The organism is Pseudomonas sp. 22526, assembly GCF_052044735.1.
GTDB lineage: Bacteria > Pseudomonadota > Gammaproteobacteria > Pseudomonadales > Pseudomonadaceae > Aquipseudomonas > Aquipseudomonas piscium.
In genome coordinates this window covers 105,409-163,079 of the sequence record NZ_JBQENK010000013.1, presented here as the reverse complement: position 1 = coordinate 163,079, position 57,671 = coordinate 105,409, and the positions used below count along the sequence as shown (strand labels likewise).

Annotated in this window: 42 protein-coding genes, 2 pseudogenes and 2 riboswitches (1 of these 46 running past the window's edge); of the genes and pseudogenes, 21 read left to right on the top strand and 23 right to left on the bottom strand. The window is 64.3% G+C overall.

Going from position 1 to position 57,671, the window contains the following annotated elements:
• Positions 1 to 113, top strand: the end of a protein-coding gene (locus ACTJKT_RS20450; protein WP_440788344.1) for a peptidylprolyl isomerase. Its footprint begins 163 nt before the window's first position; 113 of the gene's 276 nt are visible here — the last part of the coding sequence; the start codon falls outside the window, past its left edge; it ends in the stop codon at positions 111 to 113.
• A gap of 145 nt (positions 114 to 258) precedes the next feature.
• On the opposite strand, the gene ACTJKT_RS20445 is transcribed toward ACTJKT_RS20450, so the two are convergent.
• From ACTJKT_RS20445 to ACTJKT_RS20430, 4 genes are all read right to left on the bottom strand, one after another.
• Entirely contained in the window at positions 259 to 1,176 is a 918-nt protein-coding gene (locus tag ACTJKT_RS20445) for a sugar kinase (protein WP_440788343.1), read from the bottom strand.
• Positions 1,177 to 1,309: 133 nt separating this feature from the next.
• A complete protein-coding gene (locus ACTJKT_RS20440) occupies positions 1,310 to 2,527 on the bottom strand; it encodes an amino acid deaminase (protein ID WP_440788342.1) in 1,218 nt (405 codons plus the stop codon).
• A gap of 37 nt (positions 2,528 to 2,564) precedes the next feature.
• Positions 2,565 to 3,329 carry an IclR family transcriptional regulator gene (locus tag ACTJKT_RS20435; protein ID WP_440788341.1) on the bottom strand — a complete coding sequence of 255 codons (765 nt, stop codon included), beginning with the start codon at positions 3,327 to 3,329 and terminating at the stop codon, positions 2,565 to 2,567.
• Positions 3,330 to 3,543: 214 nt separating this feature from the next.
• Entirely contained in the window at positions 3,544 to 3,933 is a 390-nt protein-coding gene (locus ACTJKT_RS20430) for a RidA family protein (protein WP_009044426.1), read from the bottom strand.
• Between the two features lie 415 nt (positions 3,934 to 4,348).
• On the opposite strand from ACTJKT_RS20430, the gene ACTJKT_RS20425 reads away from it, so the two are divergent.
• Positions 4,349 to 4,621 carry a hypothetical protein gene (locus ACTJKT_RS20425; protein WP_440788340.1) on the top strand — a complete coding sequence of 91 codons (273 nt, stop codon included), beginning with the start codon at positions 4,349 to 4,351 and terminating at the stop codon, positions 4,619 to 4,621.
• A gap of 416 nt (positions 4,622 to 5,037) precedes the next feature.
• Positions 5,038 to 5,226, top strand: a pseudogene (locus ACTJKT_RS20420) (IS4 family transposase); the annotation flags it as partial.
• On the opposite strand, the pseudogene ACTJKT_RS20415 reads toward ACTJKT_RS20420, so the two are convergent.
• Positions 5,223 to 5,324 (bottom strand): annotated as a pseudogene (locus ACTJKT_RS20415) (ATP-binding protein); the annotation flags it as partial. The pseudogenes ACTJKT_RS20420 and ACTJKT_RS20415 overlap by 4 nt on opposite strands.
• A gap of 90 nt (positions 5,325 to 5,414) precedes the next feature.
• Between ACTJKT_RS20415 and ACTJKT_RS20410 the strand changes: the two are divergent.
• From ACTJKT_RS20410 to ACTJKT_RS20400, 3 genes are all read left to right on the top strand, one after another.
• Complete coding sequence (locus ACTJKT_RS20410) at positions 5,415 to 6,206, top strand: class I SAM-dependent methyltransferase (protein WP_210687966.1); 792 nt, start codon at positions 5,415 to 5,417, stop codon at positions 6,204 to 6,206.
• A gap of 502 nt (positions 6,207 to 6,708) precedes the next feature.
• A complete protein-coding gene (locus tag ACTJKT_RS20405; protein ID WP_009049637.1) occupies positions 6,709 to 7,191 on the top strand; it encodes an acyl-CoA thioesterase in 483 nt (160 codons plus the stop codon).
• Between the two features lie 57 nt (positions 7,192 to 7,248).
• A complete protein-coding gene (locus ACTJKT_RS20400; protein ID WP_440788339.1) occupies positions 7,249 to 8,898 on the top strand; it encodes an FMN-binding glutamate synthase family protein in 1,650 nt (549 codons plus the stop codon).
• A 78-nt stretch (positions 8,899 to 8,976) separates the two neighbouring features.
• Here ACTJKT_RS20400 and ACTJKT_RS20395 read toward each other — a convergent pair whose 3' ends face one another.
• The 4 genes from ACTJKT_RS20395 to ACTJKT_RS20380 form a co-directional block, all read right to left on the bottom strand.
• Positions 8,977 to 9,288, bottom strand: a complete 312-nt coding sequence (locus ACTJKT_RS20395; protein ID WP_440788338.1) for a hypothetical protein — start codon at positions 9,286 to 9,288, stop codon at positions 8,977 to 8,979.
• A gap of 20 nt (positions 9,289 to 9,308) precedes the next feature.
• The gene (locus tag ACTJKT_RS20390; RefSeq protein ID WP_081360541.1) at positions 9,309 to 9,590 is read right to left on the bottom strand and encodes a type II toxin-antitoxin system RelE family toxin; all 282 of its coding nucleotides are present in this window, start codon (positions 9,588 to 9,590) and stop codon (positions 9,309 to 9,311) included.
• Positions 9,580 to 9,828 carry a type II toxin-antitoxin system Phd/YefM family antitoxin gene (locus ACTJKT_RS20385; RefSeq protein ID WP_440788337.1) on the bottom strand — a complete coding sequence of 83 codons (249 nt, stop codon included), beginning with the start codon at positions 9,826 to 9,828 and terminating at the stop codon, positions 9,580 to 9,582. The genes ACTJKT_RS20390 and ACTJKT_RS20385 overlap by 11 nt, the downstream gene beginning before the upstream one ends.
• A 96-nt stretch (positions 9,829 to 9,924) precedes the next feature.
• On the bottom strand, positions 9,925 to 10,713 hold the full coding sequence (locus ACTJKT_RS20380) for an AraC family transcriptional regulator (RefSeq protein ID WP_440788336.1): 789 nt from the start codon (positions 10,711 to 10,713) through the stop codon (positions 9,925 to 9,927).
• An 84-nt stretch (positions 10,714 to 10,797) separates the two neighbouring features.
• Between ACTJKT_RS20380 and ACTJKT_RS20375 the strand changes: the two genes are divergently transcribed.
• Positions 10,798 to 11,796: a bile acid:sodium symporter family protein gene (locus ACTJKT_RS20375; RefSeq protein WP_440788335.1), complete on the top strand. Its 999-nt coding sequence runs from the start codon at positions 10,798 to 10,800 to the stop codon at positions 11,794 to 11,796.
• Between the two features lie 135 nt (positions 11,797 to 11,931).
• Here the strand turns inward: ACTJKT_RS20375 and ACTJKT_RS20370 are convergent, their stop codons facing one another.
• Positions 11,932 to 12,720, bottom strand: coding sequence for a hypothetical protein (locus tag ACTJKT_RS20370; protein WP_440788334.1), 789 nt, complete (start codon positions 12,718 to 12,720; stop codon positions 11,932 to 11,934).
• A gap of 281 nt (positions 12,721 to 13,001) precedes the next feature.
• On the opposite strand from ACTJKT_RS20370, the gene ACTJKT_RS20365 reads away from it, so the two are divergent.
• From ACTJKT_RS20365 to ACTJKT_RS20340, 6 genes are all read left to right on the top strand, one after another.
• A complete protein-coding gene (locus tag ACTJKT_RS20365) occupies positions 13,002 to 13,205 on the top strand; it encodes a hypothetical protein (RefSeq protein WP_440788333.1) in 204 nt (67 codons plus the stop codon).
• Positions 13,202 to 14,947 carry a hypothetical protein gene (locus ACTJKT_RS20360; protein WP_440788332.1) on the top strand — a complete coding sequence of 582 codons (1,746 nt, stop codon included), beginning with the start codon at positions 13,202 to 13,204 and terminating at the stop codon, positions 14,945 to 14,947. The genes ACTJKT_RS20365 and ACTJKT_RS20360 overlap by 4 nt, the downstream gene beginning before the upstream one ends.
• 70 nt (positions 14,948 to 15,017) lie before the next feature.
• A complete protein-coding gene (locus ACTJKT_RS20355) occupies positions 15,018 to 15,479 on the top strand; it encodes a YccF domain-containing protein (RefSeq protein ID WP_009044436.1) in 462 nt (153 codons plus the stop codon).
• Between the two features lie 310 nt (positions 15,480 to 15,789).
• A complete protein-coding gene (locus ACTJKT_RS20350) occupies positions 15,790 to 16,866 on the top strand; it encodes a GGDEF domain-containing protein (RefSeq protein ID WP_440788331.1) in 1,077 nt (358 codons plus the stop codon).
• A 79-nt stretch (positions 16,867 to 16,945) separates the two neighbouring features.
• The gene (locus tag ACTJKT_RS20345; RefSeq protein WP_440788330.1) at positions 16,946 to 17,920 is read left to right on the top strand and encodes a response regulator; all 975 of its coding nucleotides are present in this window, start codon (positions 16,946 to 16,948) and stop codon (positions 17,918 to 17,920) included.
• Positions 17,921 to 17,940: 20 nt separating this feature from the next.
• Complete coding sequence (locus ACTJKT_RS20340; RefSeq protein WP_169914230.1) at positions 17,941 to 18,858, top strand: LysR family transcriptional regulator; 918 nt, start codon at positions 17,941 to 17,943, stop codon at positions 18,856 to 18,858.
• Here ACTJKT_RS20340 and ACTJKT_RS20335 read toward each other — a convergent pair.
• The 8 genes from ACTJKT_RS20335 to ACTJKT_RS20300 form a co-directional block, all read right to left on the bottom strand.
• Positions 18,855 to 22,472, bottom strand: a complete 3,618-nt coding sequence (locus ACTJKT_RS20335; RefSeq protein ID WP_440788329.1) for a PAS domain-containing protein — start codon at positions 22,470 to 22,472, stop codon at positions 18,855 to 18,857. The genes ACTJKT_RS20340 and ACTJKT_RS20335 overlap by 4 nt on opposite strands.
• A gap of 64 nt (positions 22,473 to 22,536) precedes the next feature.
• Positions 22,537 to 23,994, bottom strand: coding sequence for a TolC family outer membrane protein (locus ACTJKT_RS20330; protein WP_440788328.1), 1,458 nt, complete (start codon positions 23,992 to 23,994; stop codon positions 22,537 to 22,539).
• Between the two features lie 81 nt (positions 23,995 to 24,075).
• Complete coding sequence (locus ACTJKT_RS20325) at positions 24,076 to 33,063, bottom strand: TcdA/TcdB pore-forming domain-containing protein (RefSeq protein ID WP_440788327.1); 8,988 nt, start codon at positions 33,061 to 33,063, stop codon at positions 24,076 to 24,078.
• A gap of 140 nt (positions 33,064 to 33,203) precedes the next feature.
• A complete protein-coding gene (locus ACTJKT_RS20320; RefSeq protein ID WP_440788326.1) occupies positions 33,204 to 35,345 on the bottom strand; it encodes a type I secretion system permease/ATPase in 2,142 nt (713 codons plus the stop codon).
• Positions 35,346 to 35,347: 2 nt separating this feature from the next.
• A complete protein-coding gene (locus tag ACTJKT_RS20315) occupies positions 35,348 to 36,733 on the bottom strand; it encodes an HlyD family type I secretion periplasmic adaptor subunit (RefSeq protein WP_440788325.1) in 1,386 nt (461 codons plus the stop codon).
• Positions 36,730 to 38,841 carry a type I secretion system permease/ATPase gene (locus ACTJKT_RS20310; RefSeq protein ID WP_440788324.1) on the bottom strand — a complete coding sequence of 704 codons (2,112 nt, stop codon included), beginning with the start codon at positions 38,839 to 38,841 and terminating at the stop codon, positions 36,730 to 36,732. Before ACTJKT_RS20310 ends, ACTJKT_RS20315 begins: the two co-directional genes overlap by 4 nt.
• Before the next feature lie 406 nt (positions 38,842 to 39,247).
• A complete protein-coding gene (locus ACTJKT_RS20305; RefSeq protein ID WP_440788323.1) occupies positions 39,248 to 40,810 on the bottom strand; it encodes a TerC family protein in 1,563 nt (520 codons plus the stop codon).
• Positions 40,811 to 41,298: 488 nt separating this feature from the next.
• Positions 41,299 to 42,180 (bottom strand): LysR family transcriptional regulator, encoded by an 882-nt coding sequence (locus ACTJKT_RS20300; RefSeq protein ID WP_440788322.1) that lies wholly within the window; start codon positions 42,178 to 42,180, stop codon positions 41,299 to 41,301.
• 103 nt (positions 42,181 to 42,283) lie between these two features.
• Here ACTJKT_RS20300 and ACTJKT_RS20295 point away from each other — a divergent pair, with 103 nt between their 5' ends.
• The 3 genes from ACTJKT_RS20295 (at position 42,284) to ACTJKT_RS20285 (ending at position 46,269) form a co-directional block, all read left to right on the top strand.
• A complete protein-coding gene (locus ACTJKT_RS20295; RefSeq protein WP_440788321.1) occupies positions 42,284 to 42,781 on the top strand; it encodes a GlcG/HbpS family heme-binding protein in 498 nt (165 codons plus the stop codon).
• Complete coding sequence (locus ACTJKT_RS20290; RefSeq protein ID WP_440788320.1) at positions 42,778 to 44,316, top strand: MFS transporter; 1,539 nt, start codon at positions 42,778 to 42,780, stop codon at positions 44,314 to 44,316. Before ACTJKT_RS20295 ends, ACTJKT_RS20290 begins: the two co-directional genes overlap by 4 nt.
• Positions 44,317 to 44,907: 591 nt before the next feature.
• A complete protein-coding gene (locus ACTJKT_RS20285; protein WP_440788372.1) occupies positions 44,908 to 46,269 on the top strand; it encodes a Wzz/FepE/Etk N-terminal domain-containing protein in 1,362 nt (453 codons plus the stop codon).
• 87 nt (positions 46,270 to 46,356) lie between these two features.
• Here ACTJKT_RS20285 and ACTJKT_RS20280 read toward each other — a convergent pair whose 3' ends face one another.
• Positions 46,357 to 46,770 carry a MerR family transcriptional regulator gene (locus ACTJKT_RS20280; protein WP_440788319.1) on the bottom strand — a complete coding sequence of 138 codons (414 nt, stop codon included), beginning with the start codon at positions 46,768 to 46,770 and terminating at the stop codon, positions 46,357 to 46,359.
• 78 nt (positions 46,771 to 46,848) lie between these two features.
• On the opposite strand from ACTJKT_RS20280, the gene ACTJKT_RS20275 reads away from it, so the two are divergent.
• Entirely contained in the window at positions 46,849 to 48,072 is a 1,224-nt protein-coding gene (locus tag ACTJKT_RS20275; RefSeq protein WP_440788318.1) for an NADH:flavin oxidoreductase/NADH oxidase family protein, read from the top strand.
• A gap of 99 nt (positions 48,073 to 48,171) precedes the next feature.
• On the opposite strand, the gene ACTJKT_RS20270 is transcribed toward ACTJKT_RS20275, so the two are convergent.
• From ACTJKT_RS20270 to cobW, 4 genes are all read right to left on the bottom strand, one after another.
• Positions 48,172 to 48,783, bottom strand: coding sequence for a vWA domain-containing protein (locus ACTJKT_RS20270; RefSeq protein WP_440788317.1), 612 nt, complete (start codon positions 48,781 to 48,783; stop codon positions 48,172 to 48,174).
• Positions 48,784 to 48,836: 53 nt separating this feature from the next.
• Positions 48,837 to 49,844, bottom strand: a complete 1,008-nt coding sequence (locus ACTJKT_RS20265) for an ATP-binding protein (RefSeq protein WP_440788316.1) — start codon at positions 49,842 to 49,844, stop codon at positions 48,837 to 48,839.
• Positions 49,845 to 49,950: 106 nt separating this feature from the next.
• Positions 49,951 to 53,724 carry a cobaltochelatase subunit CobN gene (gene cobN / locus ACTJKT_RS20260; RefSeq protein ID WP_440788315.1) on the bottom strand — a complete coding sequence of 1,258 codons (3,774 nt, stop codon included), beginning with the start codon at positions 53,722 to 53,724 and terminating at the stop codon, positions 49,951 to 49,953.
• Positions 53,725 to 53,727: 3 nt separating this feature from the next.
• Positions 53,728 to 54,795 carry a cobalamin biosynthesis protein CobW gene (gene cobW / locus ACTJKT_RS20255; protein ID WP_440788314.1) on the bottom strand — a complete coding sequence of 356 codons (1,068 nt, stop codon included), beginning with the start codon at positions 54,793 to 54,795 and terminating at the stop codon, positions 53,728 to 53,730.
• 96 nt (positions 54,796 to 54,891) lie between these two features.
• Positions 54,892 to 55,090: riboswitch (cobalamin riboswitch) on the bottom strand.
• 105 nt (positions 55,091 to 55,195) lie between these two features.
• Positions 55,196 to 55,417, top strand: a riboswitch (cobalamin riboswitch).
• Between the two features lie 98 nt (positions 55,418 to 55,515).
• Between cobW and ACTJKT_RS20250 the strand changes: the two genes are divergently transcribed.
• From ACTJKT_RS20250 to cobM, 4 genes are all read left to right on the top strand, one after another.
• Complete coding sequence (locus ACTJKT_RS20250; protein WP_440788313.1) at positions 55,516 to 55,704, top strand: CbtB domain-containing protein; 189 nt, start codon at positions 55,516 to 55,518, stop codon at positions 55,702 to 55,704.
• Between the two features lie 11 nt (positions 55,705 to 55,715).
• A complete protein-coding gene (locus tag ACTJKT_RS20245) occupies positions 55,716 to 56,423 on the top strand; it encodes a CbtA family protein (RefSeq protein ID WP_440788312.1) in 708 nt (235 codons plus the stop codon).
• Positions 56,420 to 56,833, top strand: a complete 414-nt coding sequence (locus ACTJKT_RS20240; protein WP_440788311.1) for a cobalamin biosynthesis protein — start codon at positions 56,420 to 56,422, stop codon at positions 56,831 to 56,833. The genes ACTJKT_RS20245 and ACTJKT_RS20240 overlap by 4 nt, the downstream gene beginning before the upstream one ends.
• An 81-nt stretch (positions 56,834 to 56,914) precedes the next feature.
• On the top strand, positions 56,915 to 57,661 hold the full coding sequence (gene cobM / locus ACTJKT_RS20235) for a precorrin-4 C(11)-methyltransferase (RefSeq protein ID WP_440788310.1): 747 nt from the start codon (positions 56,915 to 56,917) through the stop codon (positions 57,659 to 57,661).
• Positions 57,662 to 57,671 lie beyond the last annotated feature (10 nt).

Below are 57,671 nucleotides of genomic sequence, written 5' to 3'. Positions count from 1 at the left end.
AGATGGTCGGGGCCATCGACCAGGTGATCTTCAAGAAGCCCCTGCGCACCGTGCACGGGCCGATCAAGAGCAAGTTCGGTTATCACCTGGTGCAGGTGTTTTACCGCGATTGACCGCGTCGCCTGACAACGCATCGCGGGCAAGCCTCGCTCCTACAGAAGCGACCTGTACTTCTGTAGGAGCGAGGCTTGCCCGCGAAAAATCCCAAAACCTCTACGCGATGACTGATCTGCGCTTTACCGGCGTCACCGCTCAACCTCATGCACGCGGGATCAACGCCCCCGGCACCTGAATCACCCGGCTCGCCAAGCGATGCCCAGCCTCCGCCGCCTGCTCCGGGCTACCGCCCCGCAAGCGACACGCCAGATACGCCGCACTGAACGAATCCCCCGCCGCCGTGGTATCCACCACCCTTTCCACCCGCTGTGCCGGTACCTCGAACGACTCGCCGCCACAACGGATCAGGCACGCTTCGGCGCCACGCTTGAGCACCACCTCCGGCGTATCCGGGTAAGCCGTAAACACCGCCGCACTGTCGCCATACCCGAACAACGCCTGCTCGTCATCCACCGTCAGCAACGCCAGATCGACATAGGCCAGCACCTGGAGATAAGCCGCCCGCGCCTGCTCTACTGAAGCCCAGAGCCGTGGCCGGTAGTTGTTGTCGAAGACAACCCACGCCCCACGCTGGCGCGCCTCGATCAAGGTATCGATCAGCTTCTTGCGCCCCTGCTCGCCCAGCACCGCCAGGGTGATGCCGCTGAAATACAGCACATCGTAGGCCGGCAGCGCCGCCAGGATCGGCTCGGCCGCGGGGGTGGTGAAACAGTCGCGCACCGCCGCTTCGTTGCGCCAGTAAAGAAAGCGCCGCTCGCCCTTGGCGTCGGTCTGGATGCAATACAACCCGGGCAAACGCCCCGGCAGGCGCTGGACCATGCCCAGGCCGATGCCTTCTTCGGCCCAGCTCTGGCACATCGCATCGCTGAAACTGTCGTCACCGAGTGCGGTGACATAGTCGACCTGAGCGCCCTCGCCCAATTCACGGACCAGGTACACCGCAGTATTCAGGGTGTCGCCGCCAAAGCTCTGTTGCAGGCTGCCGTCGGCGCGGTGTTGCAGTTCGATCATGCATTCGCCGATCAGGGCGATGCGTTTCCCAGCATTGGAAGTGTTCATGGAGGTGTCTCTGACAGTTTTTTGTTGTTGGAAAGGACGTCATCGCGGGCAAGCCTCGCTCCTACAGAAAACAGGTTCGNTGTAGGAGCGAGGCTTGCCCGCGATCACCTGCGCAGCAGGTGCCAGCCCCACCTCAGAAACAGGTCTCCATGCTCTCCACCACATCCAGCCGCTCATCCACCAACAACCCGGTACGCCACTTATCAAAGGTCAAACAGGGGTGCGAAGTACCGAAAGAAATAATGTCCCCCACCCGCAACTCAACCCCCGGAGCCACCGTCATGAACGCATGCTGGTCCATCACCGCCGTGACCTTACAGGCGCTGACATCATCGCCCTTGGCCGGCAGCACGCCCGGCTTGTAGCGCAACAACGGCACCGGCAAACCGGCGTCATAAGCCACATCGCGTTTGCCCAGGGCGATCACCGCAAACCCCGGCTCCGGCAGGGACTGCACATGGGCCCAGACCTCCAGCGCCGGGCGCAGACCTTCGTGCAGGTCGCTGCGACGGTCGAGCACGCAGCACTGCGCCTCTTTGTAGATGCCATGGTCGTGGGCCACATAGCTGCCGGGACGCAGCACACTGAGGAAACGCCCCTGGGCGTTCTGCGCCTCGAAGGACTCGGCGATCAGGTCATACCAGGCCGAACCCGAAGCGGTGATGATCGGCTGGTCGATGGCGAACAACCCGTCGTCCTGCAACTGCACCGCCAGGCGCACCAGGGACGCGGCAAACTCACGGATGCCAGTCACGGCGTGATCGCCATGGATCACCCCTTCGTAGCCCTCAATGCCGCACAAAGCCAAGGCCGGTTGCGCCTTGATCGCCTTCGCCAGTTCCAGCACTTCCTGCTCGCTGCGGCAGCCACAACGGCCGCCGACCACGCCGTATTCGATCATCACGTTCAGGCGCACCCCGCGCGCGGCGAAGAACTGCCCGAGGTCGGCGACGTTGTCCGGGTGATCGACCATGCAATAGAAGTCGAAACCCGGGTCGGCCAGCAGCTCGGCGATCAGCCCCATGTTCGGCGTACCCACCAGCTGGTTGGCCATCAACACCCGGCGCACGCCGTGGGCGTAGGCCGCGCGGGTCTGCACCGCGGTGGCCAGGGTGATGCCCCAGGCGCCCGCCTCCAACTGCCGACGGAACAGCGCCGGGGTCATGCTGGTCTTGCCGTGGGGCGCCAGTTCGGCACCGCTGTCGCTGACGAACTTCTGCATCCAGCGAATGTTGTGTTCCAGCGCCGCGCGGTGCAGCACCAGGGCCGGCAGGCTGACATCGCGCACCAGGCTGACGCCCGGTTGGGCAGCGCCCTTTTCCACCGCGGCATTGATCAAGGCAGAGGACATATTCGAACTCCTTACAGTGCAGCCATTGAGGCTGACGCTAGTCGTTGATGCGACGGGCCAGGCGATTCGCGCTGTCGATCAGCACCCGGCGGTAGTCAGCGTAATTGTTCTGGGCATCGGCCCGTGGCGCGACGATGCACAAGGTGCAGATGCACACCCCGCGCTCGTCCCGCACCGGGGCGGCGAAGCAATGGGTAAAGGTGTCGGCCACGCTGTCGAAGGAAAAGAAACCATCCTCCGTGGCCTGGCGGATTTCCTTCAAGAAAGTCGCCAAAGGCAGGCGCTCACCGTCAGGGAGAATGAAGTCGCGCTCGTCGATCAGCTCGACAATCTGCTCATCGCTCAAATGCCCCAACAGCAAGCGCCCGGAAGCGGTCCAGGGAATCGGTGCGTTCTCGCCGATATTCGAGGAAATGCGGAAATGCCGCTCGCCCTCCTTCATCAGCGCCACCGTGTATTTGCGCCCGTTGAGCAGGCACATCTGCGCGGTCTCGCGGGTCTGGCTGACAATCTCCTGCAAGGCCGAGTCGGCCTCGCGGCTCAGATCGAAATGCCGCAGATGGGCCTGCCCCAGGAAGTACAACTGCCGCCCCAGGTACACATGCCCGTCCTGGCCCACCGGCTCCAGAATCCGCCGCTCCAGCAAGGACGCCACCAGCTCGTACACCGTGGACTTGGGGCTGCCAACACCCTTGGCAATATCGTTGGGCCGCAACGGCTGGCCGATCTCCTTGAGGAAATCGAGAATATCGAACGCCCGGTCCAGCCCCTTGGCCCGGCGCTTGATGGTGTCTTCGGTCATATCAGTGCCACTTCCTACAAATCACGAAATTCCCGGCGCGCCCAAAGCCCCGGCATTGCACCTATCCCTGTAGCCGCTGCCGAGCCTTGGCGAGGCTGCGATCGGCCCCGAAGGGGACGCGGCGACATTGAAACCCATGCGCCCGCGTTGCGGTCGATCGCAGCCTCGCTGGGGCTCGGCAGCGGCTACAGGCGCTCTACAAAAACGCCGCAAATCAGCCCTTCTTCCTGTACGCCACACAATCAATCTCAACCTTGCAATCCACCATCATGCTGGCCTGCACACAGGCCCGCGCCGGCGCATGCTCCGGCTTGAAGTACTCACCGAACACCTTGTTGAAACTCCAGAAATCCCGCGGATCCTCCAGCCACACCCCGACCCGCACCACATCCTCCAGGCCGTACCCCGCCTCCTCCAGAATCGCCACCACATTGCGCATCGTCTGATGCGTCTGCTCAACGATCCCGCCATGAATAATTTCGCCATCCAGTGCCGGCACCTGGCCGGACACATACAACCAGCCATCGGCCTCAACGGCACGAGCGAAAGGACGAGGCTGGCCACCGCCGGCGGTGCTGCCGGTGCCGTAGCGAGTGATGCTCATGGGGTGTTCTCCTAAGTAAAGGGAAGGTTGAGCAGAATAAGCCGTTCCTAAAAAGGTGCTTCTCGTAATTCCAGGAGACACTTATTCCGCTATAACGGATAAAAATATACAACAACGGAAAACTCACGAAGAGTGTGCCATGGGAAAGAGAGGGATAACAGAGGATAGGCAACACATCTGGAACCAAAGAGATAGAGAACAGGCCTGAAATAAATGCTGCTCCCCCCATTAATTCAGCCATTAATGACGGCTCGTGTAAGGCGTTTCTGTATCTGGTGTAAACATGCCCTCCAAGCTTGTTACCCCGCTATACGCCTCCTATATTCCGTTTCGTCGCTCCCAACGCTGCGACCGGATTTGGCCGTCCGAATCTCCATGAGCACACCCTAAACTTCCTTCATGGAGCGTCACCGTTATGGATTTCCAACCTCTCACCTCCTCCAACACCACCAACCACCCCGTCGCCTTTATCAACCCTCAAGCCCCCTTGCTTGACCTGCTGACCTACGCCGGCCTGCGTATCCGCGCTGCCCGGGACATGCTGGACAGCGTGTCCGGTATGACCAGCCGCAACGCCGATGACCTCGAACTGATGCGCTTCTCCAGCGTGGCAACCTTGTTGTTGCAGGACGGATGCGACGTGTTGCACGTGGCAGAACAACGGGCGATGGAGCTGCCAGAGCCTTAACCGAACCGCCTTGGCCTTTGCTCTTGCTGTGCTTTGGCTTTGGCTTTGGCTTTTGATCTTGCTCTTGATCTGCCCGCCCCTTTCCCAGAGGCCAAACGCAGGTCTTGCGCAGGGGGCACCTCGGCAGGGATGCCGAGGTAGCCGCCCTCGGCCAGGGATGGCCGATGGCGGCGGCCCCCGGAGCAGGACCGGAGTGAGGGCATGCCGAGCCTAGGCGAGGCACCGAATGGTGGGGCGAGACCTTTTGGTTACTTTTTGCTGGGCCGGCATTCCGGCGTTTGCCAAAAGTGACCCGCCGTAAGGGCGGAACCATAAGTGGCCGTGACCGCAGGAATGGATATGTACCCGTCCAAAAAATGCAGCGCCAGCACGGACGCCATCGCGGGCAAGCCTCGCTCCTACTGAAGCAGTGATCACATTTGGCGTTACAGATCAGAAGTGGTTATGAGGGCCTGCAGATCGCTTTGCCGTCAGAACATTTACCCGTCATCCCCCTGAAAGGCTTGGCTCAGCGCCTGTTAGCCCTCGCTCGAAATATCCAGCCTAAGCAGATAGCCAAAAGCCCACGAGGTCCAAAGGTGCCCAAACCGAAAGCGTGGGTACAGTGGTGTGTCAGCCGATCCAGCAACGCCGTGGTCATCTTGGCGTCGTCAAATACGCTCGACCATTCCGAGAAGCTGAGGCTGGTCGTGATGACCACGCTTTTGTTCAGGCTGCCCGCCTAATGTGAATCCACCTGCGGCCGATAGGATGGAAGGCTCACCAGTATCGACGTCTTATTTCAGGGTTATCAATGGAAATTCCATACAGCATCAGGCTTTCATTTTTTGATTTCTGGAAGGGGCTCTTCAAAGGCACGCTTTTCATCCAGAAGCGTTTGCGCGGGCATTTGAAGGAGCAGCAGAAGAACTGGCCAAAGAAGCAACAATACAGCCAAGGATATTTCTATCAGGGCTTGGAAGAACTGGGAATCACAGGCCTGAAGCCTACGGGCTTTCGCTTCAAGCAATACGCCATTGATGAAGAATTGAAGGGCGCAGACGTACTGGACATCGGCAGCAACTGCGGTTTTGTCTCAGTATATTGTTCGCGACTGGCGAAATCCGTGACCGCCGTCGAACTCAACCCTTTTCTCAATAAAGTGGCGAAGGATACCGCGCGTTATTTGAAGCGCGACAATATAGAGTTTATAGAAAGCGATTTTTCGGTATTTGCCACAGATAAAAAATTTGATGTAGTGCTGTCGTTTTCCAATCATCACACCATTGATGGCAACCTCAATATGGGGTTTGAAAACTACATGAAGCGCCTGGTGTCGTTTCTAAAGCCGGGTGGCTACCTACTATTTGAAAGCCACAATGTTTTCGGGCCAGGTAGTGGCGCCGTAGGTGATGACGGTGATATGGACGAAAAAATCAAAATAATGAACACCTATTTCTCCATAGAACGCTATCGAATGGTCAACTGTTACATGCGACACATGGTCGATGATGTCGACAAGCTCTTCATTGTTGCGCGGCTCGTGGACAATCCTCCGAAGACGGATTTCTGTCTTGAACAAGCAATCCGTCGCTATCACTATTGATCCTGCATTCAATTTTTTTGGCTACCTATGACACCGTCCAAAAACGGCAGCGCCAGCGCGGACGTTATCGCGAGCAAGCTCGCTCCTACAGGCCGGTGTCATGCAAAGAAACAGTCGCTACCGTAGCGCCCCATCGTTCAAATCTTTGCTGGCTTGGTTTTTGGTCCGTTGGGTACGTAGCCGCTCATCTACGCATGCTTTTTTCGGGGCTGACTTTGACCAGGCAGCCCCCTACTGAAGACCGACGCTCCAGGCTTTAAGGCCATTCTCAAAATTCTGATCCCTATCCCTCAGGCAACTTCAATTCCCCGCTCGACGGTGAATGACAAGCGCTAGGTATCGCCCCTCCCCACTCATTATTGCAATCCCCACAACAGCTCATTGCAAAAGATAGCTAGCTAACTATCAAGACTTCTTATTACCCTCCGGTCTCCAGCCAAATGCTGTCCGCGGGGCTCTAGCCTGCCTATCCGGACAGCATCGATTACTGATGAGGTCACCCATGGAACCAGGCAGTTATCAACTGAGCATGAGTGTGCTCATGACGCCCGACAAAGCCAATTTCTCCGGCAACGTGCATGGCGGCGCCCTGCTCAAGCTGCTCGACGAGGTGGCCTTCGCCTGCGCCAAACGCTATGCCGGGCGCTATGTGGTCACGCTGTCGGTGGACCAGGTGATCTTCAAGGAGCCGATCCATGTCGGCGAACTGGTGACCTTCCTGGCTTCGGTCAATTACACCGGGCGCACTTCGATGGAGGTCGGGGTCAAGGTGATGACCGAGAACATCCACGAGCGCACGGTGCGCCATACCAACAGCTGCTACTTCACCATGGTCGCCGTCGACCCCGACGGGCGCCCGCACCCGGTGCGCGCCTTCGTGCCGGAAACCGCCATCGAAAAACGCCGCTACGCCCAGGGCTTGCTGCGCAAACAACAGCGCCAGGAACTGCAGGAGCGCTACCAGCAGATTCGTAACTCGGACTGAGCCCGCCCTGCTTGCTCGCCTGCCCCCCATGTCTTGCGATTTGCCCAAGGAAAGATCATGAAAATATCGCTGTTGAGTCGCTACGCGACCCTGACCCTCTGCCTTGTCATTACTGTATTCGGCCTGTTGTATTGGCCCGCCAGCCTCTGGGGCCAGGGGCTGATTGTCCTGGCCGGGGTACTTAGCCTCATCGGCCTCAACGACCTGCGGCAAAGCCACCATGCAGTGCGCCGCAACTACCCGATCATCGGCAATATCCGCTACCTGATCGAGTCGATTCGCCCGGAGATCCGCCAGTACCTGCTGGAAGGCGACGACGAAAAGCTGCCCTTCTCCCGCTCGCAGCGTTCGATGGTTTACGCCCGCGCCAAGAACCAGCCCGCGGAAAAAGCCTTTGGCACCCTGGCCGACGTCTATCAGCCGGGCTTCGAGTTCATCAGCCATTCGATGGTCCCGGGCGATGCCTGTGACCCCAGCCAGTTCCGCGTGGTGGTCGGCGGGCCGGACTGCCGGCAGCCCTACAGCGCCTCAGTGTTCAACATCTCGGCCATGAGCTTCGGCGCGCTGAGCGCCAACGCCATCCGCGCCCTGAACAAAGGCGCCAGGCTCGGCGGCTTCGCCCACGACACCGGGGAAGGCAGCATCAGCCCCTATCACCAGGAGTTCGCCGGCGACCTGATCTGGGAAATCGGCAGCGGCTACTTCGGTTGCCGCACCCTGGACGGCCATTTCGATGCCCAGCGCTTCTCCGAGCAGGCCAGCCATCCGCAGGTGAAGATGATCGAGATCAAGCTCAGCCAGGGCGCCAAGCCCGGCCATGGCGGCATCCTGCCCAAACACAAGGTCACCGCCGAAATCGCCCAGACCCGCGGCGTGCAGATGGGCCATGACTGCGTGTCGCCGGCGCGGCATTCGCAGTTCAGCACGCCCATCCAGTTGCTGGAGTTCATCGTCAAGCTACGCAACCTGTCCGGCGGCAAGCCGGTGGGCTTCAAGTTCTGCGTGGGCCATCCCTGGGAGTTCATGGCCATCGTCAAGGCCATGCTCGAGACCGGCATCCAGCCGGACTTTATCGTGGTCGACGGCAAGGAAGGCGGCACCGGCGCCGCGCCCCGGGAGTTCACCGACAACATCGGCATGCCCATGCGCGAGGGCCTGCTGTTCGTACACAACACCCTGGTCGGCGCCGGCCTGCGCTCACAGATCAAGCTCGGCGCCAGCGGCAAGGTGGTCAGTGCTTTCGACATCGCCAGCGTACTGACCATCGGCGCCGACTGGGTCAATGCCGCGCGCGGTTTCATGTTCGCCATCGGCTGCATCCAGTCGCAAAGCTGCCACACCAACAAATGCCCCACCGGCGTCGCCACCCAGGACCCGCTGCGCCAGAAAGCGCTGCAGGTCACGGACAAGGCCGAGCGGGTGCACAACTTCCATCGCAACACCTTGGTCGCCCTCGGCGAGATGCTCAGCGCCGCCGGCCTCGACCACCCGGCGCAGCTGCAGGCCAAGCACCTGGTACGGCGCCTGACCACCACCGAGGTGCGGCTGTTCTCGCAGATCCACGTGTTCCTCGAACCGGGCGAGCTGCTGCAACGGCCGATCAGCTCGGAGTTCTATGCGCGTATGTGGAACATGGCTCAGGCCCACAGCTTTGCGCCGCTGGCTGTGGCTGCGCCGGCCAGGGCTGAGCGGCTGACGTTGGCTTAAGGCAGGTATTGGTAAACCGTCGGTGGCCGCCCATTGGGTGAACAGGCGCCGCATCCAGGATCGAGGGTGCGGCAGCCGCTACAGTGGTCGAAACAAAAGATCAGGCCCAATCGCCGCAAAAAGCCGCCGTAACAATTCATCGCCCGCAGGGGAAACCGATTGCAGGTAATCCCCATCTGCCCAATGACTCCAGCCGGCCTCAAGCACCACTTCACCCAGGCAAAAAGACTGAGCGATACCCTCGTCCCAGCCATCGACGACCTCACCGCAGCGCCCGAACCCCAATCCATCCACCAGATAGGTGCACACCGAGCGCCTGAGTTCGCTACCGTACGCATCGAACTCCAGGCATAGATAACCACTGGCCATCGCAAACAGTCTGGGCTGCATCTGGAACTTCTCCTGGCTGGCTAACGCTTGCTGGCTTGCTGATAAACACTCCCCCGCTCCCGCTTGCCCACGGCAATGACCGTTACCACCAACACCTCATCCACCACCCGATACACCAGGCGGTAGCCAGCCGTGCGCAGTTTGATTTTGTAGGCATTGCCCAAGCCGCTCAGGCGATCGGCCGGGACATGGGGGTTGACGAGTCGTTCCTGCAGCTTCTTCTTGAATTGCTCTTTCAGCGTGGGGCCCAGCTTTTGCCATTCCTTCCAGGCTTTCTCGGAGAACTCCAGCTCATAAGTCATCGAGCGAAACCTTGAGGGTCGGATCATTCTCTCGCTCACGGCACAAGGCGAGCAGTTCCATATCCTCCAGGCGCTCCATCATGGCTTCGTATTCCTTGGCCGGAACGCAGTAAAACGCCGGTTCGTTGCGATTGAGGATAGCCACGGAGGAACCGCCACCGGCCGCAACGGTGCCCATGGGGTTTTTCTTGAGCTCGGAAATGCTCGCAACGACGTTGGACAGAAGGACATGGGTCATGGAGTGCTCTCACGAGTGCTGTTAAGAGCACTCAAAATAGCACCTTTGTGAAGACAAGTACCTTGAGAGCAGACGAGAAGTATCAGGGAACGAGCACTAGCGAAAAAACTCCCCAGGCGTCGCATCGAACTGCTGGCGGAACGCCGCGATAAAGGCCGAGGTCGAGTCGTAGCCGCAGGCCAGCGCCACGTCTGTCACCCGCTCGCCTTGCTCCAGGGGCGTCAGGGCGCCCAGCAGGCGCAGGCGTTGGCGCCAGGCGCGGAAGGTCAGGCCGGTGTCCCGCAGGAACAGGCGGCTCAGGGTTTTCTCTGTCACCCCCAATTTTTCGCTCCACTGCCCCAGGGTGGTCGGCTGGTCCGGGTGCGACTGCAGGCTGCGGTAGATCTGCCGCAGGCGCGGGTCCTGGGGCAGTGGCAGCATCAGGTCCAGTTGCGGGGCGGCGGCCAGTTGGTCCAGCAGGACCTGGGCCAGGCGGCCGTCGGCGCCGTCTTCGGCGTATTCCACCGGCAGCTCGCTGAAGGCGCGGATCAATTCGCGCAGCAGGCTGCTCACCGCCAGCACCTGACAGGTCGCGCCGGCCCAGGCGGTGACACGGCAATCCAGGTAGAGGCTGCGCATTTCGGTGCGCGGCGAGCTGAACACCTTGTGCGGCATGCCGGCCGGGATCCACACCGCCCGCTGCGGCGGGGCGATGAAACGCCCGGCGCTGGTCTGCACTTCCAGCACGCCCTGGATGGCGTAGGACAACTGCACCCAGGGGTGGCTGTGGCGCCGGGTCAGGGCCCGATTGGGCAGGGATTCGGTGCGCCCGTACACCGGTCGCGGCAGGCTCGGCAGACCGGGAATACTGCGGCGGACGATCTTTTCATGTCCTTTAGGCGGCATTTACTGGCTCATTGGCGTTAGTCGGCAGTCCGCCATCACGTTAGAGTCGGCCCACCGCCCTGGCAACCCCTGGATGATTTCGCTATGAGCCGCTCCCGTCTTTTGCCCGACAATTTCACCCTGACCCTGATCGGCGTGGTGCTGCTGGCCAGCTTCCTGCCCGCCAGCGGCCAGGTGGCGCTAGGCTTCGGCTGGCTGACCAACGCCGCCATCGCCCTGCTGTTCTTCCTCCACGGCGCCAAGCTGTCGCGCGAGGCGATCATCGCCGGGGCCGGCCACTGGCGCCTGCACCTGCTGATCTTCAGCCTGACCTTCGTGCTGTTCCCGATCCTCGGGCTGGCGCTCAAGCCGCTGCTGTCGCCGCTGATCGGCAATGAGCTGTACCTGGGCATGCTCTACCTCTGCGCCCTGCCCGCCACCGTGCAGTCGGCGATTGCCTTCACCTCCCTGGCCCGGGGCAATGTGCCGGCGGCGATCTGCAGCGCCGCGGCGTCCAGCCTGTTCGGGATTTTCCTCACGCCGTTGCTGGTGACCCTGCTGCTGAATGTGCACGGCGATGCCGGCTCGACCCTGGATGCCATTGTGAAGATCAGCGTGCAATTGCTGCTGCCCTTTATCGCCGGACAGATCGCCCGCCGCTGGATCGGCGCCTGGGTGGGCCGCAACAAGAACTGGCTGAAATTCGTCGACCAGGGTTCGATCCTGCTGGTGGTCTACGGCGCCTTCAGCGAGGCGGTGAACGAAGGCATCTGGCAGCAGATTCCGTTGTGGAACCTGGCCGGGCTGGTGCTGGCCTGCGGCGTGCTGCTGGCGTTGGCACTGCTGGCCTCCAGCCTGTTGAGCAAGCTGTTCGGCTTCAACCAGGAAGACCGCATCACCATCCTGTTCTGCGGCTCGAAGAAGAGCCTGGCCACCGGCGTGCCCATGGCCCAGGTGCTGTTCGCCGGCAGCACCATGGGTGTGCTGATCCTGCCGCTGATGCTGTTCCATCAGATCCAGCTGATGGTCTGCGCGGTGCTGGCCCAGCGTTACGCCAAGCGCCCGGAATCGATCCCGGAACTGATGGCGCAGGTCGATCCCTGATATCTGATGAACAACAGTCCCCTTGTAGGAGCGAGCTTGCTCGCGATAAATCGTCAACGAAAACGTGCTGCACCTGACCGCCTCAACTTCGCGGATCGCGAGAGCGGCTCCTCCTACAGGTCCCTGTGACGGCGATCAGTTGTGTTTCGGGCCGCCCTTCCACGGCGCGTATTCGACCAGCACGCTGCCCCGCGCCAGCCCCTTGTCGCCCACCTTGAAGCCGGGCATCTGCCGCAGGTTCATCTGCTTGCATTGCGCGGTCAGGCGCGCCTGCAGGTCGCTATCCAGCTTGAAAGCGTCCCGCCGTTCGGCAACCGGATCGAGGTTCACCAGACACTCCTGCACCTGCCCCTGGGCATTGGCGACAAACCGCACATGGGCCTTGCCAATACTGTCGACGGGCTGCTTGCCCAAGGCCTGCGTCCAGAAGAAGCGGCTTTGCGCATAGGCCTGGACCGTCCGCGCTCGCCACTGACGCTCAGCTTCGGACTCGACGAGGGCCGGAAATACCAGCGGCGCGACAATCACCATCTCCCCCTCAGGCCCGTACATTTCGGCCGGCACCTCAGGGAACAGGCTGTCCCAGCACACCTGCCTGGCCAGGCTTTCCAGGGCCGGGACCGGGGCCAGGTGGGCGTTGGGGCGGATCTCGCAACTACTCAGCTCGTTCCGGCGATTGATCTTCACCACCAGGTCCACCGTCCCTACCAACGCCTGGCTGTTGGCGGCAAAGGCATTGCGCACCATCAAGGCCCTGAACTGATCGCTGAATGCCTGGGCATTCTGCTGTAGCGATGCCTCTGCCGCGGGTTGAAGATCCGGTGCGGCACTTTTTGGCGTCTGGCAACCGGCCAGGGACAACACGCCGGCCAGGATCAACGGCAGCGTCAGCCGGGGCGCGATGAGACGGGATGGACTGGACAACAGGCTCAATTCCATTTGTTCGAAACTCTCGGGTAAAGGGGGAAGTCGTGCGGGGGGGCTGGGTTCAATGCGTCATTTCACTGACGATTGAGGCGCGCACTATTTAGTGCTCGACCCAGCAACGTCACAGGCTGCTATGTCGACCGGGCGCGGCCAATCTGTAGAAGCTTCAAGCGGTTATTCCTGTGGGGAAGCCAGGGTTTGTGCTTTTGTCAGGGGCGGCAAGCCGATAGCATAGCGCCACTTTTTTTGCCGGTCGGCGATCTTACATGGATGTTTTTATGCGTTCCTTGCTCGCGCTTTGCGCGTTGTCCCTTCTTGCTGGTTGCAGCATCGAACAACAGGCTACCCCTGCCGAATCAACCCTGGTCGCAGGAATTCATCCAGACTTTACCGCGGCCAATCGCGATGCCATGCAGGCCAAGGACTTGCAGGTTGAGGTGCTGCCTACCGGCACGCGCCAAGTCGACGAGGTGGCTGAATGAGCCGTGTGCTGAATGACTTTCGGCCTTTAAAGCCTGCTGAACAAAAATTGCTGAGATGTACGCTTTCAGGAAAAGTCGCCAGCTTCAGCGCGCACCGACCGGAGCAGGCGACATCGGAAAACTTCATTCGCGCGGACTTCCTTCGCTTCCTGATTATGGGAGGGGACGAGACAAATATCGTGCATGAACAGGGTGTAAGGCTCCGGGGAGCTTACATCGAGGGAATACTGGACCTTCGCTCAAGCAAGATACCTACCGCCTTCTTGCTGCAAAACTGCCTTTGCTTCAATACGCTCTTCTTGAACAATGCGTCCATCGATGGTCGAGTGAGCCTGGATGGCAGTGCCTGGGCAGGAATCCAGGCCCCACTCGTGTCAATAGCAGGCTCTCTTTCCCTACGTCAGCTGTTCTCTTTCGGCTCAATCAACCTGCTCGGCGCCAAGATTGAAGGTTCATTAACCCTTAGCGAGAGTTCTATCGATGGCCGAGGTTTTGCAGCCATACGCGCCGACCGCATCCAGATCAGCGGAAACCTGAACATGCGAGGAGGGTTCTCCTCCATTGGTGACGTTAGCCTTGCGGGCATTACCCTGAACGGCCAGTTGAATTGCACGTCCTGCCGCATCATTGCGGTTAAAGACGTCTCATTGGCAATGGACGGCTCTGTCATTAAAGGCAACGTCAATCTGTCAACCGACTTCAGATCTGAAGGTACCGTTCGACTTTCAGGAGCCAACATCGGAGGTCAGCTCAATTTCACTGGCGCGCGACTCGATGGTAGGGGCGGTTACGCCCTGATTGCCCAATCCGCATTTATCGCAGGCTCGTTAATTGTCAAGGGACTGGCGATCCCCCTTCAAAAAGCCCTTCTCAACAATACAAAAGTCAGGACGCTGACCGATGATGCACAGTCTTGGGGAGAGGGTTTGCAACTGGACGGGTTTACCTATGACTTCCTGAGTAATGGAGCAAAAGCCAAAACCCGACTTGCCTGGCTGGATAAACAAATACCCTCTGCTGCGGGAACCAATGGTTCAAAAGGCGAAAAGAGCGGGTTTCGCCCACAACCCTGGCGGCATCTGAAACACAAGCTCGAAGAAATGGGACATGCCGATGAAGCCCAGGAAGTCGGGATCGCCTTCGAGAGGCGTTTGCGCGAGGTAGGCTCCGTGGGCAAGAGAACGGCTCACTGGCCTCGGGGATTTCGCTGGCTTGGTATTGTCCCGCATGTGCTTTATGGCGCCCTCACCGGCTACGGCTATCGCCCCATGCGCCTGCTGGCCTGGATCCTCGGCATCTGGCTAGCCTTCACCGCCGTCTACTGGTACGCCGCCGTCGAGCAGAACGTGTTCGCCCCAAGCAACCCGCTGGTGTTCCAGAACGACGCCTATACCACTTGCCGAAAGGAGTATGGAGAAGGCTGGCAAAAGCGCTCGCCCGATACGCCCATCCCTTCAGGGATCGGCAACTGGTACACCTGCGATGCCTTGCGTGGTGAGTACACCGGCTTCAGCCCTGGCGCCTATTCGCTGGACATCCTGTTGTCACTGGTCGATCTGCAACAGGAGAAGGATTGGGGACCGATCACCACGACGCCCTCCCCCAATGCCTGGCTGGAGTTCTGGAACTGGGATTGGGGACATAGCATCCGCTTTCTGGTGTGGCTCGAAACCCTCATCGGCTGGGGCATCAGCCTGTTGCTGGTGGCGATCGTCTCCGGTCTGACCCGGCGCAAGGAATAAGCGTCTATACCTGCACGGGCTCGCACGGGGCCTGTTCACCCCCCTTCACGGTCAAACAAGGAAGCTTCACATGAGCGCCATCGGCAATTTTCTCTGGTTTATCCTCGGCGGCATTTTCATGGGTCTGTGCTGGTGGCTGTGGGGCATCCTGGCCTTTATCAGCATCGTCGGCATTCCCTGGGGCCGGGCCTGTTTCGTCATCGGCGCGTTCTCGTTCTTTCCGTTCGGCAAGGAGGCGATCAGCCGTCGCGAACTGAACAACAAGGACGATATCGGCACCAGCGGCCTGGGGGTGATCGGTAACGTGCTGTGGTTCGTGTTCGGCGGTATCTGGCTGGCGCTAGGGCATGTGATGTCGGCGCTGCTGTGCTTTATCACCATCATCGGCATTCCCTTCGGCATCCAGCACCTGAAGCTGGCGGGCATCGCCCTGGCGCCGATCGGCAAAACCATAGTGCGCAAGGAAGTGGCCGCCGCGGCGCGCACCTTCAATGCCCAGGATGCAGCGCTGAAACAGCGTCAGCCAGGCTGAAGCCCAGGCGCGGAGGCCTCGTCGAGGCCTCTGCCGCTGCGCATGCTGACCGGCATTCTCCCCACGCTGCGCACTCCGACCGTGGCCATTACGTATCGGCGGCGCCCTCAAGCTCGCAACCTGACCGCCAAAGCCGCGTCACCTTGAAACAAACCGCACCAGGACCTTGAAGGACGCCCACAGTGGCGCCCGCCGCAGTTGGACAAGTCCCACGCCCACTGCTTTCATTCAGCCCCGGGACCCTGCGCAGTCCGCGCTCTCGCCAGGAGGCTTGTCGCCCCCGCCCACCCGCTCACGCCCAAGGCCCGCAATGCTCAAGACCATTGAAGCGCAAGTGCTGAAACAGGCCACGCCGCCGGCCCTCAAGGCCGAGTTCGCCCAGTACGACTTCGAACGGCTGCACGGTTTCTGCCTGCTGATCTACGTCGCCAGCATCAGCATCTGGCTGCTGTTCAACCTGATCGTCAGCTTCCCCGGCAAGCAGGGCTTCACCCTGTATTCGATGGCGTTCCTGGCCGCGCTGACGATCAACGCGATCATGCTGGCCTTCACCACAAAGGTCCGGCACTTCCAGTGGCTCAACCTGGTCTTCGTGCTGATCATCGGCGCGGGCATCCGCCTGGTGATCGAAGGCCTGCCGCTGGCGTTGCGCCCCGACTGGCTGATCATCGGCGCCTCGAGCATTCTCTACAGCGCCTCGGTGCTGCCCCTGCGGCGCTGGTCGTTCTTCGCCACCGTCGTGCTGACCTGGGTGGTGCTCGACCCGTTCATCATGACCCAGACCTCGGTACTGGAACTCAAGGGCGCCATGCTGCTGATCTACGCCCTGTTCCTCACCGCCCTGACCCTCTACAGCTTCATCAAGCTGCGCCAGGCCAAGCTGCACACCTACATCATGTCCAAGCTGCTGCTGGAGCAGGCCTACAACGACACCCTGACCGGCATCCCCAACCGCCGCTCGTTCATGGCCCGCGCCGGCGAACAGCTGGCGGCGCAACCCCGGGAGCATGACCACTATCTGGCGATGATCGACGTCGACAACTTCAAGACAGTCAACGACCTGTACGGCCACGACATCGGCGACGAGGTGCTCAAGCGGGTGGCCACGGACATCAGCACGGTCATGGCCGGTTTCGACTACGCGCGCCTGGGCGGCGAGGAGTTCGCCATCTACCTGTGCGGTGTGCGGCGCGGCGACGTGGAGCAACTGGCCGAACGCCTGTGCCAGGTGGTGCGCCAGGCACCGGCCCGCCACCCGGTGACCATCAGCATCGGCCTGGCCCGGGTCGAGGACAGCGACAGCCTGAACCAGGCGCTGGTCAAGGCCGACAAGGCGCTGTACCAGTCCAAGCACACAGGCAAGGATCGTTACACCTTTTACCCGTGACGGCTGCGGCAACGCACCAGCGCGACCCGCCGGTCAAATAAGATAAACTGCCGCCCTATCTTGTTCAGGCGCCCCCTTCATGCCCGCAGAGCACGCCCCCAAGCCCTATACCCTCCTGGCGATCGACGACGACCCGCAGTCGTTGATCGTGCTCTCGAAAACCCTGACGACCGAATATGAAGTGCTGCTGGCGAAGAACAGCGAGCGCGGCCTGGCCCTGGCCCGCAGCGCCAGCCCCGACCTGATCATCCTCGACATCCTGATGCCCGAGATGGACGGTTTCCAGGTGCTCAGCGAACTCAAGAGCCACCCGGCGACCGCCGCCATCCCGGTGATTTTCCTGACCTCGCGCAGCAGCGTCGAAGACGAGCGCCTGGGCCTGCTGCTCGGCGCCGCCGACTACATCGCCAAGCCGATTTCGCCGCCGGTGGTGCTGGCCCGGGTGGCGATGCAACTGGGGTACCGCGACAAGCCCCTGCACAGCCCGCAACCGGCGGCCGAGCCCTCGGCCGGCAGCGACATGCGCGACGGCTTTATCGGCGCCCTGGCCTTGCAGCTGGCCGGCAACCCGCAGATCCGCCTCGAGGCGCTGCTCGATACCTTGTCGATCCTGCTCGACAGCGGCGTGACCCAGAGCGACCCCGCGGCGTTTCGCAGCGCCGCCTGCCTGGCCCTGATGGGCCTCAACCAGCCCGGCAGCAGCATCGGCCAGGCCCTGGCCCACAGCCGGGTGCTGATCGAGGAGATTCTCGCCCACGCCGACCCGGAAGACCGCATCCTCAACCTCGCCTGGAAAATCACCCATGCCGAGGCGCTGCTCAAGGGCGACCGCAGCCCGGCAAACCTCGATCTCCCGTTCTCGGCCCGCCTGTTCGCCCTGGCGCTGAACTACCACCTGAGCCTGCTGCAACCCGGCGGCGACCTTGCCAGCCGGCATGCCCGGGCCATGGCGCTGATGTATCAACAGCCGGGGTTCGAGCAATGCATCGCCTGCAGCCCGGAGTCGCTCTCGGCGGCCTTGCTGAGTTCGTCACAGAGCTTTTTCGGCCCGTGAACGGACAGTGAGCCTTGCCCATGCCTAACCTCGCCGACCTGGAACTGTTCGTGCTGATTGCCGAGTTGCAGGGCCTGTCGCCCGCGGCGCGGATCATGTCGATCACCCCGGCCGCCGCCAGCCTGGCACTCAAGCGCCTGGAGAACCGTCTCGGCGTGCGCCTGTTCACCCGCTCCACCCGCACCATGAAACTCACCCCCGAGGGCGTGCGTTACCTGGAAAGCGCGCAGCACGCCCTGAAGATCCTGGCCAACGGCAAGCGCTCATTGACCCACGACGACGGCATGCTCGAGCTCACGGTGTCTTCCGACCTGGGCCGCAACCTGCTGCTGGACCTGCTCGCCCGGCTCAAGCAGCAACGGCCGCGCCTGTATATCAAGCTGGCCCTGAGCGACAAGGAAGAGGACCTGCTCAAGGGCCGCTTCGACGCAGCGCTGCGCTATGGCAAAAGCCTGGCGCTGGACCTGGTGGAACTGCCGGTGCTCAAGCAGCACCACTTCATCGCCTGCGCCGCGCCCGGCTACCTGGCCGAACATGGCACGCCCGAATCGCCGGAGCAGTTGAGCGAGCACGAGTGCATCATCTGCCACAGCATTGGCCGGCCGGAGAGCCGCTGGCGTTTCCACGCGCCGGGCCAGATCGAGGACGTGCGGGTGCAGGGGCACTTCTGCTGCGACGATGGCGATGCCGCTCGGCGCTGGGCGGTGGCCGGCCACGGCGTGGTCTATCTGCCGCTGTTGAACGTGGTCGAGGACCTGCTCGCCGGGCGCCTGCTGCCCCTGCTCCCGGGCTGGCAGGCCGACGCCGCGCCGCTGAGCCTGGTGGTATCCCACCGCTCGCAAATCACCGAATCGCTGCGGGCTTTGCATCAGTGCCTGGTGGAGCACTGCGCGGACCGGATGGCGCGCTACCTCGACCTGACCCGGACCGCGCGCTAACCCTGGGCTGCGCGCAAATCGACCAGCAGCTCATCGGCCTGCTGGAACTCCAGCCGGTAGATCCGCTCCTGAATGGCCCGCAGGGCGCTGCAAGGGTTCTGCTCGCACAGCTCATCGATCAGCGCCAGGGCCTGCGCATTGTGATTGCGCAGCAGCTTGGCCAGTCGCTCCAGTTTCAGCACCTGCTCACTGTCCAGCGCTTCGTTCTCCCGGACCAAAGGTCCGGCACCCGCCGCTGGCAAACACACAAGACCAGCCAGCACCGGCTCCAGGCACAACGCCAGCTGGCGGATCAAGGGCACCAGGTCGGCCTGCCCGGCACAGTGCTCCTCCAGTTGCCTGGCGGCCTGCCGGACCGCCGTGGCGCCGATGTTGCCCGCCGCCCCCTGCAGGCTGTGGGCCAGAAAGCCGATGACCTGCAAGTCCTCAGCGGCATGGGCCCGCCACAGGCGTTCGATGATTCCTTGCTGGTCATCGCGAAAAACCGCCAGCAGTTTCTGGTGCAGCGCCAGGTCCTGGTTCACCACCGCCAGCCCGAGCGCCGAGTCGATGCCCGCGTAGCTCGGCGTCGAGACGCCGTTGGGCAGGCTTGCCGCAATCTCCCCCGCGGGCAGTTCCAGGTGTTTGATCCAGCGCACCAGGGTCCGATAGAAGGCCGTGACCTCCAGGGGCTTGCTGACCAGGTCGCTCATGCCGGCGGCCAGCACCCGGCCCTGGACATCGGCCTGGCTGCTGGCGGTCACCGCGATGATCGGCAGCGAGCGCAGGTGTGGGTAACCGCGGATCTTGCGCGTGGTGCCGTAGCCGTCCATGACCGGCATCTGGCAATCCATCAGCACCCCGTCGAAGCGACCGTCCTCGAGCAACCGCTGCAAGGCCTCGGCACCATTGTCGGCCAGCACCACCTGGACCCCGGCGCGCTGCAGCAGGCCCTGCAACACATCCTGGTTCAGCCGGTTGTCCTCGACCACCAGCACCCGCGTCCCCGCCAGCAACCGTGCGTAGTCGTTGACCGTGCACAGCCCCGCCGCGCCGGCCACCGATGGGGTGGCCGGCGTGCTGCAACTCGGCACAGGCAACTCCTGCGGCCGTAGCTGCGGCAGGCTCAACTGCACGGTGAACTTGAACACCGCGCCCTGCCCCGGCTTGCTGTGCACCCAGATATCGCCCTGCATCATCTGCACGATCTTTTTCGAAATGGTCAGCCCCAGGCCGCTGCCGCCGTAACGCCGGCTGATGGACAGGTCGGCCTGGACAAAGGCATTGAACAGCCGCGCCTGCTGCTCCTCGCTGATGCCCACCCCGGTGTCGGTGACGCTGAAGCACAGCAGCGCCTTGTCGTTCCACTGGCGCACCAGGCACACGCCGATGCACACATGGCCGGCCTCGGTGAACTTGATCGAGTTGTCCACCAGGTTGGTCAGCACCTGGGCCAGGCGCAGCGGATCGCCGACATAGCTGCGCGGCAACATGGCGGGAATGTCCAGGCGCAGCTGCAGCGCCTGTTCTTCCGCGCGCTGGCGCACCAGCAGCAACACATCGTCCACCAGCTCCCGCAGGTCGAAGCAGACCTGCTCCATGCTCAGCTTGCCGGCTTCGATCTTCGACAGGTCGAGCACGCCGTTGATGGTGCCCACCAGGTTCCTCGCCGCGCGGTCGATCTTCTCGATGTAGTCGCGCTGCACCCGTTCCAGGGGCATGTCTTGCACCAGGTGGGCCATGCCGATGATCGCGTTCAACGGCGTGCGGATCTCATGGGACATGCTGTCGAGAAACTCCGACTTGGCCTGGGTCGCCAGCTCGGCGTCGCGCCGCGATTGCTGGATCTGCGCTTCCACCGCCTTGCGCTCGCTGATGTCGAAGATCACCCCGTCCAGGTACTGCGGCACCCCGTCCACGACAATGGTCTGGCCCTTGTCGTAGACCCAGCGCACCTCCTCGCTGGCGGTGATGATGCGGTATTCGAGCATATAGCTGGCGCTGTTCAGGCAACCTTGGAATATCTCCAGGTCGTCGGGGTGGACCAGGTCGCGATAGCTGTGCCCGGCGAGAAAATGCGTCGCCGGAAAACCGCTCAGGCCTTCGATGGCATCGCTGACGAACACCATGGTGCGCGCGCTGTCCGGCAGGCTGCGGAACACCACCCCGGGAATGTTGGCGATCATCGACTGCAGCTTGGTCTGGCTGTCGACGATCGACTGCTGCACCTCGACCGCTTGCGTGATGTCCTGCAGCACGCCGGTGACCCGCGTCGGCGCGCCATCGGCATCGCGCTGCATGACCCGGCCGATGTCCAGCACCCACAACCAGCGCCCGCTTTTGCTGCGCATGCGGTACTCGGCGCGGTACTCCTCGACTTCGTTGTTCAGGTGCGCCCTGAGCCTGGCCATGACCGGCTCATGGTCCTGCGGATGGACCAGACAGGCCCAGCGGTCCAGGCCATTGCCAAAGGTCTGGTCCAGTTCCTCCTTGCTGTAGCCGAGGATCCGCAGCCAGACATCGTTGTTGATGACGATCCCCAGGCTGAGGTTCCAGTCCCACAACCCCAGCGCCCCGCTTTGCAGGGCCATGTCCAGGCGCCGCTCGCTCTGCTCGATCCGCGCCACATCGGCCTTGTGCCGTCGGGCATCGGCCAGGCGCCGCAGGCCGCCCCACAGCAACAGCAGGAACAGCACAGCGCTCAAGCCCTTGATCAGCAGCACCTGCTCGGCCGGCAGCACCGCATCCAGGTCGCCCAGGGTGATCAGGGTCCAGGGACCGCTGGGGTCGTTCCAGTCGAAGTCGGCCCGGGACAGGCTGTAGCGCCGGCCATCCAGCTTGACCTGCGGCTGATGGGCATCGAATGGCAAGCGTTCGGGCACCCCCTGGGCGAACGGGTAGTCACCGAACTGGCGGCGGATCTCGCCGCTGAACTCGCGCAGCGACCAGCCACGGTCGGCCTTGAGTAGAAAATCCGGAGTGCTGGCGGCCAGCACCACGCCGCTGGGCGACAGGATCATCTTCAGGTCGTCGCCATACTGTTTGCTCAGGCTGGTATCGAGCATCTTGCCGTCGAAGCGCGCCACCAGTACCCCGATCACCTTGTCCTGGCGCGTGCGCGACTCGTAGACCGGGACCGCCATGTAGAACATGCGGGTGCCGGTGGTGGCGCTGATCGCGCCATAGACGCTGCTGCCACCATTGAGCGCCACCTTGAAATAGGGCCGGAAGGCCACGTTCAGCCCCAGCGGCGCCTGGCCCTGGTGATCATGGGCCGCCACCACCACTCCGTCGCGATTGAGGACAAAGGCATGGTTGGCGCCCACCACCATGGACAGCGTCTTCAACGGGATCGCCGCCTGCTCCATCAATTCCGCCGAGGGCTCGCGCTCCAGGATCACCCGTTTCAACGAGGGGTTGTGGCGCCCCAGGATCGACAGCGCGCCAATGGCAAAACCGTCGGACTTCCACTGCTGCAGATCCGCCGCGTACTCCTGGGTCTGCATCTCGATACTGGCCTGGTAGACGTCCTCGACCTGCAGGCGGTAGTAGTTGCCCAGCGCCACCGCGGCACCGACCGCGATCACCACGCCCAGGGCGTAGCACCACCCTCTGTGGCTGTCGAAGACGTTCATTAACCTGTGCAACACCTCGCCCCTTTACCTGATGAATCTGTGCCCGTCGCCCTGACAGACAGCCTCAACGCGCCGCCAGCCGGCGTGGAAACTCCGGCGGCAGGAAATCGCGGTCGGGATCGTAGTCGGCCTTGAGGTAATCACAAAGCGCCTTGAGGTCCTGGGGCGACAAGGTTCCCACCGACTGCTTGAGCCGCAGGGTGTCGAGAATGTAGTCATAACGGCTGTCGTTGTACTGGCGCACGGCGTTATACAACTGGCGCTGAGCCTCCAGCACATCGACGATATTACGGGTGCCGACCTGGAAACCCAGCTGCGAGGCCAGCACCGCGCCCTGGTTGGAAATGATCGACTGGCGCCGCGCCTTGACCTGGTCGACCCCGCTGTTGAGGCCGCGATGCAGGTTGCGGGTCTGCTCCACCACCTGGCGCCGCAGGTTGTCGTTGAGGTACTCGCGCTGATTCATCCGCTGGTGGGCCTCGCGCACCTGGGAAGAGGTCTGGCCGCCGCTGAACAGTGGAATGTTCAACTGCAGGCCGACGGAGCGCTGCTCGACATTGCCGCCATAGCCGCTGCCACGGATATCGCTGTTGCCGTACCCCAGGTTGTCGTTGTCGCCGGTCTGGTAGCGCAGCACCGCGTCCAGGGTCGGCGCGTGCCCGGCCTTGCGCGCGCTCAGGGTCTGTTGCGTCGCGTCCAGGGCGTGCTGGCTGGCCAGCAGGGTCAGGTTCTGCCGTACCGCGGTATCGACCCAGCGCCGGGCATCGTTGGGCTCCGGCAACAATACCGGCATGTCATGCCGCACCCCCTGGATCGCTGCATATTGCTGGTGCGTCAGGGTGTCCAGGGCCTCGAAGGCATCGTCGGTGCGCTTCTGCGCGACGATCCGGTTGGCCCGCGCGGTGTCATGCCCGGCCTCGGCCTGGAGCACATCGGTACGGTCCGACAGGCCCAGCTGCAAGCCCTTCTCGGCCAGTTCCAGCTGGCGCTTGAGCGCGGCTTCTTCAGCCTTGGCCGCCGCCAGGGCGTCCTGGGCCTTGAGCAGGCCGAAATAGGCCTGGGCGCTGTCGAGCATCAGCTTCTGTTCGGCAGCCGCCAGTTCCAGCTGGGCCTGCTGGTCCTCGGCTTCGGCGGCCTTGAGGCTGAACCAGCGGTCAGCGCGGAAGATCGGCTGGTTCAGCACCGCCTGGTAGCTGGTGCCACTGCGCCGAGTGTCCTGCTTTGGCTGTTGCAAGGAGGTGCTGGTGCCATTGAGCTCGGCGCTGGCCGACAGCGTGGGCAGCAGCCCGGCCCGGGCCTGGGGCACCGCCTCGGCGCGGGCGGCCTGGTCGGCACGGGCCGCCGCCAGTTCGCTGTTGTTTTGCTGGGCATCCAGGTACACCCGCCAGAGGTCGCTGGGCATGGCCTGGCGCGGGTGTTCGGCAGCCTGCGCCAGGGAGGCGGCCGGCAACGCAGCAAGCAACAGAGGGACAAGCAACCAGCCGGCAAGGGCTCGCTGCCGCGAAATCATGGGTTTGATCATGGTTTGCTGTTCTACATAAAGAAGTGATTCGACCGGAGACAGGAGAGGCTTTGCGCCCCTCCCGTGGTTGCTCCTGCGTGGTCAGGTCAGTGAAGGCACCAGCACCGCCTGGGCGGCCTGACGGTTTTGCGGCAGGTGCTCACGAGCGCCGCCAGTGTCGGCGAAGGCGGCCATGGCCCCGCTCAGTTTGGCCAGGCTGGGGCCCTCGGCCTCCGTCACCGAGGCGATGTCGTTCGCCGTCGGCACGCTCTGGCGCTCGCGCGAGGACAGCTCGAACAAAGCGTCCTTGGCCGAACCCGCCTGGGCAAAGCCCTTCACCAGATGATCGACACTGATCACCGATGAGTCGCCTTGCAGCTCGATCTGCAGATGCCGATGCGCCGCGGCCTGGCTACCCAACACCTGGCGCAGCACCAGGGCCGTGCCGGTGCCGGCGTCGGTCAGCAGCACGTTCTCGCCCTGACGGCTGACGAGGATGTTCTTGCCGTCGGCCACCGGCAGGATCAGGCGGTCCAGGGCCTGACCCGGGTCATCGTTGTCGATCACCACTGTGCGGTAGTGCGCCCACATCGCCGGGCTGAAGCGGTAGGTGTCGTTGGCACCGCCACCATGCAGCACCACGCTGTCGACCCCAGAGATCAGCGGCGACGCCAGTTCGTCCTGACGACCGCCGACGCCCCCACCCTGCAGCAGCAGCGAGGAGCCAATGCGCTCGACATTGCCGTAGTGCCCGAGCTTCTGCGCAGCCCCCTGCTTGACCTTGTACAGCGCCTGCTCCGTCGGGCTGTAGACGTAGGCCGAGCGCTGCGATTCGGCGGCCACCCCGATAAAGCGCAGGTCGCTCGCGGCGGGTATGCCGGTGCTGGCGAACATCTGCCCGCTGGCGACATCGAACCAGCCCTGGCTGTCGGCGCCTTGCAAGGTCAACACGCCTTTGGCTCGCCACTGCTCCGTCACCTTGGCCAGCGCCTGGGGCAGATTGCCCAGGTGTTGCTGCTGCCAGCCCTTGTCGACCGCCACCAGCTGCACATCGCCGCTGTTGGTGCGCAGCAGGACTTCGCCCTGCACCGTCGTCAGCCGCAACCCGGCATCCACCTGGACCGCCGAGCGCAGTTGCACCTCGGGCATCGGCAGCGTGGCGGCGGGCAGCTGCGCCGAGGCCTCAAGCACCTCGTCGCCGCCGAACGCGGTCGCCAGCGCCTCGGGCGTCATCGGTGCCTGGAGGTAGAGCTTGCCGCTCTCGGGCTCGAACAGCCGCGCGCTGGAGCTGGCGCTGTCGAAGCCGAGAAATTGCAGCGGCTTGCCTTGCAGCGAGGACGCCGCCACGATCACCTGGCCGTTGTGGTACCACACCGGCAGCGCACTTTTGCCATCGGCGGCCTTGGCCCCGAATACCGCCAGGGTGGCGTTACTGCCGTTGACACTGGCCAGGTCCTTCCACCAGGTGCTGCGGCCCTTGAGCCAATGCTCGTTGACCGCTTCATAGCTCAGGCGCCCTGTCGCCTCGATCCGCGCGACACGCCCGTCCTCGGTCACGGCCACCAGATGGCCGTTGAGTTCGAGCACATTGGCCAGGGTCGGCGTGGCCAGGCGCAAGGCGCTCGGCTGGCTACCGTCGAGGACTTTCTGCCCCGGCCCTTCCTGGCGGAACAGCACCTTCTCCTTCTGGCTGTAGAAGAAAAACACTTCCTGGCCAGCGAGCTGCGGCATGCTGCCGGCGAACACCAGATCCGCCGGAATCGGCCAGGCGCTCTGGGGTTTGCCCTGGGCATCCAGCGGCGGCTGCTGACCCGCCGGAGGCGCCAGGTTCGGCTTGATCACCGTGCCGTCGCTGGTGCGCACCCAGTAGCGGTGCGCGACTTTGGCGTTATCCAGACCAAACACCGTCACCAGCGCCGCGGCGCTCGGCTCCATCATCGGCGCGCCCAGGCTGTACACCGGGGTGGCGCGCTGCGTGGTCTGGCTCTGGTAGCCCTGGAGCATGGCCTTGAGCGCATCGCCATGCTGGCCGGTACGTGCCGACAGTTGCAGCAATGCGTCATCGCCGACCACCCCGACCAGCTCCATCCGGTCACCGATGATGCGGAAGTTCAGCTCGGCCTCCCGCTCCTTGAGCTGATAACGACGGGCCAGGTAGACCGCGTCGCCCTCTTGCCAGAACCGGCTGATCCGGCCCGCGCTCTGGTTGAACGACGGGGCGAACTGCGCATCGACCTTGCCGGTGGCGATCTCGACCCGCCACGCCGCGGAATTCTCGGCGTCGACGAAGTAGGCATGCTCGCCGATGACCGCCCCCAACTGGGCGCTCCTGGCCTGTTCCACCTGGGTGTCGGTGAACAACATGCGGTTCTTGGCGACATCGTAGAACGCCCGGCCGACATTGCGTCCTTCGTGGCTGTAGTTATCGACAACCACATACTGACCGTGCAGCTGATGGGCCTTGGCCAGTTCGCTCAGGTGCTGTTCGATACGCTGGCCAGGCAGCTGCCATTTGCTCGCGTCTTCCTCCACCACCCGAGCGCTCATGCCGGCGAAATCGACTTCGCGCACCTCGCCCTTGGCATTGACCACCAGCACCTGGCCGTTGTGCGCCGGGTCGAGCTTGACCACCACGCCGCCCACCACCAGCTGGTCCTTCGACACGCTGATGCTCTCGCTCGCCAGCTGGCTGCTGTCGATGATCCAGCGCGACGGCGTGCCGGACTCGCTGGACAGATCGACCCGGGTGCCTTCATTGAGGCCCACCAGATAGCGCCCGCCCGCGCCCTTGATCTGGTAGTTCAGATAGCCGTACAGCTCCTTGGGCAGCTCGGGTATCACCAGTTGCCGGTCGCGCGAATCGAGCAGCACCTCGATCGGGGTGTCGACGTACTCCTGGCGAATCCGCCGGATCGTCTCCTCGCTCGGGAAGATGTAGAAGTCGTAGTCGAAGCGCCGGTCTTCCTCGAGCCTGCGGATCACGTCGAAACCGGTGTCATGCCGGGTGGTGGACCCAGGCAGGATCATGTACTCGTAGCTGATGTAGGACTTGGGCGTGCCCGGCAGGATCACCGCCGTGCTGTCGCCATGCTCCAGGGTGCGCGTGGCATCTTTGTAGCCGATGCCGCTGCGCACCTCGATCGCCTGGCCACGGTCGTGGATCATCTGCGGGAAATCCCCGGCCCAGAAGAAGTAGTTGATCGCCCCGGAACCGGTGGAACCGTGGTGGGTGCGGTAAATGTACTGGCTGTCGAAACCTATCTGGTTGTTGCGCAGGTCCAGGCGCTTGACCACCGCGCCGGCCAGCGGCACCAGCACCTTCTTCTCCGCGTCGTAACGGTAGCCGTTGCCTTTGTAGGCCTTGTCGACCGTATCGAAGTAGCGTCCGACCGCCTTGGCGTCTTCGGCCACCGCGCCGAAGGCCTGGGCCAGCGCGGTGAAGCCCACCGCCAGGCCGCCGAGGATCACCCCCGCGCCGCCGAGCACCGCGGCCGCCGTCGAGGCGCCGAGCAGCCCGGCGCCGACCCCGGCCGCGCCGGTGACGAAGCTGGCCGAGTCGAACGCCAGCTGGGTGCCGAACACCGCCTTCTGCACATCGTTCTCGGCATGGGCCAGTTCATAGGCATCGAGGCCGACCATGGCCCCGCCAAACAGCACACCCGCACCTTCGTTGACGGTGTGGCCCAGGGTCGAGGCAAAGTCCTTGAGCGAGGTTTCCGCGGCCATGGCTTCGCCGCGCAACGCGGTCTGTACCAGTTCGGTGACCTTGACCACGTCCTGCAAGGTGCCATGGCCGATCTGCGCCAGGCCCAGGTAGCTGTGGATCTTCAGCGCCGTGGCCAGGTCCGGCGAGACCGTGCCCTGGGCCCTGTCCTTGCGGTTCCTGTCGGCAAACCACTGGATCAGCGTCTGTACCGCGAAGCCGGCGTTCAGGCCGTCCACCGGCGATGCTTCGCTAACGCCGGCACGGGGCCGTATCTGGCCATGCTCCAGGGTGAAGTGCTCGTTGAACACCCGCATGTGCTCATCGACGAAACGCCGGAACTCGACAAAGGTGCCGTCGTCGGTGGCCAGCCAGCGGGTCTGCTCGGGTTGGTCACGGTTGATGAACTGGACCCGATAGCCGCCCTCCTTCTGCTCCTCGATGTTGGCAATGATCGGTATCCATTGGCTGCCCAACTGATGTTCCTGGGCCAGGCGGGTGCTGGCGACTTCGAAGCGCGCGCCCCACTGCTCGGCGTCGAAGGTGGTCAAGGCTGCCCCCAGGCGCAGGTCTTCGCTGACGCGCTGCTGGGCGTCCACCGCCTGCTCGACCTGGCGACGCTGGCCGATGACTCCGGCCAGCTCCTCGGGACGGGACAGATCGGCCACATTCAGCCCGTTGCCCACCGGTACCTCGGCCATCTTGCCGGTGTCGATCTCGATCAGATTGAAGGCCGGCAGCGACTTTGTGCCGAACGAGCCATAGTGCGCGGCTAGGTTGCGCGTCACCAGGTGCTGCTGCATGGCCTTGGACAAGCCCTTGGTGGAGTCGAAAGCGAAGATCCCCACGTTCGGGTCATAGAAGTAGTAGCGACGACCCTCGGCGGTCTGTGTACTGCCCACCATCATCGAGTGGTTCTGGGTGTTGAGGGCAAACATCGAGGTGCCGGTGCTGGCGGCCAGGCGCGAGACTACTTCGGCCAGCTTGAACTGTCCCAATTCCTTCGACGCCTGGACCGCTTCGACATTGGAATGCAGGCGGATCAGGCTGTTCTTGAGCAGCGTCGAGCTGCCGGCCTGAGGGTCGGCGGAAGCCAGGAACAGCTTCTGCACCAGGCTGTTGACGCCCGCCTCGCCGCCACTGGCCAGGGCCACGGCCATCGCCCGGACCAGGGGGTAGCAACGGCCGCCGGAGCGGTCACCTACCAGCGACAGGTAGAAGTCCTGCGGCGCCAGCTGGCCGAATACACTGCCGGCCTTGTGGAAGTCTTCGCTGAACACCGCGGTCTGGCGCAGCACCTTGTCGATGTACTCGGCCTGGGCGGTTTCCGTGATGCGCCCGCTCAGGGCACCACGCTCACGAGGGCTGAGCCTACCCTCGAGAAACAGCCGCTTCATCTCCAGGGCCGACATCCTGTCGTCCACCCCGGGGATCTTGATCTCGCGGAAATCCCGCAGACCATCGCTGAACGCCGTGCCGCGCGCGCCCCGCTGATAGGCCTCGGCAATCGTATAACGCTCGCCGACGCTGCTGGCCCGCTCCTCGCCTGCGCCCTGGATCGCCGTATCGTCGGTGCGCACCACCGCGGCGCTCCCCTCCTTGGCCTTGATCTGCTGCCAGAGCCAGGTCTTTTCCACCGAGCCGGCTTCGCGCAACACCGGGTCGTACTGCGCCCGGTAGTAGTCCTGGGTGAGGTTGAGCTGCTTGATCTGCTGGTCGATCAGGCCCTTGTCGCTGGCCGTGCGCCGGTCTTGCTGGAGTTGGTAGCGCTTGTCGGCCAGCTGTTGGATATCGGCGTTGACCTTGGCCTGGACCGCTTCGCGCAGCTGGTTCCAGGCGGCAATCGCCGGATGCTCGGGAGAAAAGGCACCGCCTTCGTAGACACCGTCAGACACCCCTTCGACCGGAACCCCAAATTGCGCCGCGACTTTCTTCAGGTTCTGGTGCACCTGCTCGCGGTAGGCGGCGAACTCGACCCGGTTGCGTTCCACCACTTGGCTGTCGGCGGTCTGGATCGCCAGGGGCTGGGCACCGTCGCGCAGCTTCGGCCAGACCATCTGGCCTTCGCGCTGGTACTCCTGGCGCTGGAACACCAGTTGCCACTGGCCATCGACGTACTGCATGTAGGCCGCGGCCAGGCCCTCGGCGGTGCCGGCGACCTGATAGTCCTTGTAGTCCACCGCCATCACCACGTTGTCGTACAGCAGCGAGCTGTTGACCCGGCCGTCGTGGTAGACCCGGAAGGTGTTGGCGTCCAGGCTGGTCACCACCAGCGAGCAGCCCGACAAGGTCCCGGTGAAGAGGAAGCTGCCCGCGGCCGCGTGCTTGGGAATGTCCACATAGGCCGGCGCGGCATTGGCCTGGTTCGGGCCGTTGTAGCCGAGAAAATACGCCGGCACGCTGTCGACGCCGCTGCCGGCAATGTCATTGGCGCTGTGCTCGGTGTATTCGAGCTCGTACAGGTTCGACGCGACCTTGACCAACTGCACGTTGCCCTGGGCCGGCAAGCGTCCCGACTTGACCAGGGCCTCGGCACTCAGGGTATGGGTCTTGGCGAACTGCACAGGGTCGGCGGCGAACTGCTGGATGTCGGCGCTGCCCTGGCGCGGTTCGAACCCGGTGCCCAGGGACGCCAGCCCGGTCTTGAGCTGCAGGTCCTTCGCTGCTTGCCCCAGCAGCGCGGGCAGCGGGCCAACGCTGGTGAAGCGCGGCGGATGGAACTCCTCGGCCGCCGGCAAGCCTTGGTTGACGATGGGCAGCACGCGGGCCATCACCCCGTCGTACAGCTCGCCGTGCAGCGCCTCCTTGCTGCCTTCAGCACGGTAGCGGTCGAACATCTGCAGCAGGTCCTGGCCGATACTGCCCGGACCCTGGGGTTCATAGCGGGCGGCGACATACAGGGTCTCGAAGAACGAGTGATAGCCGTTGCGGATCATGAAGGCCGCGTTGGCCATCTGGAACTGCCAGTACTGCTTGACGCTCAGGGCGCCACCGAACAACTCCGGCAAGGCATTGCTGACGGTCTGGGTGGTCCCGGAAATACCGCCCACGAATGGCGTGTCCAGGTCGTTCATGTAGCGGGTGGCGGCATTGCCCGGGTCGGGACGGAACTGGCTGTAGCTGCGGTACTTGTCGTCCGCGATCAGGAAGGTGGTGTCGGCCTGGGCCTGCTCCGGGTGGGTATTGAGGATCAGGTAGGGGTCGGGCTGATTCAGCCGGTTGTTGATCATGACCTTGTCGGCGCCACTCTGCGGCGCCAGCGCGGCATGGGCATTGACCGGCACCGCGGCCTTGGAAAAGCTGTCGGCCACCGGGCGCAGGGCATGGAACAGCGCCTGCTTGCGCAGGCTGCGGCCCTGGTCGCTCGACAGCAGCGCCTCGACCGTCGGGCGCAGTTTGCCATCGGCCTGCTCCAGCCCCGCGGGGCCGCGCAGCAACAGGGTCAGCAGCTTGCTGTCCAGGGAGCGCTCCACCACTACCTGATCAAAGACATGCACTTTCGGATTATCCGGATGCTGCGCCGCGTTGGCCGCGGCGACCCGTTGGGTTTCCGCGTCGATCGCCCGGGCCCGCCATGGCTCGTACAGCGGCGCCAGCAGCAACTTGGCCTGGGCAATGTCGCTCTGCACATAACCGCCTTGCAGGACCTTGGCCAGCGCCTGGTTCTGCACCAGCTTGTCGGCCAGGCCGAACAGCAGCGCGTCGTTGTCGCGGCTCTGCCAGACCGACGCGGCGAAGGCCTGCTCCCAGAGCACCTTGTTCAGGTTGTTGCCCTTGATATCGCGCAGGCTGGCGCGGCTGTGTTCCGGCACCAGCACCCCGGCCGGGGTGATGTGGTTGCGCTCGAGCAAGCGGGTCAGCTGCTGCACGAAGGTCGCGCGTTCGCTGCTGCCTTCGAACAGGCGGCTGGCCTTGATGCCGCCGTCGCGCAGTTGTTCCAGCTTGTCGAAAAACGCCGCGTTGTATTGATACAGGGCGTCGGTCTGCGTCTTGCTCAGGTGGCTGCTGCTGACCTTGTCGCCGTCGAGGGTCATCAGCGCAAAAGGCGTCGCAGCACGGTAATCGCCGCCCTGAGGCATTTCCAGCAGGTACTGGCGCTCGGCAAAACCCACCGAGCGTTCGAGCTCGTGGATATTGACGAAGACGCCGTCACGGTCGGGGTGGTAGCTGTTCTGGCGAAAATCTTCGAGGCCGATGGTCTGGAAGCTGGCGATGTCCGCGTTCTGGTTGATCAGTTCGCTCAAGGCGCCGGCCAGGGGCACTTCGCGGGTAACGGTGGTGCTGGGCGACTGGCCGGAAACCTGGATGCCGACCTGGTTCGGCACCTTGCGATCGACACTGGTCAACAGCAGTTTGTGGCCGTTGCCCAGCACCTGGGCCTTGAAGCCTTCGCGCAAGGAGCTTTCCGATACCAGGTGGTTGGCGAAGTACTGCTCGACGAAGGAAGTCTTGACCAGCACCGAGCGGATCGGCGCGTAGGTCGGCGAGCGGAAGGACGGCGGCTCGTTCTTCAGCCGGTACTGTTGCTGCCAGGCCAGGGAGCGGGCCGCGGTGCCGAAGGAGAAGTTCAGCACCCCGTCGGTGGGCACCACCAGCCTGCCGTTCTCCAGGAAGAAGTCCTTGAAGCGCCCATCGGTGCTGGCATTGACCAGCGCCACGTTCATGCGGACGTAGCCGGGGCGCTCTTCCATCATCAGCAGGGAAATATTCACCGGCAGATCGTCGGAGGCCCGGGGCGGCTTGGCCAGCGCGCCGAGGCTCGCGGCTTGCTGCTCGGGCGCGGCCTTGAGCAAGCTGTTGTAGCGGGCGCTGACTTCCTTGTAGGCCTGCAGCTCGGAGAACAGCTTCACGTATTTCTGGCTGAAGGTGGAGTCGGCCACCTGAATGGTCAACTGCTGCTCCAGGCGCTCGATCCGCCCCTTGAGCTTGCCCTGCTTGGCCAGGGCATCGGCCTTCAGGCCCTTGATTTCCAGCTGCTTGGCGCCACCGGGGCTGAGCATGCCCAGGGCAGTGTTCCAGGTGCTGTCATAGTGGCTGATCGCCGTCTGCTGGCGGCTGTACAACAGGATGTCGCGGTCCAGTTGCAGCTTGTAGGCGCTGGTCGCCGGGGTGTCGGGGATGGCGTTCATCTCCTGGCGGCGTTGCTGCAGCGTCTGCAACTGGTCGCCGACCGAGACCGGGTTGTCCTGCATCTGATAGTGCTGGGCGGCCAGCACGCTCAGGGTGCTCTGCTGCATTTCCAGCAGGCGCTCGCCGACCTGGGCGATGTACGTGGCGCGCTCGTCGGCGCTCATGTTGAACCATTCGGTTTGCCGGCCTGCCGCCTTGACCTGTTGATCGATCAGGGTATTGAGCAGGCGCGTGAAGTCCTTGGACATGGAAGCCATTGCAGTGATCCTTTGTCTGTTTTGAGCCAAGCCCTTCGCGCCGCGAAAGGCTGCCTATCGGGTAGTTCTCCGGGGTAGATATCCGGGGTGGGGAGAGATGCCTGGTTCGTGCGTTCTCCTGCCGTCAGTGGGTCAGCGGTTCAATCCTTCATCTGCAAGGCCCACTGCCGGGCATACAGCCCGTCCAGGGCGAGCAGCTGTTCGTGGGTGCCCTGTTCGAGCACCCGGCCCTGGTCGATGACCAGGATCCGGTCGGCGTGGCGCAGGGTATTGAGGCGATGGGCCACGCTGATCACCGTGCGGCCCTGGGCGATGCCCTGCAGGTTGGCCATCACCGCCGCTTCCGACTCGTAGTCCAGGGCGCTGGTGGCTTCGTCCAAGAGCAGGATCCCGGGGTTGCTCAACAGGGCCCGGGCCAGGGCGATGCGCTGGCGCTGGCCGCCGGAAAGCTGGCCGCCGCGCTCGCCGACCTGGGTCTCGTAGCCCTGGGCCAGGGCTTCGATAAAGGTCGCCGCCCCCGCCAGTCTGGCGGCGTGCTGCACCTCGGCATCGCTGGCCTGGGGCCGGCACAGGCGGATGTTCTCGGCCACGCTGCCGGCGAACAGCACGCTTTCCTGCAGCACCACGCTCATGTTGCGGCGCAGGGCCACCGGGTCGGCGATGGCCAGGTCGATACCGTCCACCAGCACCCGGCCGTGCTGGGGCACATAGAGGCGCTGCAACAGGCGCGTCAGGGTCGACTTGCCGGAACCGGAAGGCCCGGTGATGCCGACGAATTCCCCCGGCTGGATCTCCAGGTCGAGGCTGCGCAGGACCTCCTGGCCGTCTTCCTCATAACGAAAGCGCACCCCCTGGAAACTCACCCCACCCTGCAACGCCGGCACCGAGGCCAGGCCGCCGCTGCCGCTTTCGCACTCGGTGTCGAGAATGTCGCCCAGGCGCCGCAGGGAAATCAGGGTGTGCTGGAAGTCCTGCCAGACCTGGGCCAGGCGCAGGATCGGCTCCACCACATGGCCGGCCAGCATGTTGAAGGCCACCAGCTGGCCGGGGCTCAACTGGCCGTCCAGCACCAGCATCACCCCCCACCACAGCAACAGCGCCGCAGTGAGTTTCTGGATCACGCCAATGCCCTGCCCGGCCCAGATGCCGACGATGCGGGTGTGGAACGCCGCGCGCACATAGGCCGCCAGCTGCCGTTGCCACTGCTGCTGGAAGCCGCCTTCGATGGCCCCGGTCTTGATGGTCTCGATGCCGGTCACGGCCTCGGTGAGAAAGGCGGTGTTGGCCGCGTTCAACTCGTATTCGCGCAAGGCCCGGCTGCGCAGCAAGGGCCCCACGCACAGCCAGAACAGGAAGTACAAGGCCAGGGAGCCGACCACCACCCAGGTCAGCAGCGGTGCGTAGGCATACATCACGGCGATGAACAGCCCGCAGAAGGCCAGGTCCAGCACCAGGGTCAGGGCCGAGCCGGTGAGGAACTGGCGGATCTGCTGCATCTCGCCGACCCGGGCGATGATCTCGCCGGTCTGCCGGCCCTGGAAATAGCCCAGCGGCAGCTGGATCAGATGCTGGTAGAGGCGCGCGGACAACTCGGCGTTGATCCTGCTCGCCACGTTGCTGAACAGCCAGGACCGCAGCAGGCCGAACAAGGGCTCGAACAGCGCCAGGGCCAGCATGGCGATGCCCAGCACCTGCAGGCTGGACAGGCCGCGGCTGACCAGGACCCGGTCGATGATGTTCTCGAACAGCAGCGGCGTGACCAGCGCCACCAGTTGCAGCATCAGCGACACCAGCAGCACGCTGCGAAACTGCCGCCCGTGCTTGAGGATCGACGGCAGGAACCAGCCGATGCCAAAACCGCGCGCCTTGGGCTCGACATGCCGCTCGGCGAGCAGCAGCACCTGGCCTTGCCACAGCGCTTCAAGCTCCTCGCGAGACAAGTCCTGGCACTGCCCCTGCAACGGCCAGAACAGCCGCACCTGGTCGCCGTCCACCGCGTCCAGCACCGCCCAGCCCTGGCTGGTTTCCAGCAGCGCCGGCAACGGCAGGTGCTGCAAGCGCCGCGCCTGGCTTTGCACCGCCCGCGCCCGCAGGCCGATCCAGCCGGCGCAGCGCCGCAGGTCGAGGCTGTCGGCCAGGCCCTCGACCCGCCCCAGGCGGTGGTTCAGTTGCGCCGCGCTGATGCTCAGGTCGAAACGCCGGGCGGCCCAGGCCAGGGCGTGCAGGCCGGTATCGAGGACAGTCGGCGACTGTTCGGCCGCGGGATTGAAGGCAGTGGTCATACTCAACGCTCCCGCAACGCTTCGGACTGATACTCGCGAATCGGGCCCAGCAGGTAATTGATCACCCGCCGCTCGCCCGTGCGGATCTCGCCGGTCACGCTCATCCCGGCCTGCAAGGGCATCCACCCCTGCCCCGCGGCGATCGCGGCGCGCTCCAGGCGGATCCGCGTCGGGAATACCAGGCCCAGCTGTTCGTCCTTGATGGCGTCGCCGGAGACATGCTCGACCGTGCCGCGCAAGGTGCCGTAGCGGGTGTAGGGAAAGGCGTCGACCTTGATCTCCACCGGCTGGCCGGCCCTGACGAAACCGACGTCCTTGTTCAGCACCATGACCTCGGCATCCAGCTCCGCCCCCTCGGGCACTATCACCAGCAGTTGCTGCGCCGGTTGCACCGCGCCGCCCAGGGTATGCACCGCCAGTTGCTGGACCACCCCGTCCACCGGCGCCAGCAGGGTTTGCAGGCGCTGGCGGTCGCGACCACGGATCAGTTGCTGTTCGAGCACGGCGACATCCTGGTGGCTGCGGTTGAGCAGGTCGTGCTGCTCGCGCTGGGTCCTGGCCAGGAAGCTGTCGCGCTGCTCCCGGCGGTTCTGTGCCTGGGCCTTGAGCACCTGCAACTCGGCATGTTGCTGGGCCAGGGAACGCTCGACCTCCAGCTGCTCCTTTTCCTGTTCGAGCAATTCGACCCGGGGCATCAACTGTTCGGCCGCCATCGCCCGCCGTGCATCGAGGCGCCGGCGGACGTTGCTGGCCAGCTTGCCCAGGGCAGCGATCTCGCTGTTGCGGGCCTGCTGGCTGGCCTGGTTGATGGCGATCTCGGCGTTGAGGCTGTCGAGGTTGGCGCGGATCTCCTTCCAGGTGCTCGCCAACTGTTCCCGCGCCGCCGCGAGCTGTTCCGCGTCCAGGCCGTCCGGCGCCAGGTAGCTGCCCAGCGGGTCCGGGGTCAGCAGCGCGCGGGCCCGGGCCAGTTCCAGACGCTTGAACGCCAGTTGCGCGCGCAACTCGCTCAACTCGGCGTCGATGCCGATCGGGTTCAGCGCCACCAGCACATCGCCGGCCTTGACCCGCTGCCCGTCACGCACATGGATGGCCCGCACTTCACCGGCCTCATGGGCCTGGATCACCTTGGTGTAGCTGGAAACCATCAGGCGCCCGGCGGCGCTGGCATGAATGTCGAGGAAACCGAGGATCGCCCAGCCCAGGGCCAGCAGGATCGACAGGATCAACAGCAGTGCCGTACCGCGCGCCCAGGGCGCGGGCGGGCGCTCGACAATCTCCAGGTAACCAGGCTGGAATTCGTATTCGTCGCGGCTGCGTTTGAGCAGCGCCGGCGTCTCGCGCAGCTGCTGCCAGGCGCGTCGCAAGGAGGTCAATAAGCCACGCATCATTCGGCCTCCTTGTGCAGCGCCTGTTGCAGTGCCCACAAGCGCGCATAACAACCGCCGTTGGCCAGCAGTTCATGGTGGCTGCCTGACTCGCTGATACGCCCCTGCTCCAGGGCGATGATGCGTTGGCAATGGCGTACCGCGGACAGGCGGTGGGCGATGATGATCACCGTGCGCCCCTCGGCGATGCGCGCCATGTTGTCCTGGATCAGCGCCTGGGATTCGTCGTCCAGGGCGCTGGTGGCTTCGTCGAAAATCAGGATCCGCGGGTCGCCCATCAGCGCCCGGGCAATGGCGATGCGTTGCCGCTGGCCACCGGACAGCGAGCTGCCGGCCTCGGCCAGCACCGTGTCGTAGCCCAGCGGCAGGCGCAGGATGAAGTCATGGGCGCCGGCCAGGCGCGCCGCGGCGATCACGCTTTCCAGGGACGCCGTGGGATGGCGCAGGGCGATGTTGTGCCGCACGCTGCGGTTGAACAGGTAGTTTTCCTGCAGCACCACGCCGATCTGGCTGCGCAACCAGGCTGGCTGCAGCTGCTGCAGCGGCATGCCGTCAATGAGGATGCGCCCGGCGTCCGGGGTGTAGAGTTTTTGCAGCAGGCGGGTCAGCGTGCTCTTGCCCGACCCGGACGGCCCGACGATGCCCAGGGTCTGGCCGGCGGCGATATGCAGGTCCAGGCCACGCAGCACCAGCTCCAGTTCCGGGCGGTAGCGGAACGTCACCTGCTCGATGCGCACCTCGCCACGCAGGGTCTGCGCCGGGCGTTGATCCCCCTCGGCCTGCTCCACTGGCAGGTTGAGCATGTCACCCAGCTTGTCCACCGACACCCGCACCCGGACGAACTGCTGCCAGACCTCGATCAGCTTGGCCAGGGGCTGGCTGACGTGGGACAGCATCATGTTGAAGGCGATCAACTGGCCAATGGTCATCTGCAGGTCGATGACCTTGCTCGCCCCCCAGCAGATCACCGCCACCGCCGTGACTTTCTGCAACAGCGTCACCATCTGGCTGATCGCGCTGCCCAGGGTCTGGCTGGCAAAACCGGCCTCGACCATCTCCGCCGTCTGCGCCTCCCAGCGCCGCTGCATGCGCGGTTCCACCGCCAGGCTCTTGATGGTTTCGCTACTGCTTACGCTTTCATTGAGAAAGGCCGTGTTGCGCGCGGCGCTGTAGAACTGCCGCTCGATGCGTTTCTCCAGCGGGCCGCTGCTGGCCCAGGCCAGCAGCACATAGAGCGGCAGGGTCAGCAGCACCAGCAGCGTCAGCGGCCAGGAAATCCAGGCCATGACCGCGAAAAACACCAGGGTGAAAGCCACATCCACGCACAGGGTCAGCAAAGAGCCGGTGAGAAACTCGCGGATGCTGTCCAGCTCCTGGACCCGGGTGATGATCGCGCCTACCTGGCGCTGCTTGAAGTACAGCAGCGGCAGGCCGAGCAGGTGGCGGAACAGCTTGACCCCGAGGCCGATATCGATGCGATTGGCGGTGTGCGCCGAAAGGTATTCGCGCAAGCCCTTGAGCAGCACCTCGAACAGGCCGACCACCACCAGGGTCATCACCAGCACGTCGAGGGTCGACAGCGCCCGGTGCACCATGACCTTGTCCATCACCGCCTGGAAGAACAACGGGGTCGCCAGGGCCAGCACTTGCAGCAGCAGCGAGCACAGCAACACTTCGCCGAGTATCCGCCGGTGGCGCAGTAGCTCGGGAACGAACCAGGACAGATCGAAACGCAGGCCGCCCTGGCGCAGGCGAATCACCTCGCCGCTCCACTCCTCGGCCAGCTGCGCGCGGTCGAGCACATCCGGGGTATGGGCTGTCGGCCGTTGCACCAGGGCCTGCGCGTCGGACAACCGCGCCAGCAGGACAAAAGCGCCGCTGCGGTCGCGCCAGACCAGGGGCAGCATCTTCGGGCTCAGCCGGGCCAGCGCCAGACGCTCCAAACGCAGGTCGACGCCGGCGCCCCGCGCATAGTCCTTGAGCGCCCGACGCAGGTCGCGCTCGTCTCCCGGGTCGGCGGCCTGTGGCGCGCGCTCCTGGGTCAGTTGCAGCAGCAGTTGGCAACAGGCCAGGGCCGAGTGGATGGCCGCCGTGGCGGAGAGCTCCGCCATGGCGGGGCATTCGACAAGGGCAGGCTGCGGAGGTATTGCGGGATTGACTGACATAGACCGCTCGTTTCAAGACCCTCGCGGCAAGAACAAGGGTGCATGGAGATACGAAACCAGTCTGCGGCAGCTGTCCGGGAATGATAATCGGCCGCGGGGTTGAAAGCTTTTAAGCAAAACTTAACCATCGGCAGGCCGCACTACGCGAAGCCTCTCGCCCGGGCAGCCAGATGGCGCGTACAAAAAAGCCGGGCTGGCGCCTAATGTCTGTAGGAGCGAGGCTTGCCCGCGATGGACTTGAGAGCGCTGCGTTTACCCAGTAAACACGCGTTACCGTTAACGACCATCGCGAGCAAGCTTCGCTCCTACACAGGCATCAGGGCGCCAGCCCGGCTGTTTCTGACCTCATGGATCAAGCAGCCTGCTCCTTGAACAGCAACACCCGGGTCACCCGCCGCTCTTCCACCGTCACCACCTGCAGCGTCCAGTCCTGCCATTGCAGTCGGTCGCCAATCACCGGCAAGCGGTCCAGCAGGCTCATCACCAGCCCGGCCAGGGTCTGGTAGTCCTCGGTCGGTTCGGCATTGAAGCCGGTGCGCTGGCGAATCTGCGTCAGGTTCAAGGCGCCGCTGACCATGAAGCCGCCCTGTTCTTCGACTATGTCCGGGCCTTCGATTTCGCTGGCGTCGGGCAGCTCGCCGGCGATGGACTCGAGGATGTCGGTCATGCTCAGCACGCCGACGAAATCGCCGAATTCGTTGATCACGAACGCGATGTGGGTCGAGGCCTTGCGCATCTGTTCCAGGGCGTTGAGGATCGAGAAGCTGTCCAGCAGGTTGATCGCCGTGCGCGCCAGGTGCTCCAGGTTCGGCTCGTTACCGGCCAGGTATTCCTTGAGCAGTTCCTTCTTGTGCACGAAGCCCAGCGGCTCTTCCACCGCGCCATCGCGAATCAGCGGCAGGCGCGAGTAGGACGAATGCATCAGCTTGTCGCGGATGGCTTCGGCATCGTCCGCCAGGTCGATGTAGTCGACGTCGGCGCGCACTGTCATCAAGGTACGAATCGGTCGCTCGGCCAGTTGCAGCACGCCGCTGATCATCACCCGCTCGCGGCGGTCGAACAGCTCGGCGCTCGGCGCTTGGCCATTGTCCAGCAGGTCGACGATCTCCTCGCCCACCTCCTCCACCGCCAACTGGCGACCGCCCAGCAGGCGCATCACCGCATGGGCCGTGCGCTCACGTATCGGCCGCAGGCCCTGCACGGACTTCTTGCGGCGGGCACGGGCGATCTGGTTGAACAGCTCGATCAGGATCGAGAAGCCGATGGCCGCGTACAGGTAGCCTTTCGGGATGTGGAAGCCCAGGCCTTCGGCGGTCAGGGCAAAACCGATCATCATCAAAAAGCCCAGGCACAGCATGATCACCGTCGGGTGGGCGTTGACGAAGCGGGTCAGCGGCTTGCTGGCGACGATCATCAGGGCGATGGAAATGATCACCGCGATCATCATCACCGCCAGTTCGTCGACCATGCCCACGGCAGTGATCACCGCGTCCAGGGAGAACACCGCGTCCAGCACCACGATCTGCGCCACGATCGGCCAGAACAAGGCGTAAGCGGCGTTGCCGGTGCGCTGGCTGACATGACCTTCCAGACGCTCATGCAACTCCATGGTGGCCTTGAACAACAGGAACACACCACCGAACAGCATGATCAAGTCACGGCCGGAGAAGCTCTTGCCGAATACCTCGAACAGCGGCGCGGTCAGGGTCACCAACCAGGAAATGCTCGCCAGCAGGCCCAGGCGCATGATCAGCGCCAGGGACAGGCCGATGATCCGCGCACGGTCACGCTGATGAGGCGGCAACTTGTCCGCGAGGATCGCGATAAATACCAGGTTGTCGATACCCAGCACCAGCTCCAACACGATCAGGGTCAACAGGCCAAGCCAGGCCGTGGGGTCCATTATCCATTCCATAAAGACGACTCTATCTCTCCAGTGAATTCAGACAGCCGGGCACGGCAAGGCAAGGCCACAAGGCCTTTGAACGGCGAACACAGGCCAGCGCCCAAGGGTTGCGAAAACCGACGGCGAGCAGCGAAAAACAGGAAGATCGGGGTAACGGTCGCGCCCTAAGGCTGACGGAAGGCGCCGCGAGGCGGATCGAACGGGGAAAGGCTGAGGCGTCCAGAGAGAGGGACGACTGGGAGGCTCCGAGAGGGTGTTCATGCAAGTCCTGTAAAGAAAAACGGACTTGAATCCTACAACCTCAAGGAAAATTTCCTATCGGGAAATCATTTCAAGATCTTAGCGGCGCCTGGGCCAGCGCTATCGCGAGCAAGCTTCGCTCCTACAGAAGCGCAGGGATGCACTGTCCTGTAGGAGCCAGGCTTGCCGGCGATAGGGGCAACTGGGTGTATCAGGCCAGACGCCATCGCTAAAGCCCGTCGAGTGCGTAGGGCTACTCAGGAATGCTCGCGGAATCCATACCTGACCTGCTCGATATACCGCGCCACCGCGGGCGCCTTCTCGAAACGACGGTGGATCAGCGACAGCCAGGACGACGCCGCGCTGCCCTGGATCGGCCGGTACAACACATTGGGCAGCCCCACGTGCCCGACCACCGATTCCGGCACCACGGCCACGCCCTGTCCCAGGGAGACCAGGGCCAGCACCGCCACCAGGCCACCGGGCTGCGACCCCAGTTTCGGCGCATAACCGCCTTCGGCGGCAACCTGCAAGGTGCCGCTGATCTGTTCCGGAAGAACGAAAGTCTCGTTGTACAGATGGGCCGGGGCGATCTCCGGCAAGCGCCCCAGCCAGGACTCGGCGGGCAGTGCCAGGACAAAACCTTCGGCATCCAGGCGGACGGCCTCCACTCCTTCAGGCAGGGTCATGGGCGAGCGGATGTAGCCGATGTCGAACCGTCCCTCGGCCACCAGCCCCGGCAACGCCGCCATCGGGCTTTCGCGCACGCTCAGGCTGACATCCGGGCAGTCCTGGCTGAAGCGCTGCACCTGCTTTTGCAGCAGCCCCGAATACACCGCCGAGGCCACGTAGCCCAACTCGATATGGCCGATCTCGCCGCGCCCGGCGCGCTGGGCGTTACGTTGCGCGAACTCGAATTGGCGCACCGTAGCCTCGGCCTCGCGCACCAGGGCCGCGCCGGCCTCGGTCAGGCTGACCTCGCGCTGCTGGCGCACGAACAGGCGGGTGCCCAGGGCCTGCTCCATGTCCTGGATCTGCCGGCTCAGGGTCGGCGGCGCGATGCCCAGCTGTTCGGCGGCGCGGGTGAAATTGCGTTGCCGGGCCACCGCCAGGAAATAGCGGAAATGACGGATTTCCATGAGTGTATTAGCTCAAAGGTAATGAAGTGCTCCAGCTCGCCTAACAGAGTGGACGAAAGCCCGGGATAAGCTGGCCAGACCTTCACAGTAGAGAGCCCAAGCCATGCACGTCAAACCTCTGTTTCTGGCCCTGATCACTTGCTGCAGCGTGCCCGCGACTTTCGCCGCCGAGAAAAACGTCGACGTTGCCCAGAAGGCAATCCTGAATTTCGCCACCGCCCAGCAACTGCTCAAGGCCGCCCAGGAAACCGCCTCGGCCAAGGGCTGGCCCTGCGCCGTGGCGATCGTCGACGACGGCGGCTGGCCGATACTCAGCGCGCGCATGGACGGGGCGCCGGTGGTGGCCGGCATTGAACTGGCCCAGGGCAAGGCACGCACTTCGGCGCTGTTCAAGCGCCCTTCCGGCGACCTGGAAAACGCGATCAACGGCGGGCGCCAGGCGGCCATCACTTCGGGCCTGCTGATGATGAAAGGCGCGCAACCGATCCGCGTCGACGGCCAGGTGATCGGCGCCATCGGCATCAGCGCCGACACCCCGGCCCACGACGATGAAATCGCCCAGGCCGCCCTGGCCGCGCTGGGTCAACGGGTGCTGCCATGAGGCCAGCCAGCCCGCGCCTGACCCTGCTTACCGCCTCTGGAGTGTGTTCGCTGATCGTGCTCGACACCAACATTGTCGCGGTGACCCTGCCGAGCATCGCCCGCGACCTGGGGGCCAACTTCGCCGATATCGAATGGGTGGTCAGCGCCTACATGCTGGCCTTCGCCGCCCTGCTGCTGCCGGCCGGCAGCCTGGCCGACCGCTTCGGGCGCAAGCGCACCCTGCTCTGCGGCCTCGGGCTGTTCATCCTCGCCTCCCTCGGCTGCGGCGCCGCGCCCAACGTGCTGTTGCTCGATATTGCCCGGGCGATCAAGGGCGTCGGCGCGGCCTTGCTGCTGACCTCGGCCCTGGCCACCATCGGCCACACCTTTCATGACGAGGTCGAACGGGCCAAGGCCTGGGCGTTCTGGGGAGCCTGCATGGGCGTGGCGATGACCGCCGCGCCAACCATCGGCGGCCTGATCACCGAGTTCATCGGCTGGCGCTGGATCTTCTACCTCAACCTGCCGGTGGGCGGGCTGCTGGTGCTGATGGTGTTGCGCGCGATACCGGAATCCCGCGACACCCAGGCCGCGCGCCTCGATCCCTGGGGCAGCCTGGCCTTCAGCGCCAGCCTGCTGTGCCTGATCTGGGGCCTGATCGAAGCCAATCGCATCGGCTGGAACCACTCGCTGACCTACACCCGGCTGTTGGCCGGCGTGGCCTTGCTCGGGCTGTTCGTGCTGATCGAGCGGATGCAGCACCGGCCGATGGTCGACCTGCAGCTGTTCCGCCATCCGCGCTTCATCGGTGCCCTGCTGGGGATGTTCGCCTACGCCGGCTGCGCCCAGGTGATGATGACCCTGCTGCCCTTCTACCTGCAGAACGGCCTGGGTTTCTCGGCCATCGCCTCGGGGCTGGGCATGCTGCCGTTTGCCCTGACCATGCTGATCTGCCCGCGCATCGGCGTGCGCCTGGCGACGCGTTATGCCCCGGCGACCCTGATGGCCGCCGGCCTGACCCTGGTCGGGTGCGGCAATCTGCTCGCGGCCTGGGCCGTGCAGGCTGGCGGCTACCTGAACTTCGCCCTGGCCATCGCGGTGACCGGCGCCGGCGCCGGCCTGCTCAACGGCGACACGCAGAAAAACATCATGGCCTGCGTGCCCCGCGACCGCGCCGGCATGGCCTCGGGCTTGAGCACCACCATGCGCTTCAGCGCCATCATGCTGGCCATCGGCGTGTTCGGCGCCCTGCTCGGCAGCCATACCCAGCAACGCTTGCAAGCCAGCCTGAACGAGAGCGCCGCGCCATGGCTCGACCAGGCCCAGGCCATCGCCTCACGGGTGGTGGCCGGTGACATGCCCGCGGCCCTGGCGCTGCTGCCCGACTCCGCGAAAGGGCTGGTCGAGCCGTTGGCCCGCCAGGCCTTCGTCGACGGCTTCGGCGTGGTGCTCTGGGTGGCCGGCCTCCTGGCATTGCTGGCGGCAGTGACGGTGGGCACGCTGATGCGCAATCCCATCCCGCAGCCGCGCCCCTTGACGCTGAGGGTGGAGTAAAGACTCATGGGGTTCGCCGCATCTTCTCAGGTCCAAGGTGCGGCAACTCTGTATCAGGCTGGTCATGACCTGCCCGGTCCCAATAAACCCTCAGGATGTTCTATAGCCCCGTTCTTTTGAGGACAACTGCCAGGCTATTAGATAAATACTCACAACTTGTAAGCCTACCCGCCCTCTTATGGGGCATCGATAAACTTCCATATGGGAAACAGGCCGCTTTGCTACCCGAACGGCAATAGATAAAGGCGAATATGAAGGTAGGGTTAAATTCATATATTTATCCTCCCGAGCATTCCTGTAATATTCGCCCACTTAACGTCTTCAGCATCGTCAATGGCAAAGTGCCTACAGGATTCAAGAGTTACGTTAAATCGGCGCTCGGCATCAAAACAGCCATTTCCGGGTTCGCCTCGGAAAGTGGCCTGCCAACTATCTCCCGCAAGAAAACAGCCCCTGTTTCATGGTTTTTTCTGGCAACGAGTGGCGTCCACCGGCAAGGAGCCTCATCACGGGGGCAGCTCGGCATGCATACACCGGCAGGAGTACGGCATGACGGGGTTAGGATTCACATGAATTAGAGGTGTGCTGATTTTGAATATTGTTCCCCGGCCTCAGATGAATGCTGACGCGGATGAAATTGACCTGTTTGCATTGTTCCAATCCGTCTGGCAGCAAAAGAAGCTGGTAATTGGCTGTGCCGTAGCGGTAACGCTGGCCGGTCTGGCTTATGCGATCTTGGCTCCCCGCGTATATGAGGTCAGCAGCGTGTTACGCCCTGCTGCACTGAATGAGCTCGATGCCCTCAATCGCTCGGAAGTCTACAAACTGCCACCCGCAGATGCCTTGTCCAAGGTCGGCGCAGCACTTGAGTCCTATGAAACACGACTGGAGTTCTTCCGCTCGCACCAGGATCTGTTCCAGGCCTTCAAGCGCCCGGGACAAACACTCGAACAAAGCTTCGAGGACTTCAACCGCGACTCGATCAATCTGATCCTGCCGGATCCGAAGGTAACCAACGCTCTGAGCAGTTACATCAAGCTGGAAATGCAATATCCCAAGGATATAAACGGGGTAGCGATCCTCAATGGTTTTGTCGAGTACGCCATCGATGCTGAACGTGAACGCATCGGCGCCGACCTCAAGGTCATCGTCAATAACCGGCTCAATGAACTCAAAGGCAAGATTGCCGCGGCACGCTCCAACTATGAAACCGACAAGGAATCGAAAATCGCGACCTTGCTCGAAAGCGACAATATTCGCCGTGCACAGCTCGAGGATGAACTCAAGGCATTACGCGGGCAGTTGAAAGAACGGCGTAAAGATCGTCTGGCTGAGCTGGCCGAAGCGATCTCCATCGCCAAATCGATGGGCATCCGCACTCCGACCACGCCATCCTCGATGTCTGACGCAACCCACGCTGGATCCGCCCAGGTCATGCGCACCGAGGTCAATACTCAGAAGATCCCGCTGTACTTCATGGGTTACGAAACCCTCGAGGCGGAACGCGCGGCCTTACAGAAACGTACCACTGACGATTTCACTGAGAAACGTATCGCCGAAATCGGTAAGGAGCTGCAGATGCTGCAGGTCAACCGCCAGGTGCAGGAACTGAACAAGCGCTCCAACGAAGACATTTTCCTGAAGGACGTCTTTCCGCTCAGGGCTGAAGTAGCTCGCCTGCGCAACCTGAACATCGATATGGACCGGCTGAAGCTGGTCACCATCGATCGCAAGGCCTTGCAACCGGTGAGCCCGATCAAGCCGAAGCCAGTTCTGGTCGTCATGCTGTCACTGGTATTGGGCCTGATGCTCGGTGTGGCAATCGCCCTGATCCGCCAGCTGATCCACTCGCACCGCAATCGCGCATCGCATCACGATGGCCTGCTAGCAACCCCAGTACTGCTGGACCAATCCGGCAAGGTTCGAGGCAAAGGCGATGACACGCCGCAGTAAGCCGTTCGGCCTGCCAATCTGAAACAGCCTTTGGGCGACCGCAACGGTCGCCCAAATTGTTTTCAGCGCCCGCAAAGGCAGACCGGCTCAGGACTTCCCACCCTTGATCGACGCCATAACCCGCTCGGCATTCTCGGAACAGTCCATGCCTTCCGGACGCTCGCGGATGCTGTCGATGATCTCCAGCAGTTGCGCCTTGCTCTGGGCCAGGTGCTGCTGCATTTCTTCGATCTGCCCGACCTTGCGCTCGAGGCTTTGCAGCAAGGCCTGATGGTCAATGTCACTCGACTCGCAGCCCGGCAGCAGTTGCTTGAGTTCGTCCAGGCTGAACCCGGCCTGCTGGGCGCACTGGATGATCTTCAGGGTCTGCAGGATCTGCGGTGGGTAACGGCGGTAGCCGTTGGCCTGGCGCTGGACCTGGGGCAGCAGGCCCTGGGCTTCGTAAAAACGGATGCGCGATGCCGCCAGTCCGCTGAGTTGTGCCAATTCGCCAATGTTCATTTTCAGCCTCGTAAACCCGCTTGACATTAAACTTAACTTTAAGCTTAGCCTCAGGCCTCCACTGATGAGGAGTCAAGCATGTCACCCTTTCAAGCCTTGAATTTGCCCAACGGCCAGACGATCGGCAATCGCATCGCCAAGGCAGCGATGGAGGAGAACCTCGCCGACCGCCAGCAGGCGCCCTCCGCGGCGTTGATCCGGCTCTACCAGGCCTGGGCCGAGGGTGAGGCCGGGCTGATCCTCACCGGCAACGTGATGATCGACCGCCGCGCGATGACCGGCCCCGGCGGCGTGGCCCTGGAGGACCAGCAGCACCTGGAGCAATTCCACCAGTGGGCCCGCGCCGGCCGCGCCAAGGGTGCGCAGTTCTGGATGCAGCTCAATCACCCCGGGCGCCAGACCATGGCCAATCTCGGCCAGCAGGCCCTGGCGCCATCGGCAGTGGCCCTGGACATGGGGCAGTTCTCGAAACTCTTCGCCGAACCCAAGCCCATGAGCGAAGAGGACATCGCCGAGGTCATCCAGCGCTTCGCCAACAGCGCCTGGCTGGCCGAACAGGCCGGCTTTACCGGGGTGCAGATCCACGCCGCCCACGGCTACCTGATCAGCCAGTTCCTCTCGCCATTGACCAACCGCCGCACCGACCAATGGGGCGGCTCGCTGGAGAACCGCGCGCGGATGCTGGTGGAGGTGGTCAAGGCCGTGCGTGAACGGGTTTCCGCGACCTTCTGCGTCTCGGTCAAGCTCAACTCCGCAGACTTCCAGCGCGGCGGCTTCGATGCCGGCGACGCGCGCCAGGTCATCGAGCTGCTCAACGCCCTGCCGGTGGACCTGCTGGAGCTGTCCGGGGGCAGCTACGAGTCCCCGGCCATGCAGGGCGAGGTGCGCGACGGCCGGACCCTGGCGCGCGAAGCCTACTTCATCGAAATGGCCAGCGGACTGGCGCCCGTGGCGCAGATGCCGGTGATGGTCACCGGCGGCATCCGCCGCCTGCCAGTGGTGCAGCAGGTGCTGGACAGCGGCATTGCGATGGCCGGCATCGCCACCGCCCTGGCCCTCGAACCGGCCTTGCCCCGGCTCTGGCGCAGCGGCCAGCAGAGCCACCCGCAACTGCCGCCGTTACGCTGGAAACGCAAGACCCTGGCCTCCCTGGCGACCATGGCCATCGTCCGCCTGCAGATGCATCGCCTGAGCCGCGGGCGCGCGCCCAAACCTCAAGTACGTCCCTGGCTGGCGCTGCTGCTCGACCAGTTGTACAGCGCCAGGCGCACGCGCCAGTACCGCCGGGCGATGGCCGAATAGATACCCGCCAAACCTGTAGGAGCGCAGCTTGCGCGCGATGCAGGCGCTGCGGTGGGTCAGGTAAAACGCCATCGCGGGCAAGCCTCGCTCCTACAGAAGCTAGGGCTGCGAAGGGTCGTCGATATGCTGGTATTGAGCATCCAGCTGCTGCGCCAGTTCGCGGGCGCGGCCGAGGCGGATCGGCCCGCGTTCGATATCGACCAGCAGGGTCGGGCACCCCAGGCGCGCCAGGGGCGGCAGGCTTTTCAGCCGGCCGTCGGTGAGCAGCAGCACCCGCTGCTGCTCGGCTGGGTAACGTTTTTGCCGGGAGACCAGCCACTGCCCCGCCTCGACCAGGGCCGCCAGTAACGGTGTGCCGCCACCCGCTCCCAGCCCATCGAGCCAGTCGCGCAGATCCTTCGAGGCCTTGAGCCCCTGCACCTGCCAGTTCGGCGCGCGGCCGCTGGCGGTCAGCAAGGCCAGGCGCGCGCGCTGTCGGTAGGCATCGTCGAACAGCTGGGCCAACAAACCCTTGGCATCGCTCAGCGCCTGATGGCGGCGGGTCGAGGCCGACGCATCGACTATCACCAGCCACAGTTCATGGGGCGAACGGCTGCGCAGGTGCCACAACAATTCGTCGCGCTGACGAGGCCGGCCGTTGAGCAAGGTGCCCGGCCAGTTGATCGAGCCATGGGCAGCTGCGCGGGCCCGGCCTTGCCTGCCCTTGTCCAACCGCCCGGCGCGGGGTTTGGCATTCGCCCCCGCGTCGGACCGGGGGCGAATGCCTAGGGCTTTTTTGGCCAGCTCGGCACTTCGCGTCGGGCGCCGGTGGCCAGCGCCTGGGCCGGCAGCTCGCCCCATTGGCCCTGGCCTTCGGCGGGGCTGGAGTGGGCCGGGGATGGTGCTTGAGATGGCTGCGGCTGATGGGCCGCGCTCGGCGGGTTGTCGCGACGGCGATGGCGCAGGGCGAATTCGGCCACTGCGTCTATGTCCTGCTCCTCGATGGCCCTGGCACCGCGCCAGGCCGCATGAGCACGGGCGGCACGCAGCCAGACCAGGTCCGCGCGCAGGCCGTCGACGCCGGCGGCGAAACAGCGCTCGGTGATTCGCTCCAGCGCTTGATCGTCCAGGGCAATCTCCGCCAGCAACAGCCGCGCCTGCTGGCAGCGCTGGCGCAGCGCCTCCTGCTCGGCGGCCCACTGCTGGCAGAAGCCCTGGGGATCGCTGTCGAAATCCAGGCGCCGGCGAATGATCTGCCCCCGCTCAGTGGGCGGCGTCTGGCCGCTCAGGGCGACATTCAGGCCAAAGCGGTCCAGCAGTTGCGGACGCAGCTCGCCCTCCTCCGGGTTCATGGTGCCGATCAGCACGAACCTGGCCGAATGCCGGTGGGAAATACCATCGCGCTCGATCAGGTTGGTGCCGCTGGCGGCCACGTCCAGCAGCAGGTCCACCAGATGGTCCGGCAGCAGGTTCACCTCGTCGACGTAGAGCACACCACCATCGGCCTTGGCCAGCACCCCCGGGGAAAACTGCGCCCGGCCTTCGCCCAGGGCCGCGTCCAGGTCCAGGGTGCCCACCAGGCGTTCCTCGGTCGCACCCAGGGGCAAGGTGACGAACTGCCCGCTCGCCAGCAGGTCCGCCAGGCCGCGGGCCAGGGTCGACTTGGCCATGCCCCGCGGCCCCTCGATCAACACCCCGCCGATTTTCGGGTCGATGGCCGTCAGGCACAGCGCCAGTTTCAGGTCATCGGCGCCGACCACGGCGGACAGCGGGAAATGTGGGGTATCGGTCATATCAGTTCTCGGTTCGGTCGAGTCAGGTATTGGCTGGGAGGCCCTCATCGCGGGCAAGCCTCGCTCCTACAGAANCCCGCGATCGAGGACGCAGTCCTCGCGCGCGTCAGCCATCTTCTTCTATATCCAGCAACAGGTTTTCCAGGGCCTCGCGGTACTCGCCGGGCTCCTGCCACATACCGCGCTGCTGGGCCTCGAGCAGGCGCTCGGTCATATCGCGCAACGCGTGGGGGTTGTGCTGCCGGATAAATTCGCGGGTCGCCGGGTCCAGCAGATAGGCGTCGGCCAGCAAGGCGTACTGGTGATCGTCGATCAGTTCGGTGGTGGCGTCGAAGGCGAACAGATTATCCAGGGTGGCGGCCATTTCAAAGGCGCCCTTGTAGCCGTGGCGCTTCACCCCTTCGATCCACTTCGGGTTGGCCGCGCGAGAGCGGACCACCCGGTTCAGCTCCTCCTTGAGGCTGCGGATTTTCGGCAGGTCCGGCTGGCTGTGGTCGCCATGGTAACTGGCGGCCTTGGTGCCACTGAGGCTTTCCACCGCCGCGAGCATGCCACCCTGGAACTGGTAGTAGTCGTTGGAATCCAGCAGGTCGTGTTCGCGGTTGTCCTGGTTCTGCAGCACCGCCTGCACCTGGCTCAGGCGCTGGGCGAACTGGCCGCGGGCCGCGGTGCCTTCGTCGGAGCCGCCATAGGCGTAGCCGCCCCAGTTCAGGTAGACCTCGGCCAGGTCCTCGCGACTCTGCCACAGGCGACCGTCGATAGCCCCCTGCACGCCCGCACCATAGGCCCCGGGCTTGGCGCCGAAGATCCGCCAGCCGGCCTGGCGCTGCGCGGCCTCGGCATCCAGGCCGGACTGCAGCAGCGCTTCGCGCTCGGCGCGAACCTTGGCCGCCAGCGGGTTGAGGTCGTCCGGCTCGTCCAGCGCGGCCACCGCCTGCACGGCGGCGTCGAACAGGCGGATCAGGTTGGCGAAGGCATCGCGGAAGAACCCGGACACCCGCAGGGTCACGTCCACCCGCGGGCGGTCCAGCAGGCTCAGCGGCAGGATCTCGAAGTCGTCGACCCGCTGGCTGCCGGTGGCCCACACCGGACGCACGCCCATCAGCGCCATGGCCTGGGCGATATCGTCGCCGCCGGTGCGCATGCTCGCCGTGCCCCACACCGACAGGCCGAGCTGACGCAGGTGGTCACCATGGTCCTGCAAGTGCCGTTCGAGGATCAGGTTGGCCGACTGGAAACCGATGCGCCAGGCGGTGGTGGTCGGCAGGTTGCGCACGTCCACCGAGTAGAAATTGCGCCCGGTGGGCAGCACATCCAGGCGTCCGCGGCTCGGTGCGCCGCTGGGCCCAGCCGGCACGAAACGTCCGCCCAGGGCATCCAGCAAACCGCCCATCTCTGCCGGGCCGCAGGCATCCAGGCGCGGCGCCACCACCTCGCGCAGGCTCTCGATGATCGCCTTGACCTCGCTCCAGCCGGGCTCGTTCAGTTGCGCGACTTCACCCGACAACGCGGCTTCGATCAACTGCCCGGCGAACAACTCCAGGCGTTCGCGGGTATCGCCGGCGGTGCGCCACAGCTGCCCGCTGATGTCCTGCAAGACCTGCGGCCGGCGGCCGCTCCAGGGTTCGGCCAGGGCGCAATCCAGCGGATCGAAACCCAGCTCGAAGGCCTTGGCCAGGGCCCGCAACAGGCTCGACTGCGCGCCCCGACCATCGCCACGGGGAATCCGCAGCAGGGCCAGCAAGGTATCGATGCGCAGGCGGCCCACGGGCGACTCGCCGAACACATGCAGGCCGTCGCGGATCTGCGACTCCTTCAGGTCGCACAGGTAGGTATCCAGCCGTGGCAGCCAGAGCGCGGCGTCGGCCTCGCTGTCAAGCTGCCCGTCCAGCTGCAGTTCGCGGTCGATCCGGGTCACCCGCACCAGCTTGAGAATGTCCTTCTGCAACTCGCGGGCACGGCGCGGGTCGAGCAGTTGCGCTTCGTAGTACTCGTCGGCCAGCAGTTCCAGGTCGCGCAACGGGCCGTAGGTTTCGGCGCGGGTCAGCGGCGGCATCAGGTGGTCGATGATCACCGCCTGGGTCCGGCGCTTGGCCTGGGCGCCCTCGCCCGGGTCGTTGACGATGAAGGGATAGATGTTCGGCAGCGGCCCCAGCAGCAGGTCCGGCCAGCAGTTTTCGGACAGGCCGACGCCCTTGCCCGGCAGCCATTCCAGGTTGCCGTGCTTGCCGACATGGATCAGCCCATGGGCGCCGTAGGTCCGGCGCAGCCAGAAATAGAACGCCAGGTAAGCGTGGGGCGGCACCAGGTCCGGGTCGTGATAGACCGCGCTCGGGTCGACCTGATAACCGCGCGCCGGCTGGATGCCGACGAAGGTCAGGCCAAAACGCAGGCCAGCGATCATCAGCCGCCCGCTGCGGAACATCGGGTCGTTTTCCGGCCCGCCCCAGCGTTCGAGCACCGCCCGGCGGTTGGCTTCGGGCAGCGCGTCGAACATGGCCTGGTACTCGTCCAGCGCCAGGCTTTGCTGGCACGGGCGCAGGTCGAGGCTGTCCAGATCGTTGCTGACCCCGCCGAGCAATTGCTGGATCAGCGCCGTCCCGCTGTCCGGCAGCTCGGCCGGCAGTGGGTAACCCTCGGTCTGCAGGGCACGCAGGATATTCAGCGCCGCCGCCGGCGTGTCCAGGCCCACGCCGTTGCCGATGCGGCCATCGCGGGTCGGGTAGTTGGCGAGGATCAGGGCGATGCGTTTTTCGCCATTGGGCAGCCGGGCCAGATCGATCCAGCGCCGCGCCAGTTCGGCGACAAAATCCATGCGCTCGGGGGCCGAGCGGTAGCAGACCACGTCCGACTGGCTGCGCTCGCTGCGCCAGGCCAGGTCCTTGAAGCTGATGGGCCGGCTGATGATGCGCCCGTCCAGTTCCGGCAAGGCGATGTGCATCGCCAGGTCCCGCGGGCCCAGGCCCTGCTCGCTGGCGCGCCAGCCGGGTTCGTTGTCCTGGGCGCAGATGGCCTGGATCACCGGGATATCGCGGCGGAACGGCCGCAGGTGCGGCGCCTCCGGGCTGGACTGGGCAAAACCGGTGGTGTTGAGGATCACTCCCGCCCGCACTTCATCCAGCAGGTCCTCGACCAGCGCCAGGCAACCGGGCTCCTTCAGGCTGGCCAGGGCGATCGGCAGCGGGTTCAGGCCCGCCGCCTGCAAGCGCCGGCAGAACTCATCGATAAAGGCGGTGTTGGCCGCCTGCAAATGCGAGCGGTAGAACAGCAGCGCCGCCACAGGCTGGCCGGCCCGCCAGTCGGCTTGCCAATCGCCGAGGGCGGCGCTGCTTTTGTTCGGGTGATAGATCGCCGTGCGCGGCAGGGTCTGCGGCTCGGACCAGTAGTAGTCGCGCCCCAGCCAGCCGCTGGCCAGGCAGCGGTACAGGTTCAGCGCATTGCCCATGCCGCCCTGGCGCAGGAAGTGCCAGAGGCGATCGCGGTCGGCGGCGGGCACCGTGCTCAGGTCGCTCAGTTCCGGGTCCGGCCGATCGTCGCCCGGCACCAGGATCAGCTGCACGCCGCGTTGCGCCAACTGCACCAGTTGCTCGATGCCATACCGCCAATAGGCGATGCCACCGTGCAGGGAAATCAGGATCACCTTGGCGTGGCGCAGCACCTGGTCGACATACAGGTCGACCGAGGCGTGGTTCTGCACCTGCATCGGGTTGGCCAGGCGAAAGCTCGGGTAGTCCTCTGGCAGTTGCTGCGCCGCTTCGGCCAGCAGCGCCAGACTGGAGTCGCCGCTGCACAGGATCACCAGCTCGGCGGGGGTTTGTCCAAGGTCGGCAATGTTGTCATCCGACACGAAACCGCCGGGCTGGGTCCTGAGCAGGTGCATGGCTTACACGCTGAGGGCGGCGCGCAATTGCGCTTCGAGCAGGGTAGCGTCCAGTTCCTGGCCGATCAGCACCAGGCGCGTGGTGCGGGCTTCGTCGGCGCTCCACTGGCGGTCGAAGTGCTTGTCGAAGCGGGTACCCACGCCCTGGATCAACAGGCGCATCGGCTTGTTGGGGATCGCCGCGAAACCCTTGACCCGCAGGATGCCGTGCTGCACCACCAGTTGGGTCAGGGCGTCCAGCAGCAGGCTTTCGTCGGCCTGTGGCAGTTCGATGGAGATGGAATCGAAGGCGTCGTGATCGTGGTCATCGTGGTCGTCACCATCATGGTGGTGATCGTGATGGCTGTGGCGGCCGTCGATGTGCTCTTCCGAACCCTTGCCCAGGCCCAGCAGCACGTCCAACGGCAGGCGACCGCTGCTGGCTTCGATGACTTTCACCGCCGGCGGCAGTTCCTCGGCGACTTCCAGGCGTACCTTGGCCAGGTCTTCCGGGCTGATCAGGTCGGCCTTGTTGAGGATCACCAGGTCGGCGCTGGACAGCTGGTCGGCGAACAGCTCATGCAGCGGCGACTCATGGTCGAGGTTCGGGTCGAGCTTGCGCTGGGCGTCCACCTGATCCGGGAAGGCGGCGAAGGTGCCAGCGGCCACGGCCGGGCTGTCGACCACAGTGATCACCGCGTCGACGGTGCAGGCGCTGCGGATTTCCGGCCACTGGAACGCCTGGACCAGGGGTTTTGGCAGGGCCAGGCCGGAGGTTTCGATGAGGATATGGTCGAGGTCGTCGCGACGGGCCACCAGCTCGCGCATCACCGGGAAGAACTCTTCCTGCACGGTGCAGCACAGGCAGCCGTTGGCCAGTTCGTAGACGCGGCCGCTGGCCTCTTCCTCGGTGCAACCGATGGCGCACTGCTTGAGGATCTCGCCGTCGATGCCCAGTTCGCCGAACTCGTTGACGATCACCGCGATGCGGCGGCCCTGGGCGTTGTCCAGCATATGCCGCAGCAAGGTGGTTTTGCCCGAGCCGAGGAAGCCGGTAACGATGGTGACGGGAAGTTTGGCCAGTGTTTTCATCGGATGCCCTTTGGCAAGGTGGCGGGCATACGGGACGAGAACCGCGCAGGCAGGTGCACGGAAGAGTTCGCCACCGGATCACCCCGCCCGGTTGTAGTGAGAATCTGGTCCGAGGCAGGTCTCCTGGCTGACGGCGCGCCGGTCGTTGGACTGGCGAACGATGCGCCTTCCCGCCGCCTGGCAGTGGCCTTGCATCGTTCATCACCGTTTACAGTTGCGGGGGCAGCCGCGGCTTGGACCGCGTTCCCTTCTTAGCTTCGGCAGACGCCGAAGAACCTCGAGAGCGCAAGGCTACGCAGTGCTTGGGGGGCGGTCAATGTCCGTGCAGCGCGAAGCTCCGCGAATCGCGCTCGAAAACGAGAACCCCTGCCAATTGACGCCCCTCCCTCGCCCATGCTCTCCTACACGCCTTGTTACGGGTGCCCTTCACAGGGTGAAACGGGAAACCGGTGCGTCACAGGCCAAAAGCCTTGATCAGTCCGGTGCTGCCCCCGCAACGGTAAGCGAGCGAAGAATCAGATCCACTGTGCCAGCAGTCCGGCATGGGAAGGCGATTCTTGCAGGCGTGGCGCAAGCCCCGCCCCTCGCGAGCCCGGAGACCGGCCCGCTGCACAGTCATAACAAACCCGCGGTGGGCGGGCGCTGTTAATTCCCCGCGAGCCCGTCTCGCGGGGTTTTGCTGCGCTCGATTCACCCGCTGACACACCAGAGGGAAGCGCCATGTCGATCATCAGCAGCACCAGCCACTCCAGCAGCACCACCGCCACCCTGAGCCAACGCCTGGTCGCCGCCATCGGCGCCTCGGTCCTCGGTGCGTGCCTGGTGTATTTCGCCGGTTTCTCCCATATCGAAGCGGTGCACAACGCCGCCCACGATACCCGTCACAGCGCCGCCTTCCCTTGCCACTGAGACCTGCCGAGATGATCAAGCGTATCGCGCAAACCGCGGGTTTCACCGGGTTGCTGGCGGCCCTGTTGCTGACCCTGCTGCAAAGCTTCTGGGTCGCGCCACTGATCCTGGAGGCGGAAACCTACGAGAAAGCCCCGGCCGCCCAGCATGAAGCAGTGCATGAGCATGCCGCCGGCACCGCCGCCCACAGCCACGACGCCGAAGCCTGGGAGCCGGAAGACGGCTGGCAGCGCGTGCTGTCCACCACCGGCGGCAACCTGGTGGTCGCCGTGGGGTTCGCCCTGATGCTCGCCGGCCTCTACACCCTGCGTGCGCCGAACCGTACTTCCCAGGGCCTGCTCTGGGGCCTGGCCGGTTATGCCACCTTCTGCCTGGCGCCGACCCTCGGCCTGCCGCCCGAACTGCCGGGCACCGCCGCCGCGGACCTGGGGCAACGGCAGATCTGGTGGGTCGGCACCGCCGCTTCCACCGCGGTCGGCATTGCCCTGATCGTCTTCGCTCGCCACTGGCTGCTGAAAGTGCTGGGCGTGGCCATCCTCGCCGTGCCGCACATCATCGGCGCGCCACAGCCGGAAGTGCATTCGATGCTCGCGCCGCAAGCACTGGAAGCGCAGTTCAAGATCGCTTCGCAGCTGACCAACGCCGCGTTCTGGCTGGCCCTGGGCCTGATCAGCGCCTGGCTGTTCCGCCGCAAGAGCGACGATCAGTACTCGGCATGACGGCAGCCAGCACAGCGCCGACCCTGGTGGTCGGCCTGGGCTGCCAGCGGGGCTGCCCGGCGGAAACCCTGCGCGCCCTGCTCGACCAGACCCTGAGCGCCCACCGCATCGACCTCGGGCAGATCAAGGCGTTGGCCAGCATCGACCTGAAACACGAGGAACCCGGACTGCTGGCCCTGGCCGCGCAATTGGGCCTGCCCCTGACCTGTTTCAGCAGCCGCCAGTTGACGCCTTATGTGCTGCAACTCAGCCATCGCTCGCAGATCGCCTACGAGCACTCCGGCTGCTACGGGGTCGCCGAAAGTGCCGCCCTGGCCCTGGCCGAACACCTGGCCCAAGGCCCGGCAAAGCTGCTTGTCCTGCGGCAGAAAAACGCCCAGGCAACCCTCGCCTTGGCCTGCTGCGGGTAAATCTTCGATAATCCCCGCCACTGATCATGAGCAATCTTCATCTGTGAGGTTGCCTCGCCCCTTTTTTCACAGGAGAACGCCATGACCGTCTTTTTTATCGGCGCAGGTCCCGGCGACCCGGAACTGATCACCGTCAAGGGCCAGCGGCTGATCCACAGCTGCCCGGTCATCATCTATGCCGGCTCCCTGGTGCCCGAAGCGGTGCTGCAGGGCCATAGCGCCGAACAGCTGGTCAACAGCGCCGAACTGCACCTGGAACAGATCATCGAGCTGATCAAGGGTGCCCATGCCAAAGGCCAGGACGTGGCCCGGGTACACTCCGGTGATCCGAGCCTGTACGGCGCCATCGGCGAGCAGATTCGCTGCCTGCGCGAGCTGGGCATTCCCTTCGAGATCATCCCCGGCGTGACCGCCACCGCAGCCTGCGCGGCCTTGCTGGGGGCCGAGCTGACCCTGCCGGACGTCGCCCAGAGCCTGATCCTGACCCGTTATGCCGACAAGACCTCGATGCCCGCCGGCGAAGAGTTCGCCAGCCTGGCCGCCCATGGCACCACCATGGCGATTCACCTGGGGGTCAACCATCTGCAGAAGATTGTCGCCGAGCTGTTGCCCCACTACGGCGCCGACTGCCCGATCGCCGTGGTGCACCGGGCGACCTGGCCGGATCAGGACTGGGTTCTGGGCACGCTGGCGGACATTGCCGAAAAGGTCCAGGCCAAGGGGTTTCGGCGCACGGCGTTGATTCTGGTGGGCCGGGTGCTGGCCACGGACAGTTTCAGCGAATCGTCGTTGTATCGCGCGGGGCATGCGCATTTATATCGGCCTTGAGGCCTTATCG

Bases quoted from the DNA above. Each gene is read 5' to 3' on its own strand.
- ACTJKT_RS20265 (WP_440788316.1), bottom strand. From the start codon at position 49,844: ATGACCGATACCCCACATTTCCCGCTGTCCGCCGTGGTCGGCGCCGAT.
- ACTJKT_RS20250 (WP_440788313.1), top strand. From the start codon at position 55,516: ATGTCGATCATCAGCAGCACCAGCCACTCCAGCAGCACCACCGCCACC.
- ACTJKT_RS20345 (WP_440788330.1), top strand. From the start codon at position 16,946: ATGCCCGCAGAGCACGCCCCCAAGCCCTATACCCTCCTGGCGATCGAC.
- ACTJKT_RS20385 (WP_440788337.1), bottom strand. From the start codon at position 9,828: ATGACCCATGTCCTTCTGTCCAACGTCGTTGCGAGCATTTCCGAGCTC.
- ACTJKT_RS20240 (WP_440788311.1), top strand. From the start codon at position 56,420: ATGACGGCAGCCAGCACAGCGCCGACCCTGGTGGTCGGCCTGGGCTGC.
- cobN (WP_440788315.1), bottom strand. From the start codon at position 53,724: ATGCACCTGCTCAGGACCCAGCCCGGCGGTTTCGTGTCGGATGACAAC.
- ACTJKT_RS20395 (WP_440788338.1), bottom strand. From the start codon at position 9,288: ATGCAGCCCAGACTGTTTGCGATGGCCAGTGGTTATCTATGCCTGGAG.
- ACTJKT_RS20390 (WP_081360541.1), bottom strand. From the start codon at position 9,590: ATGACTTATGAGCTGGAGTTCTCCGAGAAAGCCTGGAAGGAATGGCAA.
- ACTJKT_RS20330 (WP_440788328.1), bottom strand. From the start codon at position 23,994: ATGATCAAACCCATGATTTCGCGGCAGCGAGCCCTTGCCGGCTGGTTG.
- ACTJKT_RS20445 (WP_440788343.1), bottom strand. From the start codon at position 1,176: ATGAACACTTCCAATGCTGGGAAACGCATCGCCCTGATCGGCGAATGC.
- ACTJKT_RS20245 (WP_440788312.1), top strand. From the start codon at position 55,716: ATGATCAAGCGTATCGCGCAAACCGCGGGTTTCACCGGGTTGCTGGCG.
- ACTJKT_RS20315 (WP_440788325.1), bottom strand. From the start codon at position 36,733: ATGATGCGTGGCTTATTGACCTCCTTGCGACGCGCCTGGCAGCAGCTG.
- ACTJKT_RS20375 (WP_440788335.1), top strand. From the start codon at position 10,798: ATGAGCCGCTCCCGTCTTTTGCCCGACAATTTCACCCTGACCCTGATC.
- ACTJKT_RS20380 (WP_440788336.1), bottom strand. From the start codon at position 10,713: ATGCCGCCTAAAGGACATGAAAAGATCGTCCGCCGCAGTATTCCCGGT.
- cobM (WP_440788310.1), top strand. From the start codon at position 56,915: ATGACCGTCTTTTTTATCGGCGCAGGTCCCGGCGACCCGGAACTGATC.
- ACTJKT_RS20305 (WP_440788323.1), bottom strand. From the start codon at position 40,810: ATGGAATGGATAATGGACCCCACGGCCTGGCTTGGCCTGTTGACCCTG.
- ACTJKT_RS20280 (WP_440788319.1), bottom strand. From the start codon at position 46,770: ATGAACATTGGCGAATTGGCACAACTCAGCGGACTGGCGGCATCGCGC.
- ACTJKT_RS20360 (WP_440788332.1), top strand. From the start codon at position 13,202: ATGAGCCGTGTGCTGAATGACTTTCGGCCTTTAAAGCCTGCTGAACAA.
- ACTJKT_RS20410 (WP_210687966.1), top strand. From the start codon at position 5,415: ATGGAAATTCCATACAGCATCAGGCTTTCATTTTTTGATTTCTGGAAG.
- ACTJKT_RS20400 (WP_440788339.1), top strand. From the start codon at position 7,249: ATGAAAATATCGCTGTTGAGTCGCTACGCGACCCTGACCCTCTGCCTT.
- ACTJKT_RS20275 (WP_440788318.1), top strand. From the start codon at position 46,849: ATGTCACCCTTTCAAGCCTTGAATTTGCCCAACGGCCAGACGATCGGC.
- ACTJKT_RS20340 (WP_169914230.1), top strand. From the start codon at position 17,941: ATGCCTAACCTCGCCGACCTGGAACTGTTCGTGCTGATTGCCGAGTTG.
- ACTJKT_RS20320 (WP_440788326.1), bottom strand. From the start codon at position 35,345: ATGACCACTGCCTTCAATCCCGCGGCCGAACAGTCGCCGACTGTCCTC.
- ACTJKT_RS20335 (WP_440788329.1), bottom strand. From the start codon at position 22,472: ATGAACGTCTTCGACAGCCACAGAGGGTGGTGCTACGCCCTGGGCGTG.
- ACTJKT_RS20365 (WP_440788333.1), top strand. From the start codon at position 13,002: ATGCGTTCCTTGCTCGCGCTTTGCGCGTTGTCCCTTCTTGCTGGTTGC.
- ACTJKT_RS20350 (WP_440788331.1), top strand. From the start codon at position 15,790: ATGCTCAAGACCATTGAAGCGCAAGTGCTGAAACAGGCCACGCCGCCG.
- ACTJKT_RS20435 (WP_440788341.1), bottom strand. From the start codon at position 3,329: ATGACCGAAGACACCATCAAGCGCCGGGCCAAGGGGCTGGACCGGGCG.
- ACTJKT_RS20295 (WP_440788321.1), top strand. From the start codon at position 42,284: ATGCACGTCAAACCTCTGTTTCTGGCCCTGATCACTTGCTGCAGCGTG.
- ACTJKT_RS20300 (WP_440788322.1), bottom strand. From the start codon at position 42,180: ATGGAAATCCGTCATTTCCGCTATTTCCTGGCGGTGGCCCGGCAACGC.
- ACTJKT_RS20405 (WP_009049637.1), top strand. From the start codon at position 6,709: ATGGAACCAGGCAGTTATCAACTGAGCATGAGTGTGCTCATGACGCCC.
- ACTJKT_RS20325 (WP_440788327.1), bottom strand. From the start codon at position 33,063: ATGGCTTCCATGTCCAAGGACTTCACGCGCCTGCTCAATACCCTGATC.
- ACTJKT_RS20440 (WP_440788342.1), bottom strand. From the start codon at position 2,527: ATGTCCTCTGCCTTGATCAATGCCGCGGTGGAAAAGGGCGCTGCCCAA.
- cobW (WP_440788314.1), bottom strand. From the start codon at position 54,795: ATGAAAACACTGGCCAAACTTCCCGTCACCATCGTTACCGGCTTCCTC.
- ACTJKT_RS20430 (WP_009044426.1), bottom strand. From the start codon at position 3,933: ATGAGCATCACTCGCTACGGCACCGGCAGCACCGCCGGCGGTGGCCAG.
- ACTJKT_RS20290 (WP_440788320.1), top strand. From the start codon at position 42,778: ATGAGGCCAGCCAGCCCGCGCCTGACCCTGCTTACCGCCTCTGGAGTG.
- ACTJKT_RS20355 (WP_009044436.1), top strand. From the start codon at position 15,018: ATGAGCGCCATCGGCAATTTTCTCTGGTTTATCCTCGGCGGCATTTTC.
- ACTJKT_RS20425 (WP_440788340.1), top strand. From the start codon at position 4,349: ATGGATTTCCAACCTCTCACCTCCTCCAACACCACCAACCACCCCGTC.
- ACTJKT_RS20310 (WP_440788324.1), bottom strand. From the start codon at position 38,841: ATGGCGGAGCTCTCCGCCACGGCGGCCATCCACTCGGCCCTGGCCTGT.